Genomic DNA, 54,119 nt, shown 5'->3' with positions numbered 1-54,119 from the left:
CTGGATGCCGCTTCCCTGGCGGAGGTGGCCGTGCTGGAGCTGCCCCTGGCGGTCCCCCATGGCCTGCACGGCAGCTGGGCTCAGGCCTGAGGGCCGGCCTCCTGGGCTCCCGCTGCGACGCCCCCCGGAGCGGCGCCTGCCCGCAGCAGGCCCGCCAGCCGCCGGAACTCCTCGGCCCCCGGACCCGGGATGCGCCGCTGGCTGGTGAAGTCCACCCGGTAGAGCCCGAAGCGCAGCGCATAGCCGTCGGTCCACTCGAAGTTGTCCATCAGCGACCAGTGGAAGTAGCCCTGCACTGGGATGCCCTCGGCGGCGGCGCAGGCCAGGGCGTAGGCGTGGGAGCGCAGGTAGGTGGGCCGCAGCTGGCCGCTGGCGTCGGCCACGCCGTTCTCGGTAACGATCAGCGGTAGGCCGTAGCGCATCCAGGTCCGGCGCAGCAGCTGCAGCAGCCCCTGGGGGTGCATCTCCGCGCCGGCGTCGCTGCGCAGTCCCGGCCCCTGGTGCAGGCCCGCCCAGCCAGGCTCGCCCGGATCGAAGCCCACCAGGTTGCGCCGGTAGTAGTTGATTCCCACGAAGTCGGCGGAGTCCAGCAGCTTCGCCATGGGCTCCTCCAGCGGCGGGAAGCCCGGCAGCCGCAGCCGGGCCACCCCGTCGCGCACCGCGTCGTAGAAGGGCCAGTTGAAGCCCTTCTCCACCTGGCTGGCGGCGAGCCGGTCCAGGGCCCACCAGCGCCGCAGCGGCTCCACCAGCACCAGGTGCACGGCCGCGCCGATGCGGGCATCGGGCCTGGCTGCCCGCAGGGCCCGCGCCGCCAGGGCATGGCCCCGCACCAGGCCGGCGAACGCTCGCACGGCCCGGGCGGGATCCTTCAGTCCAGGTGGCCACTGGCCGGTCACGTAGCCAAAGAGCATCTGCACGTTCGGCTCATTCACGGTGCACCAGAAGCGCACCTGGGGGCCCAGCCGCCGGCCGGCCTCGGCGGCGAAGACCTCCAGCCGCTGGGGGAAGTCCGGCGCCGTCAGGCCGCCGTGCTCCGCCAGCCAGGCGGGCAGGGTGAAGTGCAGCAGAGTCACCATCGGCTCGATGCCGGCGGCCCGTAGCAGGGCGAGTTCGGCGGCGCTGTGCTCCCAGGCCGCCGCGTCCCAGCGGCCGGGCTCGGGCTCAAGCCTGCTCCACTCGATCGAGAGCCGGTGGGCGTTGGCCCCCAGCTCCTGGATCAGGGCCGTGTCCTCCGCCAGGCGGTTCCAGTGGTCGGCCGCCGGGCCGCTGACGGTGCCATCACGGATCACGCCGGGCCGGCGCTCGAAGCGGGCCCAGTCGTTGTTGGTGGTGCCGCCATCCACCTGGTGGGCGGAGGTGGCCACGCCCCAGAGGAAGTCCGCAGGCAGCGGCGCCACGAAGGGGTTCTCCGGGATGGCGTCGAAGCGGGGCTCAAGGCTGGGGCGGCGGCCGGGGGTGCGGCTCGGTTCGCTGCCCGGTTTGCTGCCCATCGCGGCCGCCCTCGCTGCTCTGCGCCCGGGGCCTGCAGGCTAGGCAGAGCGCAGCACGCGGGCCATGCCCTGGTTCATCAAGACCGAGACCTTCCGGGTTCCCCACGCCGAGGCCCGCCCCCACCTCGAGGCCCACCGCGCCTGGGTGGCACAGCAGCGGGCCCGGGGGGTGCGGCTCAGCAGCGGCTACCTCGTGGATGGCGAGGGCAGGCCCGGTGGCGGCGGCCTGCTGCTGCTGCAGGCGCCGGACTATGCCAGTGCTGCCGCCCTGGTGCGGCAGGACCCGATCGTGGCCAGCGGCTGCGTGGACTGGCAGCTGCAGGGTTGGCTCCCCGCCGTTGGCGATCTGGCCACGGATCTGGGGGGCTGAGCGGCCCCCCAGCGAAGCCATGGCGTTCATGGAGCCGTTGAACCCACCGGAGTGTCCAGGGTTCTGGACGGGCTGTGCGACGGGCTGTCGAGGCTGGCTGGCCCTGGTTCAGCGGCTTCCCATGGCTCTCAGACCCTGGCCAGGAGTGCCTGCAGCTTGGGCCGCAGCAGGGCGAAGGCGCGGCCGCGGTGGCCCAGCTCGGCCTTGCGGGCGTGGTCCATCTCGGCGAAGGTCTGGCCGGCCTCCGGCACGGAGAACACCGGGTCGTAGCCGAAGCCGCCCGCGCCGCGGGGGGCCTCCAGGATCGTGCCGGGGCACAGGCCCTCCACCTCCAGCACCACGGCGCCGCTGGGATCGGCCAGGGCCAGGGCGGCGGTGAAGTGGGCATTGCGGTTGGGGGCTGTGCCGCTGCTGCCGGGCCCGGTCTGGGCCGTCTCCAGCTCCTCCAGCAGTCGGGCAATGCGGGCGGCGTCGCTATCGGCGTAGCGGGCCGAGTGGATGCCCGGCGCCCCACCGAGGGCCTCGACGGAGAGGCCCGAGTCGTCGGCGAGGGCCCAGTGGCCGGTGGCGCGGGCCACCGCCTCGGCCTTGAGGCGGGCGTTCTCGGCGAAGCTCTGGCCCGTTTCCTCCACCTCCAGGCCCTCGGGCTGGGGCCGGATCTCCAGCCCCAGATCCGCCAGCAGCGCCGCGAACTCGCGCACCTTGCCGGGGTTGCCGCTGGCGATCACCAGCACGGTGGGAGCTGCGGCAGCAGTGGTTGTGGTGGAGGGGAGGGTCATCGGGCTGGGCCGGGCAGACGGAGACGCTGACGCAGCGGTCGCTGAGGCTGAAGCAGTGAAGGAACGGCCACGGGGGTGGGGCGTGGCTTGGGCGAGCGGCGCGGGCGCTGGCAGGCTCAGATCGACTCGGCGAGCTGCCGCGCCCAGTGCAGCACATCGCCCACCCGCTCGCCGCTGGGGGCCTCGCAGTAGAGCCGCAGCAGCGGTTCGGTGCCGGAAAAGCGCAGCATCAGCCAGTGGCTCGGGCCGAGACGCAGCTTGACGCCATCGGTGGTGATCACCTCCTGCACCGGCGCGCCGGCCACCTCTGCCGGTGGCGTGGCCGCCAGGAACTCCTCCAGTCGCCGGCGGGTGGCCATGTCCCGCAGCCGCAGATCGAGGCGGTCGTAGGCGGCGGCGCCCCCGCAGCGGGCCTGCAGCGCATCGAGGCGCTCGCCCAGGGGCTGGCCGCCCTCCACCAGGGCCTCGATCAGCAGCAGGGCCGCATAGAGGGCGTCGCGCTCCGGCAGGTGGCTGCCGAAGCCCACCCCACCCGACTCCTCACCGCCCACCAACACCTCACCCGCCAGCATCTCGGCGGCGATGTATTTGAAGCCCACGGGCTTCTCCAGCACTGGCCGGCCCAGGCCTTCGGCCACCAGTTGCATCAGGTCGGAGCCGCTCACGGTCTTGATCACCGTGCCGCCCAGGCCCCTGGCGCCGGCCAGGTGGTCGATGAACAGGGGCATCAGCAGCTGGGTGCTGCAGAAGCGGCCCTGCTCGTCCACCGCGGCGATGCGGTCGCCGTCGCCGTCGAAGACGATGCCCACCGCCGGCCGGCCCGCCAGGGTGGAGGCGCGCACCTCGGCGATCAGCTCCTGCAGGTAGGGCGCCAGCGGTTCCGGCGGGTTGCCACCAAACAAGGGGTCACGGGTCGCCCGGATCTCGCGCAGGTGGTCGCTGGCGGCGGCCTCCGGCAACAGCCGGCTCAGGCCACCGGCGGCCGAGCCGTGCATCGGATCCACGATCACCTGCCAGCCCAGGCGCTGCAGGCCGGCGCTGAGGGGGCTGGTGTCCAGCTTGGCCCGCAGGCCTGCCAGGTAGGCGCCAAGGGCGTCGAAGCGCAGGGTCTCTCCGGGGATCGGCACGGTGATGCCGCCGGCCTCCAGGCGCCGCTCCACCCGCTGGGTGAAGTCGCCCTCCACCGAGCCGCCGAAGGGGCCTTTGATCTTCAGGCCCAGCCACTCGGGCGGGTTGTGGCTGGCGGTGATCACCAGGGCCCCCAGGGCGCCGCGCTCCACCACGGCCCAGCTTGCGGCGGGGGTGGGGATCGGCGCGTCGGCCAGCACCGGCACCAGATCGGCCCCGCGCACGGCGCTGCAGATGGCCTCGGCCAGCTCGGGCGCCAGGAAGCGGCGGTCGTAGCCGATCACCACCTCGCGGCTGCGCAGGCCCTCGGGGGCCGAGAACTCCAGTTCCCGGGCCGCGGCGGCCGCCACCGGCAGCAGGCGCTCCACGGTGATGTCCACCCCGAGGATGCCGCGCCAGCCATCGGTGCCGAAGGCGATCGGGCTGGCCTCCAGGGGCAGGGGGGCAGAGGCCATCGGCGGCGCTGGCGATTGACGATGGTGCTAGCAGCCGGCCGGGCGGCCTGCGGGCTCCCGGGTGCCGGCGGGCGGGCAGGCCACCCCCGTCCGTCCGGCCCCGCGTGGTGCCGCGCCCTAGCGTCGGGGTTGATCGCCCCGCCCCGTGGCCGCCCCCCCGCTCACCGACCGGCTGCTGCGCAGTTGGCTGCGCTGCAAGCGGCGGGCCTGGCTCGATCGCCATGGCGACCCCGACCAACGGATCTGGAGCGCCCACCGGGCCCTGCAGCTCGACGACCAGCGCCGCAGCTTCTCCAGCCTGTTCCCCGCGCGTCCAGGCCGCGGCGAGGCCGCCGCCAGCGCCGGTGCCGCGGCGGTGGTGGGCCTGCGCCTGAAGAGCGAGGGGCCCCGGGGCCTGCGGCTGGAGGCCCACCCGCCCCTGCTGCAGCGGGTTGAGGGCCGCAGCCGCTGGGGCGACTACGCCTACCGGCCGGTGCTGGTGCGCCAGGGCCGCAACCTCACCCGCGAGCACCGGCTGGTGCTGGCCTACTGGGGCCGCCTGCTGGCGGCCGAGCAGGGCAGTGCCGTGCCCAGCGCCCTGGTGCTGGCCGGGGCCGGCTGGCGCCTCAGCCGCGAGGAACTCGCGCTCACCGGCAGCCTGCCGCGCCAGCTGGAGGATGTGCTGCCGCGCCTGGCTGACGACCTGGCCCGCACCGTCGCACCACCGCTGGTGGCGGACCGCAAGAAGTGCGTGCTCTGTAGCTGGCGCGGCCTCTGCGACCAGGTGGCCGCCAGCGAGGGCCACCTCAGCGAGGTGAGCGGCATCGGCGCCAAGCGCCGCGAGATGCTGCTCGAACTGGGGGTGTCCAGCCTGCCGGAGCTGGCTGCCAGCGACCCGGAGCGGCTGGTGGAGCGGCTTGGAGCCTGGGGCGAGCAGCACGCCGAGATCGCGGCTCAGCTCGTGACCCAGGCCCGGGTGCAGCACGACGGCGTTCCCCGCCGCCGCGATCCTGCCCCGGCCCTGCCGGAGCTGGCCGGCGCCCCAGGGGTGCTGCTCTACGACATCGAATCCGACCCCGACGCCCGCGACGACTTCCTGCACGGCTTCGTGCGGCTGGCCCGCGGCGCCGATGGCGCCTGGGGCGACCCTCTCCAGGCCACCTATCAGCCCCTGCTGGCGCTGCAGGAGCACGGCGAGGCCCACCTGTGGCGCCGCCTGCGGGGGCTGCTGGAGCGCCATCCCGGCTGGCCGGTGCTGCACTTCGGCGAGACCGAATCGCTGGCCCTGCGGCGCATGGCCGAGCGCCAGGGGGCGTCGGAGGCCGAGATCGCCGCGCTGCGGGTCCGCCTGGTGGATGTGCACGAGCGCATCCGCCGCCACTGGTGGCTACCGGTGAACGGCTACGGCCTCAAGCCCGTGGCCAGCTGGCTGGGCTTCCGCTGGCGCCAGAAGGGTGTGGATGGGGCCCGGGCGCTGCTGTGGTGGCGCCAGTGGCGCCTGGGCATCGCCGATGGCACGGGCCGCGGCAGTCGCCAGAACCTCCGCCAGATCTTCCGCTACAACCAAGACGATGGACTGGCGACCTGGGCTGTGGCCCGATGGCTGCTCGACCAGGACGGGGAGGCCTGAGGGGAGGCCGCTCCCCCGGGACCCATCAGAGGGCTGACTTCACCGTCCCCGCCGGGGGCGCCACAAAGCCTTCGGGCACCTGGATCTCGAGGGGCAGATCGGCATCGCTGGCCAGCAGCTGGGCCTCGCTGAGGGCCTGGCGGCGGACCAGGGCCAGGCCCTCGGCTCCCTCGGGGGTGCGCAGCACCGAAGTGATCGAGCCGGCCCGTTCGCCTTCCGCCGTGCGCAGGGGTGAGCCTGGGCTCAGGGCGTCGGCCGCCGCAGGGCCGGCGGGGCCGCGTGCGCCAGCCCGCCAGATCCAGTGCCGCAGCTGCTGTTTGACCCCACCGGTGCTGGCCAGTTTGGCCAGGGTCTCCTGGCCCACGTAGCAGCCCTTGTTGAGGCTCACCCAGGGCTCCAGACCCAGCTCGAAGGGGTTGGTGTCGTCGTTGAGTTCGCCGGGGGCAGCGGCGATGCCATGGCGCAGGCGCAGCCGCTCCGCCTCCGACGGCGGCAGCTCGGGCAGGGCTTCGGCCCAGGCCGGCAGGGCCTCGCCACTGCGCAGCAGCAGTACCGGCTGGCCGGGGCCGCCCCCGAGGTCCACCGGCGGCCGCAGCAGCTCTCTGGGGCCCGGGGTGGGCACCGGAGCGTGCCCCAGCAGCCGCACGAGGGTGGCCGGCTGGGGTGGCCCCAGCCGCACCTGGTCGGCGGGGAACAACACCCGATCGAGGGCCTGGTGGATGGTGGTGGCCTCGCCGGCCAGCAGCACCAGCTCGGCGCCGCCCTCGTGCACCAGCACCAGGGCCAGGCCGCGCATGCGGGCGGTGGGGCTGATCAGGCAGGTGGCCAGGCAGTCGCCCGGGCGTGCCTGCTCGATCGCCTGGCTGCTCTGGCCGTGCAGGAAGCGGCGCGCGTCCGCACCCTCCAGCCGGATCAGGCTGACGGGACTGGACCAGCGGGCGGAGGTGCTCATTGCTGGGTTGCGGCGGCGGCGGCGGTGCCGGCGGCACCCGCTGCGGCCACCTCCTCCAGCAGAAACAGGCTCTGCAGCTCCAGGCCGGCGGCGGTCATGGCCTCCAGGCCGCCCTCCTGGCGGTCCACGATCGTCACCACCCGCTCCACCACGTAGCCGGCCTCGCGCAGCTGCCGCACCGCCTTGAGCGAGGAGCCGCCTGTGGTCACCACGTCCTCGAGCACGGTGATGCGGCTGCCGGCCGCTGGCAGTGGGCCCTCCAGCCAGGCGCCGGTGCCATGGCCCTTGGCCTCCTTGCGCACGATCAGGGCATCGAGCTGGCGGCCCGCCAGGGCTGCCGCCTGGGCTACGCCACTCACCAGCGGGTCAGCGCCGAGGGTGAGGCCGGCCACGGCCACCGCCTCCGGCTCCACCAGTTCCAGCATCCTGGCCGCCAGCAGGGCGAGACCCAGACCGCTAAGGCTCACCGGCTTGCAGTTCACGTAGTGGTCGCTTGTGCGGCCCGAGGCCAGGGTGAACTGGCCGTGGCGGTAGGCGCGCTCGGCCAGCAGCTGCAGCAACTGCTGGCGCTGCTCCACCGCCCCAGCCGGCAGGGGCTGCGGCAGGGACTGGATCGGGGCCGGGGTCACAACCATGGGCCGGTGCCTCTGGCAAAGCGGGGGGAGGTTGTCTAGTTTGCGCCTACATCAGGATGTCCTTGTCATGACCCGCGTCATGCCCCGCACCTTTGGGCTGCCGAGTGGGCTGCCGGGTGGTCTGCCGATGGCCTCGGCCCTGGCCGCCGCAGCTTGTGTGGGCAGCCTGTGTCTGGCCCAGCCGCCAAGCGCCGAGGCAGGTCCGGTGGTCTGCACCACCACGCTGGAGGCGCCGCTCGCTGGATCTGGGCCGGCCGGCATGAACGCCTTCGGTCCGGTGGAAGTCACCCGTTGCGGTCCTGTCACCACCACACCCGAGATGGTGGAGCAGCGCTTCTACTCCTACACAGCGCCCTTTGCCCGCGGGGTCGACATCACCCACCAGATCACCGACATCCTCGGAATCGCCATGGGCGGCGGTGATGGCACCAGAGTCGTTGGCCTCGGTTTCCCTGATCAGACGATCGTCTGGGACGGCTCAGCTCTCCACAACACCTACCAAGCTCTGCTCGATCGCCAGAGCAATCCGCTCCCGTGGCGGACTGACGACGTGAACAATGGTTTTTGCAGCGGGCTTCCCCAAGGCAGTTGCGCGGTCCCTGTCACCCAACAACCTCAGCCCCGGATCACCTACCGCACCCCTGTCCGGGGCCTGTGGTAAAACCCCGCCACCGGGGGTCTAGCAATCTGGTGAATGCAGCGAACTCATAATTCGCCTGAGGCGGGTTCGATCCCCGCGACCCCCATCGGAGCGCGTCGTTCTGCCCCCCGGCGGCTGGCCCCTGGTTCCCTGTCTACAGTTTGCCCCTGACCCCGCGCCGCCCGCCACTCCATGCGCTATCTGGCCCTGGCGGCCCTGCTGCTGCTGCTGCTGGCCTTCTTCGCAGCTGGTGAATTCGCCCTGATCCGGCTGCGCCCCAGCCGGGTGCAGCAGCTCCAGGCTGATGGCCATCCCGGCGCCCGGGCGGTGGCGCGGCTGCAGCAGCGGCTGCGGCGGGCTCTCGTCGCCACTCAGCTGGGCAGTGCCTTGGCCCTGGTGGCCCTGGGCTGGCTGGGCCGGGGCCTGGCGGTGCGCCTGGATCCCGCGGTGCAGCGGCCCTGGATCGATCTGTCGGTGTTCCTGGCGCTGGTGGTGCTGGCCACCCTGGTGGGCGGCCTGGTGCCCAAGGCCTGGGTGCTGCACCGGCCCGAGGCCTCAGCCCTGCGGCTGGCGCCCCTGCTGGAGGCCGTGAGCCGCAGCCTGGCACCTCTGTTGCTTGTGCTGGAGCGCCTCGGCGACGGCCTGCTGCGGCTGTTGGGCCTGCCGCGCAACTGGGATCAGCTGGTGCCGGCCCTCTCCGCCGGCGAGCTGGAGACCCTGATCGAGACCGGTGGGGTCACCGGCCTGATGCCCGATGAGCGCAGCATCCTCGAGGGGGTGTTCTCGCTGCGGGATACTCAGGTGCGCGAGGTGATGGTTCCCCGCTCCGGCATGGTGACCCTGCCGCTGGACGTGCGGTTTTCCCAGCTGATGGAGGCGGTGCACACAACCCATCACGCCCGCTTCCCGGTGATCGGCAGCTCCCTCGACGACGTGCGCGGTGTGCTGGACCTGCGTCGCCTGGCCGAACCGATCGCCCGTGGCCTGCTGCAGAGCGACTCCCCCCTGGTCCCCTTCGTTGCGCCGGTGCCGCGGGTGCAGGAGACCGCGTCGCTGGCGGAGCTGCTGCCCCTGATCCGCAGCGGTCAGCCCCTGCTGGTGGTGGTGGATGAGCACGGCGGCACCGAGGGGCTGGTGACCGTGGCCGACCTCACCGGCGAGATCGTGGGCGACGAGGACGATCCGGAGGGCGACGAGGACGACCTGCAGCAGCTCCAGGACGACAGCTGGCTGGTGGCGGGTGATCTGGAGATCTTCGAGCTGAACCGCCAGCTGGGCCTGCAGTTGCCCGAGGCCGATGGCCATCACACCCTGGCCGGTTTCCTGCTGGAACGGTTGCAGCACATTCCCAGTTCCGGCGAGAGCCTGCGCTGGAAGGGCCACCAGTACCTCATCACGGCCATGGACGGGCCTCGCATCGATCGGGTTCAGATCACCCGCCGCAGCTCCGAGGAGGTCGCCTGATCGCCGATAATTCCCAGCGCCCAGAGACCGACGCCATGAAGCCCGTCCGCGTTGGTGTCATCGGCATCGGCAACATGGGGTGGCACCACGCCCGGGTGCTGCGGCTGCTGCGCGACGCCGAGCTCGTGGGCGTGGCCGACCCCGACACCGCGCGCGGCCAGCTGGCGGTAGACCAGTTCGGCTGCCGCTGGTTCCCCTCCTACGAGGCGATGCTGCCGGAAGTGGAGGCGGTCTGCATCGCCGTGCCGACCCTGCTGCACCACCGGGTTGGGATGGCCTGTCTGCAGGCGGGCCTGCACGTGCTGATCGAGAAGCCGATCGCCGCTAGCCAGGAGGAGGCGGCCGAGCTGATCGGTGCCGCCGATGCCGCCGGTCGCCTGCTGCAGGTGGGCCACATCGAGCGCTTCAACCCGGCCTTCCGCGAGCTGGTGAAGGTGGTGGCCAATGAGGAGGTGGTGGTGCTGGAGGCGCGGCGCCACAGCCCCAACCCCGACCGAGCCAACGACGTGTCCGTGGTGCTGGATCTGATGATCCATGACATCGACCTGGTGCTCGAGCTGGCTGCCGCGCCGGTGGTGCGCCTGGCGGCGGCCGGTGGCCGTAGCGCCGAGGGCCCGATTGATTATGTCAACGCCACCCTGGGCTTCGCCAACGGGGTGGTGGCGAGCCTCACGGCCAGCAAGATGGCCCACCGCAAGATCCGCAGCCTCAGCGCCCACTGCCGCGGCAGCCTGGTGGAGACGGACTTCCTCAACCGCAGCCTGCAGATCCACCGCCGCTCCAACCTCTCCTTCAGCGCCGATCACGGCGAACTCCTCTACCGCAATGACGGCTTCATTGAGGAGGTGAGCACCTCGCCGGTGGATCCGCTGGTGGCTGAGCTGGAGCACTTCCTGCAGTGCGTGCGGGGCGAGGAGCAGCCGGCGGTGGATGGCCCCCAGGCCACCCGCGCCCTGCTGCTGGCTGACCTGATCGAGCAGTGCGTGGAGCAGCCCACCCTCTGCATGACCCTCGACAACCCGATCTGACCCGCCTGCGGTGTCTGCCTGGAGGCAGGGCGCTCAGCCCGCCTCCGCCAGCTCCCGGAGGGCCTGCAGTTGCCAGCGGCGGCACAGGGCTGGGGAGGAGCGGTAGAAGCGCTCCCAAGCCTCGGCCTTGTGCAGCGGGTAGAGATCCCGAGGCTGCTGGGGGTGCTCCTGCTCCCAGCCCACCCGTACCGCGTGGCCGATCACCACGTCGAGGGCCAGGTAGTCGTTGAAGTGCACCTGAGGGTTGGCGCCCACGAAGGCCATCAGGGTCACCAGGGTCTCGGTGCAGAGCTGGCGGTATTCAGCGGCCTCGATCTTGCTGAGCAGGTGCTCCACCAGGCTGGCGAAGTTGCGCTCCCCCGGTGTCTTCTCGCTCAGAAGCGGCGCGCTGTCCAGCCGGTTGCGGCGCTCCAGCTTGTCGCCGATCACCAGGCCGCGGCAGTGGTGCAGCAGATCCCAGATGCCGGGGTAGAAGTCGCGCGGCACCTGCTGCAGCGCGCCGAGCCGCTGGCGGTGCTGCAGCCAGCAGTTGCCGCGCGGCAGCTCGTCGAGGGGATCGGGCACCTCCCAGCGCACCCGGCCGCTCACATGCAGCTGCTCCTTGCGCTGCAGCGCTGCCTTGGCGTGCTCCACATCCGCCATCACGCGCCGCAGCTGGCGGCGGATCGCGTGGGGGGGCAGGTCGCAGAGGGCCTCGAAGGCCTCATCGGGTGCCAGATCCCGTTCCCCCGCCAGTTCGCTGGTGAGCAGAAGCAGCAGCTGGCCCAGCTGCAGGGTGAGGCTGCCGCTGAGCAGGGCCGGCTCCTGGCGGGCCAGGCCGTCGAGGGCCAGCAGCAGCTCCTGCTGCAGCACCCACTCCCGCCCGTCCTCGCCGCTGAAGCGCTGGATCATCGCCGCGATCACCTGGCTGCCCTGGGGCTGGGTGATCAGTGACTCGTTCGTGTAGTTGCGGCCCACTACCACCTGCTTCTGGCGCACCAGCAGGTCGGTGAGGGCATCCTCCAGCTGGGGGTGGATCAGGCCCAGGGAGCCGGCGCAGCGGCGCACCACGTTCCAATCGCCCTCGGCCAGGGCGCGGCGGTAGATCTCATCGAGCAGGGCCTGCAGGCTCACCCGGGCGCCGGGGCCCTGCAGCTGGGCCTCCGGCCCCAGGCGCCGCACCAGCTGCTCCAGCAGCTCCGCCTGCTCCGGCAGCGAGGTGCTGCGCCAGAGGCGCTCGGCCAGGTCGCTGATCGGGATCTCCTCGAGCTCCTGTTCCTCGGCCGCCGTGAGCGGCGCCACGCTGGTGCTGGAGCGCAGCAGCGGCCGGGCATCGGGCTCCCGTGGCGGCTGGGGCAGGGCAGCGGCCGCGGGCAAGTCCACCCACACCGCCTGATCCAGCAGCTCACCCAGGGGGGCGAGCTGCACCGGCACGCCCTCCAGCCGACCACTGCGCAGTTGCTGGCCCAGCCGCAGGATCGTCTCCGGATTGCGGCGGAACGGTGCCTCCGCCACCGGGATCAGCAGCAGCGGCGCGCCGCCGCCGCGCCAGTGGCGCTGCAGCTGGCTCACCTCAGTGGCCACCGCGTCCACCAACTGCTCCGGGTCGTCGGAGAGGTAGAAGGTGCCCTCCTCCAGCACCGCCGGCAGCACGGCCAGCAGCTCCCCACCCTGGCGGTAGAGGCGGGCGGTGGCCATGCTCTCCATCCGAACGGGCGGATGGCCGCTGAGCCCCAGCCTGGGGTTGGTTCCCACCGCCGCCATCCGCTCGGCCAGGTCGCGGGAGGGCACCACCCGCAGCCTGTCGCCAGCGGCGTCCGGCTGGGTCAACGGCAGCTCCGCGGCGGCCAGGCGCTCGGCGATGGCGGCGGTGGCGGGCACCAGGGCCACCAGCACCTGCTCGGCCCCGAGGCTGGCGCCCAGGCGCCGGCCGCTCGGATCGAGATCCTCCGGCAGCAGCAGACCGTTGAGCAGCAGCTCCGCCAGCCAGGTCAGGCTCTGGGTCCAGAGCAGGGGCACGTTCTCGTTGGGCACCCGCGGCTGGCTGCCGGGCTGGCGGCGCTCGGCGGCGATGGCGCCCTCCGGCACCAGGTACAGCTCGGGCAGCAGCGGCACGCCCTCCACGGGCACCGCCAGCTTGTCGAGGCGAGCCTTCCAGATCCAGGCCTCCCCCCAGCGCTCCTCGCAGCAGGCGGTGATCAGCTCGTAGGCCAGGAACAGCGGCCACTCGCACTCGATCCCCTCGAACTGGGCCAGCTCCTCCCGCTCGTAGTGCAGCCGGGCGTGGTCTTCCACCACCGTCTGGTGACCATCGCGGCGGAAGCGCTTGTAGCCGTAGGCCCCCCCCAGCTCGCGGCGGATCTTGGCGCGGGTGCGCTCCACCAGGGCCGGATCCTCCACGGCCCAAGCCGGGTAGCCGATCACCGACAGGCAGGCCGCATCCACCTCCTTGCTGGCCGATTCGCGTGGCAGCAGACCGTTCAGGGCCCGTCGCAGGCGCACGATCGCGTCGTGGGGGATGTGCAGGCGGCTGCGGCCGTCGCCGTGGGGGCCATAGAGGTCGAGGCCGTCGAGGGCTTCGAGGGCCGCCTTCACCAGGCCGATCGAGCTGGCGTTGCGCTCCGGCAGGCCGTGGTTGCCCTTGTCGCCCCGCTCCCAGATGCCGTAGTCCGCCACCCGATAGGCCCGGGCCACGTAGTACACCAGGTTCTGGAGGAAGTCCCGCTCGTGGGAGCTGTGCACCACCACCAGGCCGGAGCGGGTCAGCTGGGCCAGTTGCAGCAGGTAGAGGGCCGTGGCATCCAGCTGCAGGTGCCCCCAGCCGTCGTCGGGCACCACCGGGTTGCCGGAGCCCGTGTCGTACTTGGCGTGCAGGGAATCGAGCGGCGCCAGGCTGTGCTTGAAGCGCTCCACCTTGGCGGCCTGGCGCAGCATGGCGTTGAGCAGGCCACGCATCAGCTGCAGCACCCGCTGCTCCAGCTCGAACACCCGCGTGCTGGGCCCGTCCAGGCGCCGGTGGGCCAGGGCCAGTCCCCAGACGCACTGGATCGAATAGACGCAGTCGCGCACCCAGGCGTCGCCGTAGTTGCCATGCACCGTGTGGGCGGTGCTGGCGGGCAGCAGGCCTGTGATCGGATGCTGGCGCTGCAGCACCACCCGCTCGATCTGGCTGTCGAGTTGCGCCAGCACGCGGCGGGCCTCTGCCGGGACCAGCGGGCGGGGGGCGTCGGCGCCGCAGGCCAGGGGCGGGATCGGCGTCGCGTCGCCTGGGGCCAGCGGGGCGGGCAGGGAGGCGCTGGTGGAGGTCATGGCGCGGAGGACCGGGGGGCGCGGGTTGCCTGGGGGCGCGGCTGGGCGGGGCGCCGGCCATAGATTCTCCCGCGCGGCCCGACCGGCAGATGGCATCCATGGCGACCAACGGCCCCGGGGCGGGCAGCGGCTCCAGCGCAGGCCAGGGCTCCAGCAACCGCTCCGGTGGCGGGGCCGCCGGTGCCCCGCCCTCCTGGCGGATCACCCGGGTGCTGGGGGTGCCGGTGGCCGTCTGCGCCAATGTGTTCGCGGCGGCCCTGGAACTCAAGCAGCGCGGCGGCGGTCAGATCGTCACACTCAACGCCGAGATGACCATGGCGGCCCGGGCCAACCCGGGGCTGGGGGCGGCCATTGCCGCTGCCGACCTGGTGATCCCCGACGGCGCCGGCGTGGTCTGGGCCCTGGCGCGGCAGGGCTACCGGGTGCGGCGCAGTCCCGGTATCGAGCTGGCCCGGGCCCTGCTGGAGTACGGCGCCCGCCATGGCTGGCGGGTGGCCCTGGTGGGTGCCAGCCCTGAGGTGATGGCTGGCCTGCGTGAGCGTCTCGGCGCCGAAATTCCCGGGCTGAATCTGGTCTTCACGCTGCATGGCTACCAGGATCCGGCCCTCTGGCCCGCCCTGGAGGCGGGGCTGTGCGGCCAGCGCCCCGATCTGGTGCTGGCGGCCCTGGGGGTGCCCCGCCAGGAGACCTGGATCCAGCGCCTGCACCAGGGTCAGCCGGGCCTGTGGATGGGTGTGGGCGGCAGCTTCGACGTGTGGGCGGGCACCAAGCAGCGGGCCCCGGCCTGGATGGGCCGCCTGCAGATCGAGTGGCTCTATCGCCTGATCCAGGAACCCAGCCGCTGGCGGCGCATGCTGGCCTTGCCGGCCTTCGCCTGGCAGGTGCTGCGTCGCGGTTGAGGCGAGCCTCTGGGCGGCCACAAGAAAAGCGGTGGGCTGGGCGCCACACCGCTGGGGAGGTTCAGGTTGGGGGGGGTTGAGACTGGAGAGTCTCCGCCGACCGGACTGCATCAGGCGATCGGATTAGGAGCGACCTGCCCTCCCTCGGATCGGCCATCAGGCAGGGGCTGAGCGCAGCCAGACTTCGGCCAGAACGCGTTCCTGCCTGGGGCTCTCGTGGCTCAGCGGAAGCCGACGGAGGCCTGCCACACGAAGGCCAGCAGCAGGAAGAAGAGGGGGATGATCGGCAGGATGTCCACCAGGGGGCCGAAGGCCTGGTAGGCCTCGGGGAGCTGGGCCAGGGTCTGCAGGGCGTAGGCGGCCATCCCGGAATTCACTGAGCGTGAGGCGGACGCTACCACGTGTGAGCGGCTGGAGACTCCGGTTCCCAGGGAGCGAAATCCTCTGCAAAACAGCCGTCCTGGATCGCCTGGCCCATGGCCGTGGTGAAGCGGATCAGCTGGGTGATGTTGTGCAGGCTCAGGAGGATCTTGCCGAGCAGTTCCTCGCTCTTGATGAGGTGGTGCAGGTAGGCGCGGCTGTGGTTCTGGCAGGCCGGGCAGGGGCAGCCGGCATCGAGGGGCGTGTGGTCGTGCCGGAAGCGGGCGTTCTTCAGGTTCCAGCGCTCCCCACCCACCAGGGCCGCCCCATGGCGCCCGAGGCGGGTGGGGATCACGCAGTCGAACAGGTCGAAGCCGTTGGCCACGGCGATCGCCATCTCCCGCAGCGTGCCCACCCCCATCAGGTAGTGGGGCACGGCCTCCGGCAGCAGGGGGCCCACCTGGCGCACGATCCGGTGCATCTCCTCGGCGGGCTCGCCCACGCTTACCCCGCCCACGGCTATGCCCGGCAGGCCCATGGAGGCCACCACCCGGGCCGATTCAACCCGCAGTGCGGGGAAGCAGCCCCCCTGCACGATGCCGAACAGGGCCTGATCGGGCTTGCTGTGGCTGGCGATGCAGCGCTCCAGCCAGCTGTGGGTGCGGCGGCAGGCTGTGGCCACGTCGGCCTCGCTGGCGGGATAGGGCGGGCACTGGTCGAAGGCCATGGCCACATCGGCCCCCAGGGCCATCTGGATTGCCATCGAGCGCTCGGGGGTGAGCGCGATCCGGGCACCGTCGCGGGGGGAGCGGAACACCACGCCCTGGTCGTTGATCGTGTTGATGGCCCCCAGGCTGAACACCTGGAAGCCGCCGGAATCGGTGAGCATCGGGCCGTCCCAGCCCATGAAGCGGTGCAGCCCACCGGCCTCGGCCACGATCTGCTCACCTGGTTGGAGGTGCAGGTGATAGGTGTTGGAGAGCACCATCTGGGCGCCGGTGTCCCGCAGCTGGGACGCCGTGACTCCCTTCACCGTGCCCAGGGTTCCCACCGGCATGAAGCGCGGCGTGGTGACGACGCCGTGGGGGGTGTGGAAGCAGCCACAGCGGGCCCGGGTGCGGGGGCACTGTGCCGTGATCGTGAAGGGGAACGCAGCGCCATCTGGGCTGGCTGCCTCCGTGGCGGCTGGTGCGCGGCTGGCGCTCGTGGGACCCGGAGCGGCGGCGCCGTCGGGGGAGGTGGTGCCGCTCGCGCTCAAGGGGCCGGCTGGGGGCAGGGTCTGCGGCGACCCTAGGTGCCGGTCGCGGCAGGATTCCCCCGCACCCCCGGCCCCCGCGCCCCATGGCCCGATCGCCCCAGCCCAGCGCCCCGTCCTGGCTGGCGGACCTGGCGGGAGCCTGGGTGTTCTATTCGGTGCTGCCCCTGCCGCCGGGGCTGCGGCCCCGCTTTGAGCGCATCGCCCGCTTCGCGCCCTGGATCGGTCTGCTGATCGGTGGACTGGAGGCCCTGCTCTGGGCGGCGGGCGAGGGGCGGCTGCCCCGGCTGGCCCAGGTGGCCCTGGTGCTGGCCCTCGGGATCTGGATCAGCGGCGGTCTGCACCTCGATGGCGCCATGGACACTGCCGATGGCCTGGCCGCCGGCCGCGAGCGCTGCCTTGAGGCCATGGACGACAGCCGCGTTGGGGCCAGCGGCGTGCAGGCCATGGTCCAGCTGCTCCTGTTGCGGGTGGCCGCCCTGGCGATGCTGGCGGCGGCGGCCCCCTGGGCGCTGGCATGGGCGGCGGTATGGGGCCGGATCGCGCCGCTGGTGGCGATGCAGGCGTTTCCCTATCTGCGCGCCCAGGGCACGGCCGGTTTCCACCGCCGCCACTGGCGGGGCCTGCTGCTGGAGTTGGTGCCGGCCGCGCTGTTGCTGGGGTCGCTCACGGCTGCAGCCCTGGCGTGGGCCGCAGGCGGCTGGTGGTGGCAGGGCTGGCTGGGGCTGCTGCCGGCCCTGCTGGTGCCCTGGCGGCTGGGGCGGCGCCTGGGCGGCCACAGCGGTGATAGCTATGGCGCCTGCGTGGAGTGGACCACCAGCTGGAGCCTGCTGCTGTTCGCCTTGGCGCGGCTGAGGCTGGGGTAGTGGAGTGGTGCTGTCTCGGCCGGGTGGCTGGACTGGCCGGGTTCAGGTTCCAGGCAGGCTCAGCTGGAAGGCGTTGCCCTCGGTTGGCAGGGCCGGATCCAGGGCCGCGGGCGGCACCACCAGGCTGAGGTCGCCGCCCAGGCTGCGGGCCAGGTCCCGCGCCAGCGCCAGCCCCAGGCCGCTGCCGCTGAGCCCTTGGCCGCTGCTGCCCCGCACCCCCCGCTGGAAGATGGCGTCCCGCTCCAGCACCGGGATGGCCGGGCCACCGTCCCACACCGTCAGGTTCAGCCGCGCCTGAGCTCCCCCGGGTGTCCTGCTCTCGGATGTGCCGCTGTCCGACGTGCTGCAGTGCAGCCCCATGGCGGAGCCGGCGGGGCTGTAGCGGAAGGCGTTCTCGAGCAGATTGGCCACGATCTCGCCCACGGCGCCGCCATCGCCCCGCCAGCTGGGTAGGGCGGCGGGGCCGTGCCAGGGCCGTCCCTGCAGGCTGGCGGTGGCGCTGGCCCGCTCCAGCAGCGGCGTGAGGATGGCCGGCAGCGACTGGGGGGTCTCGCCCGCGAGGCCGGCGGGCAGCAGCAGGCGAGCGCCTTCGGGAGCGGCGACCATCAGGGCGCCTGAGGGTGCGGCCGGCTCCACGGCCGGGGCCGCCAGCAGGTCGATGGCATCCACGTAGCGGTTCAGCTGCCGCTGCTCGCCCAGCAGCTGGTCCACCAGGGTGCGGTTGCCCGGGTCCCCCTCCAGGCGCCGCAGCAGCAGCTGGCCGAAGGTGCGCAGGGCCGCCAGGGGGTTACGCAGCTGGTGCACCAGCAGCCGCAGCTGTTCGTCGCGGCGGTCCAGCTCCCGGCCCAGGCGCTGCTGTTCCAGGTCGAGCCGCAGGGCCTCGGTGAGGCAGCGGGCGGTGGCGTCGAGCCGGTCCCCCAGATCCCGGGGCCAGGGCCAGTGCTCCGCATCCACCCGCAGGGCCCCCAGCAGAAGGCGGTCATCGCGCAGGGCCAGCCAGCGCCGGGCTTGTCCTTGGGCGGTATCGCTGGCGGGGCTGGGGCTGGTTCCGCCGCCGGGGCTCGGCCTCGGGTCCGCCGGCAGGGTCGGCTGGTGCGGCCACTGGCCGATTGGCACCAGCGACGGCTTGCCGTCCTCGCCCGGCAGGGCCAGGTAGACCACCAGCGCCAGCAGATCCGGACGATCGGTGAACTGGGCGAGCTGCTGGTCAAGCAGGACCAGAAACCGCTTGGAGACTTGCATCTGGGGCGGTGTCAGAGCTGGGCCTCGGCCCTGATCCCGAAAGTTTTCGGAATCCGCGTTCGAAATCTGGGAAAAAGTCTTAAGATGCCTGTATCGACCAATACCTCGCAGCCCGGGAGCGGGCGGCGCGGCGTCGACCCGATGGCCCTGCTTGCGGTTTTCTGCAAACAAGGCTACAGCAGGAGAAGTCTCGTTCCTCTGCTGCCGGGCGGTCCCAACGGCGTGCTTGCGCGCCGCGATCACCCGTGTCTTTGGCCACTCCCTCTCGGGGTGTTCCACGTCGGCTAGGCCCTTCGGGTCTCTTCGACTTGGGCGCCCTGATGGGATGGCGCCGTTGTTCCGAGTTCTCCTGCCCGCAGGCCCCCTGCCCGCAGACCCTCGGTGGCGACTCCGCTCCCGGTTCTCAGACGTATGGGCGTTGCCGACTCCGGCTGCCGCTCCCGCGACACGCCGACCCTTGCCGACCGCTGCGATCCTCTCCGACACAGCCGTCCCCATCCCTCCGTTCCTCAGCCTCCCCTCGGGGAGCTTCACTCCATGTCCAAGAAGCGCAAGCGGATCAGTCGCCGTCGCCTGGCGGGCCAGCGGGTTCTGGCCCATGTTGTGACCCACAACATCGAAACCGGCGACCACAAGCCCGTTACCGCGGCCCGTCGCTACATCGCCGAGCAGACCATCGTGCCGCCGGCGCTGCTGAACGTGCGTCGCAACGAGCACACCACCGATCGCTTCTTCTGGGGCGAGAAGGGCCTGTTCAGCGCCCAGTACGCCGAGGAGAACCACTTCTTGTTCCCCTCCCTGCGCGCCATCGTCGATCGCATCGGCGAGGACACCCTGTTTGCCGGCCTGGAGTCCATGGCCGCCGACGACTGGGAGGAAATGGAGGAGTACGAATACGCCTTCGTCTGATCGACCTCGCGTCGAGCGCTGGCAGAGCGGCTCCTGACCGGCTTTTCCTCCCTGCCTCTCGCTCGCGTTCAACTCCCTCGCCGGCCCCGGATGGGGCCGGCTTTTTGCTGGCCCAGCCCCGGCGGCCCTCCCGCGCTCAGACCCTCGGATCGGGTGCCCCCAGGCACGCCTGCACGAACCGGCGGATCGCCGGCAGCGCCCCGGCATCGATTGTGTGGCCGCCAGCGAAGGCCAGCAGCTCGGCCGGTTGGCCCGCCGCCTCCAGCAGCCGCTGCAGCTCCAGGCTGGCCTCGAACGGCACCACCGGATCCTGCTCACCGTGGCTGAGCAGCACCGGGCACAGGGGTGGCTGCGGACGCCAGTCGGGGTGGGGATAGCCGCTGCAGGCCACCAGGCCGGCCAGGGGCAGACCGCTGCCGGCATCGAGGGCCATGGCCCCGCCCTGGGAGAAGCCCAGCATCACTGTCCGCTGCAGGGGCACGCTTGCCCCCAGCTGCTCCAGCCGCCGCCGCAGGGCGGCGCGGGCGGCGGGCAGCTGCTCCCAGTCGATCGGCTGCAGGTCGTACCACTGGCGGCCGGCGCCGTAGGGGTGGGGATGGGGGGCCCGCAACGCCACCACGTTCACCTGGGGATCCACCAGCAGCTCGGCCAGATCCAGCAGGTCGTCGGCGTCGGCGCCCCAGCCGTGCAGCAGCACCAGCCGCCGCTCAGCCTCCGCGGGGCCGAGCTGGATCTGGTCGGGCTCGGGGCTGGGAAGGTTGGCCATGGCGTCGGGCAGAGGGTGGGCGGGAGCGAGGGGGTGGAGCCGGCGGCAGCCAGCGGGGCGGGAGCGCCGCTGCCTCTCTCGCTGCGTAGGTTGGCCCCAGAACCGCTGCTGCAGCCATGGCGCCCACGGCCCTCCTGAGTGTGTCGAACAAAGAGGGACTCGTGCCGCTGGCCCAGGGGTTGCTCGCGGCCGGCTACCAGCTGATCTCCAGTGGCGGCACCGCAGCGGCCCTGGCCGCCGCCGGCCTGCCCGTGACCAAGGTGGCCGAACATACCGGTGCCCCCGAGATCCTGGGGGGCCGGGTCAAGACCCTGCACCCCCGCATCCACGGCGGCATCCTCGCCAAGCGCTCCGAGCCCTCCCACGAGGCCGATCTGCAGGCCCAGGGCATCGCTCCCATCGATGTGGTGGTGGTGAACCTCTATCCCTTCCGCGAGACCATCGCCGCCCCGGATGCGACCTGGGAGGTTGCGATCGAGAACATCGACATCGGCGGCCCCGCCATGGTGCGTGCCGCCGCCAAGAACCACGCCGACGTGGCGGTGCTGACTGATCCCGGCCAGTACGGCGCCTTCCTTGGAGCCCTGCAGGCCGGGGCCATCACCGGGGAGCTGCGCCGCCGCCTGGCCCTCCAGGCCTTCCGCCACACCGCCGAGTACGACACCGCCATCAGCACCTGGCTGGCCGGCCAGCTGGGCGAGTCCGAGGCCACAGGTGCTCAGCGCCTGAGCCTCGATCTGGTCGCAAAGCAGACCCTGCGCTACGGCGAGAATCCCCACCAGGGCGCCACCTGGTTCGCCGACCCCGGCGCGGGCCTCGCTGGCGGCGTTCAGCTCCAGGGCAAGGAGCTCAGCTACAACAACCTGATCGATCTGGAGGCGGCCCTCGCCACCGTGCGCGAGTTCGGCTATGGCGGGGCCGGGGCCGGCTCCCATCTGTTCCAGCCCGCCGCCGTGGTGGTGAAGCACACCAACCCCTGCGGCGTGGCCACCGGCAGCGGCAGCGCCGATGCCCTGCAGCGGGCCCTCGACGCTGACCGTGTCTCGGCCTTCGGCGGCATCGTGGCGATCAACGGCGCGGTGGATGGCGTCACCGCCGCCCAGCTCACAAGCCTGTTCCTGGAGTGCGTGGTGGCGCCCTCCTTCAGCCCGGAGGCCCGCGAGGCCCTGGCCGCCAAGGCCAACCTGCGCCTGTTGGAGCTGCCCCCAGAGGCGATCGCACGGGCGTCGCGCCAGCAGCTGCGCAGCGTGCTCGGCGGCGTGCTTGTCCAGGAGCTCGACGATCAGCCGGTGGATGAGAGCGCCTGGCAAGTGGTGAGCCAGCGCCAGCCCACTGCCCAGGAACTCGAGGACCTGCGCTTCGCCTGGCGCCTGGTGCGCCACGTGCGCTCCAATGCCATCACCGTGGCCAAGGGCGGCCAGAGTCTGGGCATCGGCGCCGGCCAGATGAACCGGGTTGGCTCAGCACGTCTGGCCCTCGAGGCCGCCGGCGAGCGGGCCCGGGGCGCCGTGCTGGCCAGCGATGGCTTCTTCCCCTTCGACGACACCGTGCGCCTGGCGGCCGACCACGGCATCGGCGCCGTGATCCAGCCGGGCGGCAGCGTGCGCGATGCTGAGTCGATCCAGGCCTGCGACGAGCTGGGCCTGGCGATGGTGGTCACCGGCCGCCGCCACTTCCTGCACTGAGCGGCCCAGGGGCGCTGCCCTGAACGGCGGCCGGGTGCGGGCCGGCAGTAGCTTCACAGCCTCCGCCGCTCGCCTGCGCCCCATGCCGGACGCCCTCGCCTTCAACCTCAACTTTGTGCACCCGCTGACGATGTGGGTGCTGCTGGCCTTGAGCGGCTACGCGATGCTGCTGGGCATCAAGGCCAAGAAGACCCGCACCGCCGACGCCGAGGCCCGCAAGGAGCTGATCAAGGGCCAGTTCGCCAAACGCCATTACCTGTTCGGCAGCGCGGTGCTGGCGGTGATGGTGCTCGGCACCTTCGGCGGCATGGCCGTCACCTACCTGAACAACGGCAAGCTGTTCGTGGGTCCCCACCTGCTGGTGGGCATCGCCATGACGGTCCTGCTGGTGCTGGCCGCAGCCCTCTCGCCGCTGATGCAGCAGGGCAACCTGATCGCCCGCAAGGTCCACGTCGGCCTGAACATGAGCGTGATGACCCTGTTCCTGTGGCAGGCCTTCACCGGGTTGCAGATTCTCAACAAGATCTGGGAAAACCGCCCGGCCTGAGCGTCACGGCTGTGGTCGACCGGGCGGGGGCTCAGAACTGGGCCCGCCGCCTCGGTGGGCAGTCCAGGCCGTGAGTGGCGTGGAAATCCTCCTGCACCTTCCAGGTGAGCCGACGCGAAATCTGGCGCACGATCTGGCGGAGCAGATGGTCGCCGCTGCTCTGCACCAGGCTTTCGGGCAGCAGGCCGATCACGGCCGGCAGCCTGATCCACACGCTCAGATCCAGCTCCCAGCGCACCAGCGTGAGGCCTCTGCCCTGGCCTTCACCTTTCGCCTGCTGGTCGAGCCGCAGGGCCGCATTGAAGCCCACGTCGTAGAGCTCCTGCAGGCTGGGCTGGAAGCGCTCGGCTGGCACCGTGACGATGCGGTAGACCCCCTGGCTCTGGGGCAGCAGCTCCAGGCCAATGGTGGGCTCCACCTCGAAGCCGAAGTTGCCGAACTTGCCTAGGGTGAGCTGGTAGCCGTTGGGCCCGAGCCCGCCCACCTGCATCGGCGCAGCGCAACGACGGAACCATCCCTCGTGGCGATCCAGGTAGCTGGCCACCAGTGCCGGCTCGGCCCACATCTCCATCAGGTCGGCGAACTGGCTGCGGTAGCAGCGCACCCGGGGGTCGCTGCTGGAGCGCAGGGGCCCCAGCAGGTCGGTGTCGAGAGCGGCACTGGTGAGGGAAGTGGTCAACGCGCTCCGAAGGGTCCGATCGCTGCTCAGGCGAGGGAGATCAACCAATGTAACGGCGGCCTGGAGGTGAGGTCGCAGCCGTTGTGACAGCGGCGGCGGATTGCAGGTGTGCGGGGGAGTGGGTGCCCGTCTCCAAGGGCGGGGGCCCAGAGACGTCGCTCAGGCGTCGCTCAGGGCCATCAGCTGGCGGATCACATCCTCCACCACCCGATCGGGGGTGGAGGCGCCTGAGGTGATGCCCACCCGCAGCGGGCCCTCGGGCAGGAAGGGCTCCACCGTTTCCAGGTCACCGCCGAGGGGCATGTGCTCGATGCGGTTGCCCGGTCCGATGCGCTCGGGGGTGTCGATGTGGAAGGAGAGGATCCCGCGGCTCACAGCGATCTCCTGCAGGTGGGTGGTGTTGGAGGAGTTGTAGCCACCGATCACCACCATCAGATCGAGGGGCTCATCCACCAGGGCGAACATGGCGTCCTGACGCTCCTGGGTGGCGTCGCAGATGGTGTTGAAGGCCAGGAAGTGCTCGTTCAGCTGGGTGGGGCCAAAGCGCTGCAGCATGGTGCGCTCGAACAGCCGGCCGATCTCCTCGGTTTCGCTCTTGAGCATGGTGGTCTGGTTGGCGACGCCCACCCGCACCAGGTCCCTGTCGGGATCGAAGCCGGGGGAGCAGGCCTTGGCGAAGCGGGCCATGAACACGTCGCGGGCGGCGGCCCGGCTGGCGGGATCGCCGGTCTCGGCGCCGGCCAGGATGTAGTCGCTCACCATCTGGGCCTCGGCCAGATCCAGCACCACCAGATAGGTGCCGGCGAAGGAGCTGGTGGCCAGCGTCTCCTCGTGCTTCACCTTGCCGTGGATGATCGAGGTGAAGGCGTGCTTCTTGTGCTTTTCCACGGTGTTCCACACCTTGGACACCCAGGGACAGGTGGTGTCCACGATGTGGCAGCCGCGCTCGTTGAGCAGCTGCATCTCCTGCACGGTGGCGCCGAAGGCCGGCAGGATCACCACATCGCCGCTGGCCACCTCGGAAAAGTCCTTCACGCCACCATCCACGGGGATGAACAGCACGTTCATCTCACGCAGGTGATGGTTCACCGAGGGGTTGTGGATGATCTCGTTGGTGATCCAGATCCGCTCGGTGGGGTAGTGGCGGCGCGTCTCGTAGGCCATGGCCACGGCCCGCTCCACACCCCAGCAGAAGCCGAAGGCCTCGGCCAGCTTCACGCTCAGGCGGCCGTGGCGCAGCTCGTAGCCGTTCTCGCGGATGCTGGCGACCAGGTCGCTCTGGTAGGCCTGCTCCAGGCTGCCGGCCACCTCGTCGGCCCGGCCGAAGCCGCGACGGTTGTAGCGATCCGAGTGGTGCAGGGATCGCTTGAACGCGCGGGTATCCACGGCGGTAGAGCACGGTGGAGCAACTCTATGGGGCCCCTGCGGGCGCTGGGCCCAGTGGAAAGCCCCCCGGCGGTGAGGCCGGGGGGCTTGGGGGTGGGCCCGTTGACGCCGGGGAACGGCTTCAGAGGGCCGTCTCGCCGCGGTCCCCCGTGCGAATGCGGATGGCCGTCTCCACGGGGGTGACGAAGATCTTGCCGTCACCGATCTCGCCCGTGCGGGCGGCTTCTGTGATGGCCGCGATGGCTGCGTCGACCTTGTCGTCGGCCACCACGGTGGTGATCCTCACCTTGGGCAGGAACTCCACCGTGAATTCGTTGCCGCGGTAGCGCTCGATCTGTCCCTTCTGGCGCCCAAAGCCTCGGACGTCGTTGATGGTCATGCCCAGGATGTCGATGGCAACGAGGGCGGTCTTGATGGCGTCGACCTTGGAGGGACGCACCACGGCGGTGATCTGTTTCATCGGGGTCTCAGTAGGTCATGGGGTCGTACGCCTCTTCGCCGTGGGCCACGAAGTCAAGGCCGCGCTCTTCCTCCTCAGGGGTGACGCGTAGGCCGACGGTGGCGCCCACGATCCAGAGGATCACGGCCGTGCCGATGCCAACGAAGCCATAGGAGATGAGCACGGCCTTGATGTGGGCCACAAACAGGCCGGCGTTTCCGCTCTTGGCCAGGATTTCCGCCGACTTGGGGAAGTAGTCGGCCGGCACCAGGGCGGGTACCGCGAGCAGGCCGGTCAGCAGAGCTCCCACCGTACCGCCAACTCCATGGACAGCGTAGGCATCCAGGGAGTCGTCAAACTTGATGGCAGACTTGATCTGGACGGCGATGTAACAGGCGGCGGCCGTGGCTGCCCCGATGATCAGGGCCTGGGGTATGTAGACGAAACCGGCGGCGGGGGTGATGCCCACCAGGCCAGCCACGGCGCCGGTGGCTGCTCCCACGGCGGTGGGCTTGCCATCCCGGAACCATTCGATCAGGCACCAGGTGAGCAGGGCCGTGGACGCGGAGAGTGTGGTGGTGAGGAAGGACAGGCCTGCGGCCGATGCGGCGAAGTAGCTGGCGCCGTTGAAGCCAAACCAGCCGAACCACAGGAGACCGGCACCCAGCAGGATGAAGGGCACGTTATGGGGCGGCCGCTTGCTTTCGGGGAAGTTGCTGCGGGGGCCAACGATGGCCGTAGCAACGAGGGCGCCGACACCGGCGGCGATGTGCACCACGGTGCCACCGGCGAAATCAATGGCACCGATCTCACCGAAGGGACCGATGAAGCCACCGCCCCAGACCATCTTGGCCATCGGGCAGTAGATGAAGAGGCTCCAGAGCAGGGAGAACCAGAACCAGGCCTTGAAGTTGATGCGCTCTACCAGGGCCCCTGAGATCAGGGCCGGCGTGATGATCGCGAACATGCCCTGGAACAGGGCGAAGGACGTGGCCGAGATGGAGAAGCCATCGGCAAGGGGGGCATCGCCGAGCTCACCACCCACACCATTGAGCCACATCTGGCCGAGGCCCCCGATGAAGGGGCTACCGAAGCCGGTGTCGAAGGAGAGGCTATAGCCGATCACGACCCACAGCACCCCGACGAGCCCCATCAGGAAGAAGCTCATCATCATGGTGTTGAGCACGTTCTTGGCGCGGGTGAAGCCGCCATAGAAGAACGCCAGGCCGGGGGTCATCAGCAGCACCATGGCCGAGCCCATCAGCATCAGCAGGGTGTCGGCCCCGTTGGTGGGGACCTTCTGCAGAGCGGCCTTGGCGGATCCTGCCATCAGGGGCAACAGGGCGGCGCCGAAGGCCAGCAGCATCACGGCATAGCGCTTGAGTTCAGGCTCTTGGACCTTGGCCAGTACCTTGGTGCGGAAGCGGTCGAAAACAGCGAGCGGGGTGGGACCACCGCCCGCCATAGGGACATGGGTCATCGTGGGGGGCAACCTCATGGGGGTTCGCCTGGACACCATCCACGACTCCAGGGTTCCAGCCGGTAACAATCGGTACAAAACCGTGGCTGGGTCGTGGCCGGAGTGGCCTCGGCCCCGTGATCGCTCAGTCCTCTGTGCCTCCCCTTTCCCCAATCTGTCGATGGGAACAGGCCCCCGGGTGTGGCCGGAGGACCTGGGTTGAACAGAGCTGGACCAGCTATTTCTCCGTGCGATCAGTTGCTGGTGGAGACGAAGTCGGGATAGGCCTCCATGCCGTGTTCGCCGATATCGAGGCCTTCAACCTCTTCCTTCTCGGTGACGCGGATGCCACCGAAGATGGCCCCGATGATCGACCAGACAATCCAGGAGCTCACGATCGCGAAGATCGCGAAGGCCAGCACACCCACGATCTGAACACCGAGCTGGTTGAAGCCATGGCCGGTGAGCAGGCCCTTGTCGGTGTTGAAAAGGCCAACTGCCAGGGTGGCCCAGATGCCGCAGGTGCCGTGCACCGAGAAGGCACCCACCGGATCGTCGATTTTCAGCTTGTCGACCAGGGCTACGGAGAACACCACCAAGACGCCGGCGATGAAGCCCACCACCCAGGCGGCCGGCATCGAGAAGCCGTCGCAACCGGCGGTCACGCCCACCAGGCCGGCCAGGATGCCGTTGATGGTCATGGTCAGGTCGGGCTTACCACCGGTGAACTGGCTCAGCAGGGTGGCGGAAATGCCACCGCCAGCGGCGCCGAGGGTCGTGGTGACGGCGATATAGGGCACCTCGGGGGCCATAGAAAGCCAGGAGCCAGGGTTGAAGCCGTACCAGCCGAGCCAGAGGATCAGGCAGCCCAGGGTGGCGATGGCCAGGTTGTGGCCGGGGATGGCCTGGGGCTTGCCGTTGGTGAACTTGCCGATGCGGGGGCCAAGCAGAATGGCGCCGATCAGCCCTGCCCAGGCACCGAAGGAGTGCACCACGGTGGAGCCGGCGAAGTCGATGAAGCCGAGCTTGTTGAGCCAGCCCTCACCCACGTTCCACTGCCAGGAGCCGGAGATCGGATAGAGGACCCCCACCAGCACCAGAGAGAAGATCACGAACTCACCAAACTTGATCCGCTCAGCCACCAGGCCGGACACGATCGTGGCGGCGGTGCCGGCGAAGGCGGCCTGGAAGAGGAAGTCAACGCTCGGGACCAGCTTGCCCTCGGTCACCATCTCAGGGGTGACGGTGGGGTCAAAGAACAGACCGCCGAATTTGAACCAACCAGGAATCACCCAGTCGGCGTTGTACATGATCTTGTAGCCGATGAACCAATAGGCCGTCACCGCCAGGGCGAAGACGATCAGGTTCTTGGCCAGGATGTTGACGGCGTTCTTCTGGCGGCACATTCCGGCTTCCACCATGGCGAAGCCGGCGTTCATGAAGATCACCAGGGCGGCGCAGATCAACAGGAACATGTTGTTGGCCAGAAAGGCCGGGGTGAGCTCAGGCAGCTCAGCCGCGTGGGCCGAGAGGTTGAACACCCCAAGGCCCGCCAAGGCAATGGGCACGCAAGCGAGCCAGGTCAGGTTGCTCTGGGAGGACAGCCCCCGCAGGCGACCGAGGAGCAGGGGCGGCGCCTCCAGCAGGCTGGCGTCCTGCAGGCGACGCGGGCCGGAGCGGCGCGGTGCTGGCAATGGAATGGACATCGGTGAGTGGGGAATCCTCAGGTGTGGAACGGCTGGCCCCTTCCACGGACTGGGCAAGATTCCGGCAAGAGCTCCGCACGCAATGTTCCCTTTGCTACGAAATTGCCGATTGCTGGGTGCCTGCGGCCGCGCCGGTGCGCCCATTCCGCTCCATCGGCGTTCGTAGGGCTACACCCCCGGTTAAGGAGCATTGCGAATCCTGGAAAATGTTCGCAATGAACACTTGGGATTGGCTAAATATGCATCGAAGGACAAAACGTTGGATGGAGTGCGCGAGTCGGCCTGTGGGCGCGAGTCGTGCCCGGCCTGGCCATTGCCCCGCCGGCTCCATTGGAAGTAGCCCACCGCATGGCGAAGCAACGCTCCTTTCCGCGAAGCGGGCCCGGCCCCTGGCCGGTGCATCCCCCAACCCTTCGAGGCCTGGAACCGTGTCCAAACCCACCCTTTGCTATCGCGGCGTCGCCTACGACCCCGCCCAGCGTCGCCCTCTCGAGTCCCCCGCCCCGGTCGAGCACGTCTACCGCGGCCAGCACTACACCGCCCCCCTCGCCCATGCGGCGGCCCCCCTGGATCCGGCTCTGGAGCTGCACTACCGCGGCAGCGTCTATCACCATCGCCAGGCCGAGGCGGCGGCAGAGGTGCGGAGCGCCGCCCAGGATCTTGCCGCTGTCTGAGGCCTCACTGCCCTGGGCCCAACCTGACTGCCCTGGGCCCAGTAACAGCGTTCTCACGCATCCGTGGGTTGGATCCGTAGTGACGGCTACGTGCCGCGATGCCGGCTGGGTGCTCAATGGCCCCAGCCACACCATGGTGCCCCCGCATGGATCTCTCGCTCACCGCCGTGGCCTCGGGCTATCGGGTGATGCCCGAATCGGCCCTGGGCCTGCTCTGGCTGCAGACCCACTTCGAGCCTGAAACCTGGGACCTGGTCTGCGAGGGCCGGGTCCAGCTCAGCGCCGCCTCGATCGGCAGCCTCTGCGCCGATGCCCGTGGCGCCGGGCTGGCGCTGCACGGTGCACCCGTGCCGGCCTAGGCGCGGCTCTGCACGGCCGCCAGTCCCCGCCAGTGCACCGCCTCGTCGCTGAAGGCGTAGACACAGGGCAGCACCTCCACCCCGGCCACCAGGGCCTGGCGGAACAGCTCGCCGTAGCGGGGGTCGGCGCTGTCGCCGGGGGCGAAGCGGCTCACATCCGAGCGGCTCAGGCAGGGCACCAGCACGGCCCGCGCCTCGGGCAGCAGGCCGATCAGTTCCTCCAGGTGCTTCTGACCCCGCTCGGTCACTGTGTCGGGAAACAGGGCCAGATCGCCATCGGTCCAGGTGGTGTTCTTCACTTCCACGTAGATCGGCCTTGGATCGGGCGCGCCCGCCGCGGGGGTCAGCAGCAGGTCGATGCGGCTGCGGCGGTTGGGGCCATAGGGCACCTCGGCCCGGATCGCCTCGATCGGGCCCAGCCAGGCCCCCAGCAGCCCCGCCTCGATCGTGGCCCGCACCAGCCGGTTGGGCAGGGCCGTGTTGATGCCCACCCAGATCGGCTGGCCATCGGCGCCGGCCACCTCGGCCTGCTCCCAGGTCCAGGCCAGCTTGCGGGTGGGGGAAGGGGCGTGGCGCAGCCGCACCCGGCCGCCCGGATGGAGCACGCCGGTCATCGGACCGGTGTTGGGGCAGTGGGCGGTCACGACCTCGCCGGAGTCGAGTTCCACATCGGCGAGGAAGCGCTTGTAGCGCTTCAGCAAGACTCCCTCCCGCAGGGGGTCCAGCGGCAGAACCACCACGGGACTGCTGCTGGCGTTGGTGCCGGAGCTGGAACGGGAGCTGGCACTGGCGGGGCTGGTCGACATCGGCGGGGCAGCGCCCGGGGCACAGGGGAGGACCGGCTGCGGGGCCGGCGGTGTGCCCATGCTGCCGTGGGGAGCGGAGGGGAGAATCCCCGCAGCTGAGGGCCTGCGGCCTCCCGGATGAGTCAATCGCTGCGCCGCATCGCCCTGATCGTGGCGGTGGCCACGGCCCTGAGCAAGGTGGCCGGGCTGGTGCGCCAGCAGGTGATCGCCGCCGCCTTCGGCGTGGGCCTCGCCTACGACGCCTACAACTACGCCTATGTGCTGCCCGGATTCCTACTGATCCTGCTGGGGGGAATCAACGGGCCGTTCCACAGCGCCATGGTGAGCGTGCTGGCGCGCCGCCCCCGGGCGGAGGGGGCCCACGTGCTGGCGGCGATCAACACCCTGGTGGGGGCGGGGCTGATCGGTGTGACCGTGCTGCTGTTCGTGTTTGCCGATCCGCTGATCACCCTGGTGGGGCCGGGGCTGGACGGCCCGCGCCACGCCATCGCCGTGCTGCAGCTGCGCTGGATGGCGCCGATGGCCCTGTTCGCCGGTCTGATCGGGCTGGGCTTCGGGGCCCTCAACGCCGCCGATGAGTTCTGGCTGCCCTCGGTGAGTCCGCTGCTCTCCAGCGTGGCGGTGATCGTCGGCCTGGGGATTCTCTGGTGGCAGCTGGGCCCGGCGATTGCCCTGCCCGAGCAGGCGCTGCTGGGCGGCGCCGTGCTGGCGGGCACCACCCTGCTGGGGGCGATCCTGCAGTGGCTGATCCAGCTGCCGGCCCTGGCGAAGCAGGGCCTGCACAAGTTCCAGCTGGTCTGGGACTGGCATCACCCCGGAGTCAAGGAGGTGTTGCAGGTGATGGGGCCGGCGACCCTCTCCTCGGGGATGCTGCAGATCAACGTGTTCACCGACCTGTTCTTCGCCTCCGGGATCGTGGGGGCGGCTGCCGGCCTGGGCTACGCCAACCTGCTGGTGCAGACCCCCCTGGGCCTGCTCTCCAACGCCCTGCTGGTGCCGCTGCTGCCGGTGTTCGCCCGGCTCACCGCCCCAGAGGACCGGCCGGAGCTGATCGGCCGCATCCGCCAGGGGCTGATGCTCTCCAGCGCCTCGATGTTGCCCCTGGGCGGGCTGATGGTGGCCCTGGCCGGGCCGATCGTGGCGCTGATCTATGAGCGCGGAGCCTTCGATGCCACGGCCGCGGCCCTGGTGGGGGGGCTGCTGATGGCCTACGGGGTGGGCATGCCCGCCTACCTGGGCCGCGACGTGCTGGTGCGGGTGTTCTACGCACTCGGCGATGGCACCACCCCGTTCCGCTTCTCGATGGCCGGCATCGGCCTCAACGTGGCCTTCGACTGGACCCTGGTGGGCGGGCCGACCCCCTGGGGGCTGCAGCTCCCGGCCCTGAATTTCGGGGCGCCGGGGCTGGTGCTGGCCACCGTGGCGGTGAATGTGATCACCTGCCTCGGCCTGCTGCTGGCCCTGCAGCGGCGGCTGGGTGGGATGCCCCTGCGGGCCTGGGCCCGCGACAGCCTGCTGCTGCTGCTGGCGGCCCTGCTGGGGTCTTTGGCGGCCTGGGGGCTGTCGGTGGGGATCGCCTGGCCCGCCAACCTGTGGGGCCGCCTGGTGGAGTGCGGTTTTGCCAGCGGCGTGGGCCTGCTGGCCTATGGGCTGGTGGCCTCGGCGGCCGGCGTTCCGGAGGTGCGGGATCTGGCCCTGCAGCTGCGGCGCAAGCTGCCGGGTGGCGCCTGAGGCTCAGAGCTCCACCACCCGCTCCTCGCGCACCTGCACGGGGATCTCCAGGTGGCTGCGACCCACCATTTCGGGGCCGTCGATCGAGAAGATGCGGGCCTCGATGCCGAAGTCGCGGAAGGCCGTTTCCAGTTCCTGGATCAGCGCCTTCTCCACCTGGGCCTCGGCATCCACCACCTTGCCGATCAGGCGGCTGCCGAGCCGGCCGATGCGCTGGCGCATCACCTCGCGGGCGTTGGTGACCTGGATGACCAGCACAGAGCCGCGGCGGCGTTGAGGCGCAACCCTATCCGGCGCACACTGGCGCGACAAGCGTTTTGGCCCGGCACCGCCTCTGGCTAGCCAGGGCTGATTCAGTTGGCCCGTTCCGCCAGCAGCTCTTCGAGATCCTGCAGCTGGCCGGCGGGGACGAGCCGGGCCAGGGGCAGCTTGGTGGTGCCCCCGCCGATCGGCACCTGCACCGCCTCCAGGGCCTGGCGGGCGCAGACACCGGCGCCAAGCTCCAGCCGGGCGGCGCACTCGATCGCCAGGGGTTCGGCCAGCCCCGCATCGCCCAGGTAGAGGTGCCAGCCGGAGATCTGGATGTAGAGCCGGTCGGCCAGCTCCCTGGCCAGCTCCTGGATCTCCTGGGACGAGAGGGTCATGGCGAGGGGGCGACGGGCTGGAGGGGAGCTGGCTTCGGGCTGGGCTCCCCGCTCAGGATGGTCGCTGCGGTTCGGTTTGGGGCCTCAGCCCCACCACCACCGCCAGGTGCACCACGAGCAGCACGGCCCAGGTGCCCGTGAACCAGTCGAGGTGGCTCCAGGGGTGGCGCAGGCCCTGCACGAACCAGAGGCCGCTGTTGATGGCGGCGAAGGCGCCCCCATGCAGGCAGAGGTTCACGATCCGCGCGAAGTGGCGGTAGGTGGGGTCCTCCGGGTTGGCGGGGCCGTACCAGCGGATCGGCATGGGTTCAGGTGCGAAGGGGATGGGGGCTGGGATCGATTGTGGCCGGCGCCCCTGGAACGTCGCGGGGCGGCGCACCGCTGCGCTGCCCCGGCCCCGGCCTCGCTCCGGCCCCGACAGTTGACGGATGGGCCCTCGGTATGACGAGAATGTTGGGGCAGGCGCAGGCGCTTGTAGCTCAGCGGATTAGAGCATCTGACTACGGATCAGAGGGTCGGGAGTTCGAATCTCTCCAGGCGCGCCTACAACATCAAAGCCGCTCCTCACGGGGCGGTTTTTTTGTGCTTGATGGCCGCCAGCCGCGATGCCTCGCCATCGATCGGCCCGACGCCCACAGGTGGGCTCCGAAGCACGTCTGCGCCAGCCCCGGCCAGTTCTGTCGGTCCGCTGGGGGTGGGTTTCGCAACCTGTCTCACCTTGATTTCTTACGATCGGTTCACCTTCAGCGGCAGTGGCCCCCATGGCGGATACCAGCGGCGCAGTGATCGATACCCCCCTGGCCACCAGTGACCCGGCCATCGCCGCTCTGATCGGCAAGGAGCTGGAGCGGCAGCAGACCCACCTGGAGCTGATCGCCTCCGAGAACTTCGCCTCCCGCGCCGTGATGGAGGCCCAGGGCTCGGTGCTCACCAACAAGTACGCAGAAGGCCTGCCCGCCAAGCGCTACTACGGCGGCTGTGAGCACGTGGACGCCATCGAGGACCTGGCGATCGAGCGGGCCAAGCAGCTGTTCGGTGCCGCCTGGGCCAACGTGCAGCCCCACAGCGGCGCCCAGGCCAACTTCGCCGTGTTCCTGGCCCTGCTGCAGCCCGGCGACACGATCCTGGGCATGGACCTCAGCCACGGCGGCCACCTCACCCACGGCTCGCCCGTGAACGTGAGTGGCAAGTGGTTCAAGGCCGTCCACTACGGCGTGGACCCCGAGACCCAGCAGCTCAACTTCGACACGATCCGCCAGCTGGCCCTGGAGCACAAGCCGAAGCTGATCGTGTGCGGCTACTCCGCCTACCCGCGCACCATTGATTTCGCCGCCTTCCGGGCCATCGCCGATGAGGTGGGCGCCTACCTGCTGGCCGACATGGCCCACATCGCCGGCCTGGTGGCCGCCGGGGTGCACCCCAACCCCCTGCCCCACTGCCATGTGGTGACCACCACCACCCACAAGACCCTGCGCGGTCCCCGCGGCGGCCTGATCCTCTGCAACGACGCCGAGTTCGGCAAGCAGTTCGATAAGGCGGTCTTCCCCGGCAGTCAGGGAGGCCCGCTGGAGCACGTGATCGCCGCCAAGGCCGTGGCCTTTGGCGAGGCCCTGCTGCCCAGCTTCCAGATCTACAGCCAGCAGGTGGTGGCCAACGCCAAGGCGCTCGCCGAGCGCATCCAGGAGCGCGGCATCGACGTGGTGAGCGGCGGCACCGACAACCACCTGGTGCTGCTCGATCTGCGCGGCATCGGCATGACCGGCAAGGTGGCCGACCTGCTGGTGAGCGATGTGCACATCACCGCCAACAAGAACACGGTGCCCTTCGATCCCCAGTCGCCGTTCGTGACCAGCGGCCTGCGCCTCGGCACCGCCGCCTGCACCACCCGCGGCTTCGATGAGGCCGCCTTCCGCGAGGTGGCCGATGTGATCGCCGACCGGCTGCTCAATCCCGAGGACGCGGCCATCGAGCTGCGCTGCCGCGAGCGGGTGGCGGTCCTGTGCGCCCGCTTCCCCCTCTACGACGCCCAGCGCCAGCTCCAACCCGCCTGAGGCCGATGGATCTGGCCTGCCCTGCTTAAGCTGCGGCCGGTCGGGGCCCTTCCCGCCGATCCCCTGCCCCCACCCAGGCCGTGACGCTCTCCACCAGACCGGACGTCGCGGCCCTGGTGACCCTGGCGGCGGCGGCCCTGGTGACGGCGCTGGTGGTGCCGCTGGTGCGCCGGCTCGGGCTGCGCTGGGGCCTCACCGATGCTCCCGATCCCCGCAAGCAGCACACCACCCCCATGGTGCGGCTGGGCGGCATTGGCATCGTGGCTGGTTTCGCCCTGGCCCTGGGGCTGATCTGGGGGCTGGATGGCTTCGGCTCGCTGCCGCCCGAGAAGGACCGGCTGATCTGGACCACCCTGGCCGGAGCGCTCTGCTACTTCGCGATCGGCCTCTCCGACGATCTGTTCGCCCTGCCGCCCCTGCCGCGCCTGGCCGGCCAGGTGGCGGTGGCCATCGCCGTGTGGAGCCAGGGGGTGCGGATCGGCAGCATTGAGCTGCCCTTTGCAGGCCTTGGCCAGGCCGAGCCGCTGCTGGTCCTGCCCGCCGGCCTCAGCCTGCTCGCCACGGTGATCTGGCTGGTGGGCATCACCAATGCCATCAACTGGCTCGACGGTCTCGACGGCCTCGCCGCCGGCGTGAGCGGCATCGCCGCCGTGGGGCTCCTCTCGGTGAGCTACAGCCTCGACCAGCCCGCCGCCGGCCTGCTGGCCGCCGCCCTGGCCGGCGCCTGCCTCGGCTTCCTGCGCCACAACTTCAACCCCGCCCGCATCTTCATGGGCGATGGCGGCTCCTACTTCCTCGGCTTTGCCCTGGCGGCGATCAGCATCGTGGGCCCGGCCAAGGGGATCACCAGCGTCAGCCTGCTGTTGCCGCTGCTGATCCTCTCGCTGCCGCTGGCCGACATGTCGGCGGTGATCATGGGCCGCGTCAGCGCCGGCCACTCGCCCTTCTACCCAGACCGGCGCCACCTGCACCACCGGCTGCTGCGGGCCGGCTTCAGCCACCGCCGCACGGTGGTGCTGATCTACGCCTTCACCCAGTGGCTGGCGGCCCTGGCCCTGGTGCTCGCCAACGCCGAGAACCGCTTCCTGTGGCTGGCCCTGGCCACCGCCGTGCTGATCGGGGTGGTGATCGGCTGCCGCCGCAGCCTCAACCGCGAGCAGCAGGCCGGCGATGGCGGCTGAGCTCCTGGGGGCGTCGGACGGCGGCGCCGAGCTGCTCTGCGTCGGCACCGAGCTGCTGCTTGGCGGCATCACCAACACCAATGCCCGCTGGCTGGCTGAGCAGCTGGCGGCCCTGGGGGTGCCCCATTTCCGCCAGGAGGTGGTGGGCGACAACCGCGAGCGGCTGATCGCCGCCGTGCGCGCGGCGGCGGGTAGGTGTCGGCTGCTGATCAGCACCGGCGGCCTGGGCCCCACCCCCGACGACCTCACCACCGAGGCCATCGCCGCCGCCTTCGGCGCTCGCCTCACGGAGCGGCCCGAGGTGTGGGCCGACATCGAGGCCAAGCTGGCGCTGCGGGGCCGGTCCCCTTCGCCTTCGCTTCGCCGCCAGGCCCTGCTGCCGGTCGGGGCCCAGGTGCTGCCCAACCCCACCGGCACGGCCCCGGGGCTGATCTGGACGCCGGATCCTGCTGCCCTGGACTTCCCCGTGCAGCCGGGCTTCACGCTGATGACCTTCCCCGGGGTGCCCAGCGAGATGCGGGCGATGTGGACCGCCACGGCGGCCCCCTGGCTGCGGGCCTCCGGCCTGGCGGCGGGGGTGTTCGCCAGCCGCACCCTGCGCTTTTGGGGCGTGGCCGAATCGACCCTGGCCGAGCAGGTGGCCGATCTGCTGGCCCTGGAGAACCCCACCGTGGCCCCCTATGCCGGCGCCGGGGAGGTGACCCTGCGGATCACGGCCCGGGCCGGCAGCGCGGCCGCCGCCGAGGCCCTGCTGGCGCCGGTGGAAGCGGAGTTGCGCCAGCGGGCCGGGGCGAGCTGCTACGGCGCCGACGGCGACAGCCTGGCCGCAGTGGTGCTGCAGCGCCTGCGTGAGCGGGGCGAGACCCTGGCGGTGGCGGAGAGCTGCAGCGGCGGCGGCATCGGTGCGGCCCTGGCGGCGGTGCCCGGCGCCTCCGACGTGTTCCTGGGGGGCGTGATCGCCTACGCGAATGCCGTGAAGCAGGAGCTGCTCGGAGTGCCGGCTGGGCTGCTGGCGGCCCATGGCGCCGTGAGTGATCCGGTGGCCCTCGCCATGGCGGAGGGGGCCCGCCGCGCCACCGGCGCCACCTGGGCGATCGCCGTGACCGGCATCGCCGGCCCGGGTGGGGGCAGCGCGGAGAAGCCGGTGGGGCTGGTGCACATTGCCGTTGCCGGCCCGACCGGCAGCAGCAGCGAGGGGGTGCGCTTCGGTGGGTCCCGCGGTCGTGCCTGGATCCAGACCCTCACGGCCGGAGAGGCCCTCGATCGCCTGCGGCGGAGCTTGCAGCCCTAGGCTGGCCGATTCGAGTTTCGGGGTCTTCCGTGAGCGCCGGCACCCTCTACGACAAGGTCTGGGCGTTGCACCAGGTTGCTGAGCTGCCAGGGGGATCCACCCAGCTGTTCATCGGCCTGCACCTGATCCACGAGGTGACCAGCCCCCAGGCGTTCGCCGCCCTGAAGGACCTGGGCCTGGGCGTGCGCCATCCCGAGCGCACCGTGGCCACGGTGGATCACATCGTGCCGACCACGAGCCAGGCGCGCCCCTTCGCTGACCCGCTGGCCGAGGAGATGCTGGCCACCCTGGAGGCCAACTGCGCGGCGCACAACATCACTCTGCACGGCCTTGGCAGCGGCCGCCAGGGGATCGTGCACGTGATCGCCCCCGAACTCGGCCTCACCCAGCCCGGCATGACCGTGGCCTGCGGCGACTCCCACACATCCACCCACGGAGCCTTCGGCGCCATCGCCTTCGGCATCGGCACCAGCCAGGTGCGCGACGTGTTGGCCAGCCAGAGCCTCTCGATGGGCAAGCTCAAGGTGCGCCGCATCTGGGTGGATGGCCAGCTGCAGCCGGGCGTCTACGCCAAGGATCTGGTGTTGCACGTGATCCGCACCCTCGGCGTGAAGGGCGGTGTGGGCTACGCCTACGAGTTCGCCGGCCCGGCGATCGAAGGGCTCTCGATGGAGGAGCGCATGACCCTCTGCAACATGGCGATCGAGGGCGGCGCCCGCTGCGGCTACGTGAACCCCGATCAGGTCACGTTCGACTATCTGCAGGGCCGGCCCTATGCCCCCAGCGGCGAGGCCTGGGAGCGGGCCGTGGCCTGGTGGAGCAGCCTGGCCAGTGGCCCGGACGCTGTGTTCGATGACGAGGTGCGCTTCGACGCCAGCGCCATCGCCCCCACCATCACCTGGGGCATCACCCCCGGCCAGGGCATCGGTGTGGATGAAACCGTGCCCACCCTGGAGCAGACCGAATCCGACGAGCGGCCCCTGGCCGAGGAGGCCTACCGCTACATGGACCTGCAGCCCGGGGCCCCGATCGCCGGCACGCCGGTGGATGTGTGCTTCATCGGCAGCTGCACCAACGGTCGCCTCAGCGATCTGCAGGCCGCCGCTGCCGTGGCCAAGGGCCGCCACGTGGCCCCCGGCATCAAGGCCTTCGTGGTGCCCGGCTCCGAGCAGGTGGCCGCGGCGGCTGAGGCCGAGGGCCTGGATCAGGTCTTCACTGCCGCCGGTTTCGAGTGGCGCGAGCCCGGTTGCTCGATGTGCCTGGCCATGAACCCCGACCGCCTGGAGGGCCGCCAGATCAGCGCCAGCTCCAGCAACCGCAACTTCAAGGGCCGCCAGGGTTCGGCCACGGGTCGCACCCTGCTGATGAGCCCCGCGATGGTGGCCGCCGCCGCCATCGCCGGCAAGGTCACCGACGTGCGCCAGCTGCTCGCTGCCTGAGTCGCCTTCTCTTGATCACCCCGCCCGATCCCGTCGCCGCTGTGCCCATGGCCACCCCCTTCCCCTTCGGACCGATCACCGCCGTGACCGGCACCGCCGTGGTGGTGCGCGGCGACGACATCGACACCGATCGGATCATCCCGGCCCGCTTTCTCAAGTGCGTCACCTTCGAGGCCCTGGGTCCGGCGGCCTTTGCCGATGACCGCGCCGAGCTGGCCCAGGCCCCCGCTGGCCCCCACCCCTTCGACCGGCCTGAGCACCAGGGTGCCTCGATCCTGCTGGTGAACCGCAACTTCGGCTGCGGCTCCAGCCGCGAGCACGCGCCCCAGGCCCTGATGCGCTGGGGCATCCGCGCCGTGGTGGGCGAGAGCTTCGCCGAGATCTTCTACGGCAACTGCCTGGCCCTCGGCATCCCCTGCCTCACCGCCAGCCATGAGGGGATGCTCGCCATCCAGGCGGCGGCCGCTGCCGACCCGGCTGCTGCCTTCACTCTGGACGTGGCTGCCCAGTCCCTGAGCGGCGCCGACCAGAGCTGGGCCCTGGACCTGGCCGCCGGCCCCCGCCAGATGCTGAGCACGGGCCAGTGGGATGCCACCAGCCAGCTGCTCGCTAACGGCACCGCCCTGGAGGCGACCGTCGCCCGGCTGCCCTATCTGGCGACCTTCGCCGCCTGAGCCTGGGGCCCTAGAAGCCGCGCCGGCGCATCATCGCGTCCACGGCCCCCGGGTCATAGGGCACGAAGGGCACGCCGGTGCCGTTGAAGTTGAAGTCGTTCAGCTTGACCCGCACGCCGCCCAGCTGTTCGTAGGGGCTGTAGTACACGCTCAGCTCGTAGGCCCGTCGCTGCCAGCGCAGTTCCACGTAGGAGCCCGTGCTCTTGCCGTAGTCGGGCGAGTTCGGATCCACGTTCAGGCCGATGCCGCCGCTGAACACCAGCGGCCCCACCAGCTGCTGGGTGAGGCCGATCCCCAGCGTGCCGAGGTCCACGGCCCGATCGAAGCTGAGGGGGCTGACCCCCTGGCGCAGGGTGCCGCCGCCGGTGATCGTGAACTGGGTGTAATCCAGGAACGGCTTGCTGAAATGGCCAAGGGTGAGGGTGGGGCCGCCCGAGAGGCTCAGGGTGTTCTGGTTGGTGCCGTCGCCGTAGTAGGCAAGGGTTGCCGTGGTGTTGATGTTGAGCCTCAGCCCCGGAACCACCGGCACCGCCGAATAGCGGTTCGCCGCCTCGGGGCCGGGCGGCAGCGGCTTACCGGTCCAGAGCGGCAGGGAGGCGTTGAGGGAGCCGTAGATACTGCCGCGCCAGAGGCTGGCCAGATTCGTGGTCTGGAACTCATCCCCCTGGAAGTTGCCCACGCCGGCCCGCCAGTAGTAGTTGCTGCTCAGTCGTCCCCAGTTAGGTAGGTCACCCTGCTGCTCCAACGACACCCCGTAGGCGGAGTAGACGTCCTGCTCGCCGAGGGTGCCGTTCCAGCTGCGGAAGCGGTAGGCGCCGAAGATACGGGCGGTGGTATTCCCCACCAGGGGCAGACGCAGGGGGCGCTTCAGTTCGCCCCAGCTGCGCATGCCGTTGGCGAAGTTGCTGGGATCGAAGGTGGAGATGTCGAGGGTGGCGGAGGCATCCAGCCCCAGCACGGTGGCATCAAGCTTGGCCAGCAGGCCGAAGAGATCGCCGATGCGGGCGGGCTGGGAGCTGGATGCGGATCCCACCGACTCTCCGGGAAGGGGATAGCTGTCGGTGGTGCCATCCAAAGCGCGCCGCACCATGAACTGGGGCTGCAGCGCGAGGGTGCCCTTCTCCCCGAGCTTGATGGGTTTGAGGTCGTAGCCGAGGTAGAAGCCGTCCCGGTCCTCGCCGTCGCTGCCGAGCACCCAGCGGTTTTCCACCTGCCGCTCCTTCTGGAAGCGTTGGTTGCGCTGCAGAGGAATCGGCAGCCGATCCTCCAGGATCAACTGGTTGCGCTTGGCCTCCACCACCGTGTCGCCGTTCGGCTCGATGCGGGCCACGACCCCCTCGGCATCCACCCAGGCCTGGGCCGGGGTGTAGGGGTCATTGGTGAGGGCAGCGCGGTCCGTGGTCCAGCCGTCCGGCGTGATCGTGATCGTGTTGGCCTGGAAGCGCCAGCGGCTGATGGTGCCGGTCACCAGCTTCTTGTTGCTGCTGGTCTTGAGGGTCTGGAGCTGCGCTGGCCGTACGGCGCCGTAGACGTTGACCTCGGCGGGCTGATCGAAATCCCTGTTGGAGCCGGTGACGCGGCGGCGCTCGGCCGAGAAGCTCTGCTGGAACTGCAGGTTGCTGACGCGCTGGTCCACCGTGGCGACGATGGCCTGGCGGCGCAGGGCCTCCTGCTGACGCGGGCTGAGCTTGGCGGTGCCTGAGGCTGCGCCTGCGGCTCCCGTGCTGCCGGAGGGCGAGCCGGGCGCCGTGCCCTTCTGGCTGCTGGCTTCACCGCTGCCCTGGCCCGGCTTGCCCATGGCCACGGCATTGAGCCGCTCCTCCAGCGGCTTCACCCGCTGGCGCAGCGGCCGGCCCGGATCCGGGCAGCCCAGCGGCGGCGCCATGGCCACCTTGGGCCGCGGGTCGGGTGCGCTGCCGAAGCGGTAGCGCAGGCCCAGCAGGTAGGCGTTGCTGCCTTCACTGACGCCGCTGTAGGTGCCGTAGGCCCCTGAGCGGTGGTGGATGCGCCCCACCAGCGACCACTCGGGAGCCACCAGCGCCTCGACCTCGAAGCCGAGGTAGTTGAGGAACTGGGTGTACTTCTCCCGGAAGGTTTTCTCGTAGTTGCTCACGGACGTGTTGAGGCTCACCCCCTCCACGAAGCCGACGCTCAGCCACGGCTGCAGCCAGGCCCGCACGCCGAAGCCCGCGGTGATCTCCCCGAAGCTCTGGGCGGGGGTATCGGCAAAGGGCACGGCCTGGTTGAACTCCCCGCCGGCCTGCCTGGCGGCGCGGTGGCCCATGAAGGTGGTGTCGAACTCCAGGGCCAGGGGGCCGGCCTGAACCAGCCGGCGGTTCAGGCCCACGCCCACCAGGTACTCGGGGCGCATCCGGCCCTTGAAGCGGAAGGTGTCGCCGAAGTTGGTATCGATCATCTGGCCGGCCCACACGGTGGCGGCCCAGGGGTAGGGGTGCCAGTTGGGGATCGGCGGCAGGGGTGGCGGGCAGGCCATGGTCTGGGCCGCCGGCGAGAGCGCGATCGGCGGCATGCGCCAGCGGTCGCTGGGGAGGGCCTGGGGCACACCGGCCCCGTCAAGGGCTCCGATGGCACCGGGCTCCAGCCCGCTCCCCACGCCGGAGGTGAAGGGGGAGGGTGCGCCCGGCTCCGCCGCCGGTGCTCCCAGGGGATTGGCCTCGAGCGAGGCCAGCAACGCCGTCTGCGCGGGGGTGCCTGGCTCAGGCGCCACCTCAAAGGTGCTTCTCTCCGCAAGCAGGGGCCGCTCCCAGTAGCTGAGGGGCAGCAGGGCCGCCGAGGGCGGCTGCTCCGGGTTGAGATCGAAGCTGGTGGTGTCGAGGTCCAGGACCCCGTAGACCTCCTCCAGCTCCCCCGACGACTGGATCAGGTTGTAGCGCAGCCGGCTGGCCTGGAGGTATTGGTTGCCCCGTTGGAAGCGGACACTGCCGCTGGCATAGACGGTACGGGTGGTGGGGTCGTACTCGAGTCGATCGGCGAGCAGGCGACCGCCGGAGAGCAGGGCCTGCACCGAGCCGGTGGCGACAAAGCGGTTCTGCAGCAGGTCGTAGCCCTGCTGATCGGCACGAACCTGGAGCTCCAGGGGCGGCTTCTGGGCTGGGGTGGCCGGGATCAGTCGGGGGGCCGGGGCCGGGGGCGCAGCTGCCCCAGCACTGGACGGTTCGGATCCCGCAGCCAGGGCTGGATCCGGGGTTGGGGTCGGGGCTTCAGCTCCGGACGGGGCCTGGATCTGGGGCTGGCCGGACTCTGCGGCGGCCTGAAGCGTGCTCCCGTCCCCTGGGCGCACGTCGCCAGCGGCTGGTTTGGGCCCGGTGTCCGTCGACTCTTCGGAGGCTCTGGCCGGGGCCAGGCCGATCAGGCTCGTGACCCCCAACGCCGCGATCACACGGCTGACACGTTGAGGGGAGGGCACTGAGGCACCGCAAGCGGCAGTGATCTTGCCACGTCTGGATGGTCAGGGCAGGGGTGCTGGGGCCGGTTCCTCAGGCCTCCGGAGAACTGCCTGCGTTGCGCGCCTCGCGGCGGGGGCGCCTCAGTCCTCCAGGTCCTTGCGGCTGGGGGTGCGGCTGGGATCGCTGGCCAGGAAGCCGAACACGAAGATCCCGATGAAGAAGAAAACGACCGAGTAAACCGAGATCTTGAGGGCGAGCATGGTCCGTCCGGCGGGTGACAGGCAGGGATGACAAGCCTGGGTGACAGGCAATGACAGGCGCCAGGTGGGCCCGAAGCGACCCTGCGGCAGCGGCATCATCCTATGGGGCACAGATGGCGCTGATCGATGCCGGAGGGCCTGGAGGCGGTGGTTCGCCCCTGGATTGAAACGTTTCAGTCACGCTCCAGCCTGGATCTGCGCCCCCTCTGGCTGTCCCCGGGCGCCGCGGGCGGCTGGGAGGCGGCCCTTTCCGATCCCTGGGGGGGCCGCCATCGGCCCGACTGGCAGGCGCGGGGGCTGCTGATCTGGCCCCGCGGCGGCCGCTGGCGACGCCTGCGGCTCACCCTGCGCTGCCCAGAGGCCTGGCGCTCGCGAGCGGGGGTGCAGGCCCGGCTGGTGCTGTCCTGGTGGGCGGATGCGGTGGTGCTGCGGGTCGATGGCGCCGTGGTGCACGAGGGCGACCTGTTTGACACGGCCTGTCGCTGGCTGCTGCCGGCCCGTTGGTGGCAGGGCCGGCCTCTGGAGCTGGAGCTGGAGTTGCGCAGCCCCCGCCACGACGACGGGGCCCTGATCGAGAGCCGCCTGGAGCTTGAACCCACCGATCCCGCCGACCCCGAAGGGGTGCTCCTGGGCACGGCCCTCGAGCTGGTGGCCCTGCGCCAGCCGGCGGAGCTGGCTGCGGCCCTGGGCCCCTGGGATCCGGCCGACCCCCCCCCCGCGGCCCAGCTGGCCCGGGCTTTGGCTTCCGGTCCCCTGGCCAGGCTGCGCCAGAGCGCAGAAGCAGTAGCTCCCCCGCCTGCGCCCGGCCCCGACTTCCACGTGTTGGGCCACGCCCACCTCGATCTGGCCTGGCTCTGGCCCGTGGCCGACACCTGGCGGGCGGCGGAGCGCACCTTTGCCTCGGCCCTGGCGCTGATGGAGCGCCATCCCCAGCTTCACTTCGCCCACTCCACCCCGGCGCTCTACGCCTGGATCGAGCAGCACCGCCCGGCGCTGTTCGCCGCGATCCGCCGCGCCATGCAGCAGGGCCGCTGGGAGCCGATCAACGGGCCCTGGGTCGAGACCGACTGCGTGCTGGTTGCCACCGCCTCGCTGTTGCGCCAGTTCCAGGAGGGCCAGCACTACAGCCGCTCCCGTTTCCCGGAGTGGCGCCATGAGCTCTGCTGGCTGCCCGACAGCTTCGGCTTCGGCGCGGGCCTGCCGGCCGTGGCCCGGGCCACCGGGGTGCGTTGGTTCTGCACCCACAAACTGGCCTGGAACGCCACCAACCCCTTCCCGCACCGGCTGTTCCGCTGGCGCAGCCGCTGCGGCAGCGAGCTGCTGGCCCTGATGACGGCGCCGATCGGCACCGGTGGCGACCCGGTGGCGATGGAGTCCTACCGGCAGCAGTGGCGCCGTGGCAGCGGTGTGGAGCAGGCCCTGTGGCTGCCGGGGGTGGGCGACCACGGCGGGGGCCCCACCGCCGAGATGCTCGAGCAGCTGGAGCTCTGGCAGCAGCAGCCCCTGGCCGGCCCCCAGCGCCACGGCAGCCTGCGCAGCTACCTGGAGCCGCTGGAGCCGCTGGAGCCCCAGCTGCCCGTGTGGCGCGATGAGCTCTACCTGGAGCTGCACCGCGGCTGCTCCACCAGCCGGCCCGACCAGAAGCGCCACAACCGCAGCCTGGAGCGGCTGCTGCGGGAGGCCGAGGTGGCCCGGGCGCTGCTCTGGGTGGAGGACCGGACTGGGGCCGCCAGGGGTGCGGAGCCCCACGGCCCGGATGTCGCAGGGGGCGACGACCCCGTCGACTGGCGGCCGCTGCTGTTCCAGCAGTTCCACGACATCCTTCCCGGCACCTCGATTCCGGAGGTGTTCGAACAGGCTGAGCCCCAGTGGCGCCAGGCCCGGCGCCAGGCCAGCCGGCAGCGGGATCGGGCCCTGGCCGCCTGGCTGGGCAGCCGCCCAAACCCCGCTGCAGCGGGGACCCAGCCCTGGTGGCTGGTGCAGTTCCAGCCCCACCCCCGCGAGCCCCTGTGCCTGCGGCTGCCCCGCGGTCGCTGGTGGCTTGGCCATCAGGAGCTGCCCGTCCAGCTGGCCTCGGGGGGGGGCAGCTGGGTGCAGCTGCCCGCACCGCAGGGCCTGGATGCCCTGCCCCTGCAGCGCTTGCTGCCTGGGGGGGCGCCCGCAGGATCGCCCGGGATGGCATCCGCCGAACCTGGCCCTGAGATCAACGCGCCCGTGCGGATCGCGCCCCTGCCGGATGGCCAGGGCTGGCGGCTGGATAACAGTTTGGTGGTGGTTGAGCTGGGGCCCGCCGGCGTGCGGCAGCTCTGGGGAGCCGATGGCCTGCCCCAGCTGGCGGCGCCCCTGGAGTGGCGGCGCTGGCGCGACCAGGGCGAGTTCTGGGATGCCTGGGACATCGCCGCCGACTTCCGCGAGCACCCCCTGCCGCTGGAGTGGACCAGCCCAGCGCAGCTGGAGGAGGCGGGCCCCCTCTGCGTCCGGGCGGTGTGGCGCGGCCAGTGCGGCCGCAGCGCCCTGCGGCTGGATGTGCAGCTGCGGGCGGGATCCCCCTGGCTGGAGCTCACCCTGTCTGTCGACTGGCGCCAGCGCCACGAGCTGCTGCGGCTGGAGCTGCCCCTGGCCCAGCCGGCCGTGCGCATCGCCGCCGATGGCTCCGGCGGGGTGCTGGAGCGCCCGGCCGAGCCCGCCACGGCCCGCGAGCGCACCCGCTGGGAGCTGCCGGCGATCAGCTGGGTGGCGTCCCAGGCGGCGGGCGGCGGGCTGGCCGTGCTGCTGGATGGCCCCCAGGGGGTGTCGGGAACGGCGCAGCGGCTGGGGGTGTCGCTGCTGCGCGGCCCCACCTGGCCCGATCCCTCGGCCGACAACGGCTGGCAGCGCCTGCGCCTGGCCTTGATGCCCTGCCGGGGTGGCTGGCGCCAGGCCGGGGTGGTCCGCCAGGCCGTGCGCTTCCGCGAGCCCCTCTGGCTGCGGCCTGCCGCGCCGAGTCAGGGCCCTTCTCTCGGCGCGGCGCGTGTGCCCCTCGACCTGGGCCATGCCGACCTGCAGCTCCTGGCCCTGCGGCCGGATCCCCAGCCGGGGGTGTTGCAGCTCAGCGTCCAGAACCTGGGACCCAGCCGCCACCAGTTGGCCCTGCCGCCGGGCTGGCGGCTGCTGGAGCGCTGCGATGGGCTGGGTGAGCCCCTGCCCGCCTCCGCGCTCCCGGCGGGCGATCGGGCGCTGCTGGCGCCGTGGCAGCTGGGCTTCTGGCGGATCGCCGCGGCGGGACCGGGATCCTGAGTCCGTTGGCCCAGTTCCTGTGCCCAGTCCTTGTTCTCAGTTGTGGAGCTCAGGCCCTGGGATCTGGCCCCGTGCCCAGTCCCTGCGGTTCAGCCGCCCTCAGTCGTCGTGGTCGTCGAAGGGATCGCTGAGTTGCTTGGAGGGCGGGCCGAAGGCGGTGTAGACGCCGAAGCCGGTGAGCCCCAGCAGCACCACCAGCACGGCGAGCGCCACGGAGAGGGCCGGAGAGCTGGTTTCCATCGGTGGGCTCGCTCGGGGATGCGGTCGGGGAGGTGGGCGGTGCGGCGGCCCGGGTGCTGGCGGTTGGGCGGTCGGGGCAGACGCGGGCGCCGGCATCCCGGTGGCCTTCCGTCACAACTCTCGACAGCGGACGCCGCCTGGGCCGGCGACACCCGTACAGTACCCAGACCGATCCCCTGCCAGAGAGGACCGCGCCACGATGGCCCAACGCACCCGACTGGGAGACCTGCTCCGCCCCCTGAACTCCGAGTACGGCAAGGTCGTGCCGGGCTGGGGCACCACCCCTGTGATGGGCGTGTTCATGGCCCTCTTCCTGGTTTTCCTGCTGGTGATTCTCCAGCTGTACAACAAGTCGCTCCTGCTCGACGGCATCACCGTCAACTGGAACGGCGCCGGCTGACGTCGCTGAAGCCGGCAAGGTTGGCCGGTCGCGAGTTCAGCTGCCGCTTGCCGGCGGCTGAACCCGTTTGATCAAAAAGTCCAAGGTTGATGGCCGCCCCTGGGTTGTCATCAACATCTGGTTATCCGCGTGTTTCGAGCGCTGCCCTGGCGGGTAGCGCTCGTTCCCGTATCTGTCCCATAGTGGAGCCCATGAACTTTTTTGGGATCGGACTGCCGGAGCTGGCGGTCATTGCCGCCATAGGCCTTCTGGTGTTCGGCCCCAAGCGGCTGCCGGAACTGGGTCGCACCCTGGGCCGCACCCTGAAGGGCTTCCAGTCGGCCTCGCGGGAGTTCGAGCAGGAGTTCCGCAAGGTGGTGGACACGGTGGAGGCCGAGGTGAACAGTTCCGAGCCCGCCGTGGCTGACTCCCCCGTCGCTCCCGCCAGCGCTGGCCAGCTGGCGGCCGCTCCGGTCACCGGGGCCCAGGTTTCCGTCGCGGACACCGGCTCGCTGGCCCGCGCCGAAGCCGAGGCCCTGGAGGCGACCGCCGCAGAGGCGGTGACCGTATCTCCAGTGCAGCCTGCGGCCGACGGCCCGGCGGCCTGATCGCGGCATCCAGACGGCCATGGCAACCGACCCTGCACCGCTGCAGCTCCTGGTGGGTCTGGGCAATCCCGGCGACAAGTACGCCGGGACCCGCCACAACGTGGGCTTCATGGCCCTGGAACGCCTGGCGGCCCGTGAGGGCGCGAGCTTTCGTTCGCAGCCCAAGCTGCACGGCCTGCTGGCGGAGCTGGGCCACGGCCCCAGCCGGCTGCGGCTACTGATGCCCCAGACCTACATGAACGAGAGCGGTCGCTCGATCCGCGCCGCCCTCGATTGGTTTGACCTCCAGCCCGAGCACCTGCTGGTGCTGGTCGACGACATGGACCTGCCCCTGGGCCGGCTGCGGCTGCGGGCCTCGGGCGGGGCCGGCGGTCACAACGGCCTGCGCAGCACCATCAGCCACCTGGGTGGCCAGGCCTTCCCGCGCCTGCGCATCGGCATCGGCGCCCCGGCCCTCAATCCGGTGGAGCGCAAGCAGCGCACCGTGGGGCATGTGCTGGGGCGCTTTGCCCCAGCTGATCAGCCGATCCTCACGGAGGTGCTCGATGAGGTGCTGGCCGGAATCGCCCTGATCCAGCGTGCTGGCCTGGAGCGGGCCGGTAACCGGCTGAACGGTTTTGTGGCCCCGACTGCCGCGAAGCTGATCGACGCCGCCAAACCCGCTGCGGCTACCCCCGTGTCGTGAGTCGTCTGCCCTCCACCACCGCCCAGCTGCGGGTGCTGCACCAGAGCTTCAGCCGGCGCCTGGTGGAAGGGGAGGTGGTGGCCGGCGGCTTCCACTGGACCTTCAGCTGGTTCTTCGATCGTGGCGAGCTGCAGGTGGAGCCGTCCCTGGGCCGGGCCCTGATCCAGGACGCCCTGCTGCGCTTCCTGCTGCGGGCCGACTACCAGCTCGAGCCCGGCGGCGACTACGCCTTCACGGTACGGGCCAAGTTTTAGACCCGCTGCGCCCTCCGGCACTTCAGGCCCGCTCCAGCGCCCCGGGCAGGCGGCTCAGGGTGCGGCCCAGATGGCGCTCCAGCAGCAGTTGGGCCACCACGTCATCCCAGTCCCGCGGGGGCTGGCGCAGGCCAGGGGGGATCAGGCGCCGCAGCGGCCCCGGAGGATGCAGCTGCCAGTAGCGCTGGCGGGCCGCCAGGGTGGTGCCCGCCTCCGGCTCGCTCACCACGGGCACTCCCAGCTCCCGCAGCCGCTCCCGCCAGGGGCCGCTGCCGGTGCCATCGCCCACCACGACACCAGCCAGGCCGGTCGGGCGGCCCAGCGCCTCCGGCCCTTCTGGCCCAGGACGCCCGCGCCAGTCCTGCAGCCGCTGCCAGCAGGCCTCCGGCGGCAGCACAGCGGCGGCCACGATCTGGCGCCCCTCGGGATCGCTGAGCACCAGGCCGCACTTGCTGCGGCCGGGGTCGAGGGCGGCCCAGGGCCCGGCGGGCGGGCTGGGTGCGGCCGGAGGGGTCATGGTCGGCTGCGGCTCGGCATCGGGCCGGCGCTGCTGCCGGCGGGGCCGTTGCTCCAGCGCAGTTCCACCACCACCGGATCGGCGATGTCGCTGTCCCGGCCGGCCACGGCCTCCAGGCGCACCTGCTGGCCGGCGGGCCGGTTGCTGAGTTCCAGCCCCAGGCGGTTGAAGCTGCCCACGTCGAACTGGAGGCCATCGGCCAGGGAGCCCTGGCGCTGGGCCTTGGTGAAGGCCGCCGCCAGCAGCAGGTTGAGGCGGCTGCGCACGGCTTCGGGGCCGGTCTCCTCGCCCTCCAGCACGGTGGTGGCCATCTGTTCGCCGCGCCGGATCACCTGGCGATTGGGACGCACGTCCGGGAAGGCCAGCACCTGGCGCTCGCCCTTGAGCACGTTCGCCGCCGACACCAGGCTCACCACCCAGGAGCCGCGCCGGCTGATGATCTCCTCCAGCTTGGCGATGTCGCCGCGGGGCACCAGCAGGATCTGGCGGTTGGGCTGCTCACCCGGCAGCACCCGCTGGTAGGCCGCCAGGTTGGCCTGGCGCAGCAGCGCCTCAATCACCTCCCTGGCCTGGGAGGCCTTCTGCAGGTTGATCTTGGCGGTGGCCAGGGTCTGGCCGCTGCTGATCACCACGTCGCCGCGGCGCAGGGCGATCAGGTTGGTCTCCAGCTGCTTGAGCTCCTTGGCTCCGGCGGCGATGCGCTGGGTCACCTTCTCCAGCTCGGCCCGGTTGCGGCGGATGTCGGCGTCCTTGGCGCTGATGTCCTTGCTGAGCCGGTCGCGCTCCTGCTCCAGGGCGGCCCGCTGGCGGACCAGGGGCTGCAGCTCACTGCGCAGGGCCTGGGCCCGGCGTTCGGCCTGGCCGAGCCGCACCTGGGCCTGGCGCCGGCCACTCTCGGCGCTGCGCAGTTCCTGGCGGCTCGTGGCCAGTTCGGCCTGGCTGCGCTGCAGCTCCTCCTGGCTGCGGCCCAGCGCCTGGCGGCTCTTGCGCAGGCGATGCTCGATCTGGTCGAGCTGGAAGAGCCCCACCCGCAGCCGCTCGCTCACCAGCAGCATCAGGCCAAGGGAGAGGGCGCTGATCAGGCTGCCGGTGAGCACCGTGATCAGCACGGCGGTCTTGCGGGGGCGCAGCTGGAACAGGCTGAGCCGGGCCTTGCCCACCCGGGTGCCGAGCCGGTCGCCGAGGGTGGAGAGGGCACCCCCCAGCACCAGCAACGCCAGGATCAGCAGCCAGCCGGACACGGGATCGCGCGTGAAAGGTCAGTATCGGTGTGCCCCGCCCCCTGGGCCCGCTCCGACCGACCAGCGCCGCAGCTGCGCGGCCCTCAGCTCAGCTGAAGCGCTTGGCCAGGGCCAGGGGGTCGAAGACGGTGATCTTCTTCCGGTCGATCTGCACCAGGCCTGCGTTGCGCAGGTCCCCCAGCAGGCGCGTGATGGTGACGCGGGTGGAGCCGATGGCCTCGGCGATGGCCTGGTGGGAGAGGCGCAGGTCGATCGTGATGCCCTCGCTGCCAGGCACGCCGAAATCTCGGCAGAGCACCAGGAGGAAGCTCACCAGTCGCGAGCTCATGTCGCGATGGGTGAGGGTTTCGATCATGGTCTCGGTCTGGAGGATGCGCGAGGAAAGGCCCTGCAGCATCAGCAGCCCCACGCTGGCGTCGGCCTCGATCGCCCGCCGCACCGAGGTGGCCGGCGCCGTCACCATCTCCACCCGGGTGAAGGCGATGGCGTGATAGAAGCGATCCGAACGCTGGCCGGTGAGCAGCGAGAGCACCCCGAACAGGCTGTTCTCGCGCAGCAGCGCCACGGTGATCTCCTCCCCCGACTCGTACACCCGCGAGAGGCGCACGGCGCCGCGGCGCAGCAGGTACACCTTCTCGGCCGGATCGCCTGGGAAGAAGATCGTCTTGCCCCGCTCCACGGTTTCGGTGGTGCTGCCGGCCAGGCCCCGGATCACCTCCAGCAGGGTGGTGTGGGCCACCGGACTCCCCCCGGCTCCCGGCGGTGGCAGGGTGCCGGCCGGACCGGCGGCGCCACTGGCGGAGTAGCGGCTGAATCCGCGCGTGGCGCCAACCATGGCAGCGGTGCAAGGTGGCTCGGACCCTACGGATCGCCCCAGGCCGGCCCTGTAGCAATCGACACTAAGTGGGGGCCTCGGCCAAGGCCAGGCGCTGGGCCTGCTGCAGCTGTGCCAGGCCGGCTTCCGCCAGATCCAGCAGGGCGCTGAGCTGCGGGCGGGAGAAGGGGGCCCCCTCGGCGGTGCCCTGGATCTCCAGCAGCCGTTGGCGGTCGTCCATCACCACGTTGAGGTCCACGTCGGCGCGGCTGTCCTCGCTGTAGTCGAGGTCCAGCAGGGCGGCGCCCTCCACCAGCCCCACCGACACCGCCGCCACCTGCTGGTGCAGGGGCGAGGCCGGCAGCAGGCCGCGGGCCTCCAGGCGCCGCAGCCCCAGGGCCAGGGCCACCCAGGCGCCGGTGATGGAGGCGGTGCGGGTGCCGGCGTCGGCCTGGAGCACATCGCAGTCGATCTGGAGGGTGCGTTCGCCCAGGACCTCCAGGTCGAGGGCGGCGCGCAGGCTGCGGGCGATCAGGCGCTGGATCTCCTGGGTTCGACCCGAGAGCTTCATCAGCTCCCGCGGCTGGCGGCTGGGGGTGGAGGCGGGCAGCAGCCGGTAGTCGGCCGTGAGCCAGCCCTTGCCCGAACCCTTTCGCCACCGGGGCACGCCCTCCTCCAGGCAGACGCTGCAGAGCACCGCCGTGCGGCCGGCGTGGATCGTCACCGAGGCCAGGGCGAAGCCCATCGGATCCCAGTCGAAGCGCACCGGGCGGAGCGCATCGGCGGCCCGGCCATCGCGGCGGCCGGTCGCGCTCGGGCCAGCGCTGGCAGGGACTTCGCTCATCGCAACGGCGCCGTGGGGGTGCCCTGATGGTACGGGTGTTTGCACTACCGGTAGTGCCTATGGCTTGCCACCGGGCTTCGCACCGCTACATTCAGGTTCCACGACGGCCTGCCGGGCAGCAAGCGAGCGAGCGCATGACCGCCAGCCTGATCAAGCACCAACCCCGGCAGGAGCCCCCCCGGCGCGGTGCTGCCCCCGCCCGCCCCGCCGCCGCCGCCAGTCGCTCCAGCGGCGCACGCAGCCTGCGGCTGGTGGCGCAGCAGGAAGGCCTGCTGCAGATCCACACGGCCCCCTTCCGCGGCAGTTTCAGCGGCGTGTTCAGCCAGGCCCTGCGCAGCGCCGGCCTGGGCAGCCGCGTGCTGATCAGCCAGTTCCTCAAGGGCGGTGTGGATCAGGGCCTGGAGCGCAGCCTGTGGCTGTGCGGCCGCCTGCAGTGGCTGCGGCCCGCGGTGGTGGGCTGCCTGGTGGAGCCACTGGGGGCGGGTGAAGCCGAGCTCGACGACCTGGCGGCGGTGCAAGAGGTGTGGACCTACAGCCGCGAGCAGCTGCTGGCCGGCCAGCTGGACCAGCTGGTGCTCGATGAGCTGGGTCTGGCGGTGGAGCTGGGCTACCTGGACGCCGAGGAGGTGCTGGCTACTCTGGAGCGGCGCCCCTCCCACGTGGATGTGATCCTCACGGGCCCGGCGATGCCGGCGGCGCTGCTGGCCATGGCAGACCAGGTGACCCAGCTGCGCCGGGGCTTCTGATGCTCAAGAACGACCGCTGGATCAACGAGCAGGCCGCCGCCGGCATGCTGGAGCCGTTCCAGTCCACTCTGGTGCGGCACCTGGATCCGCAGAACGCCGCCCAGCCGGTGCTGAGCTACGGCTGTTCCTCGTATGGCTACGACCTGCGTCTATCGAGCAAGGAGTTCCTGATCTTCCGCCACGTGCCTGGCACGGTGATGAATCCGAAGCGGTTCAACCCGGCGAATCTCGAGCCCGCCCCCCTCCATGAGGACGAGGACGGCGCCTACTTCATCCTGCCGGCCCATTCCTATGGCCTGGGGGTGGCGCTGGAGCGGATGCGGGTGCCCGCCAATATCACCGTGATCTGCCTGGGCAAGAGCACCTACGCAAGGCTGGGGATCATCGTGAACACCACGCCGGCCGAGGCGAGCTGGGAGGGGCACCTCACCCTGGAGTTCAGCAATTCCTCCGGGGCCGACTGCCGCATCTACGCCAACGAGGGCATCTGCCAGCTGCTGTTCTTCGAGGGAGATCCCTGCGAAACCACCTACCGGGATCGCGAGGGCAAGTATCAGCACCAGCCGGAGCGAGTCACGCTGGCGAAGGTGTGATGTCCAGCGGGCTGTGGCCCGGGGGCGTCCCTTCGATGGCCGTGGCCCAGGGATTGCCCGCTTGATCCAGTCGCCCGCGCACGAAGTCGACCACGGCCCCGATGGTGGCGTCCAGTTCGCAGTCGCGGAAGAGTTGGTGTTGGGTCCGCTCAAACCAGACGATGCGCTTCTGCGGCTCGGGCGTGGCGATGGCCTGGAGGATGGCCTCGGCGCAGTCCGGCACGACGACGCTGTCCTGGTGGCTCTGCAGAATGAGCGTGGGCACCCGGATCTCCGGTAGCCGGCGCCGCGTGACCTGCAGGAACTCGAACAGCGAGAGGATGGCGTCGATGGGAGCCCAGGGATAGTTGGTATCGCCTTCGGCCAGGGCCCGATTGGTATAGAGGTGCGGAATCGGCCAGCTCTTCACCAAGCGACGGATGAGCGGTGTCAGGCCGTGCAGCGGCCGGCCTGGTGCCAGCGGCGACGCCAGTTGCAGTGCGGGCGCCGCCAGCACGAGACTGTCCACCGCCTGCGGATGCTCGGCGGCCAGGGTGAGGGCCACGAGCCCGCCCATGCTGTGCCCCACGACGATGGCCCGCTCGGCTTGCATGAGCAGGGCCTGCAGGGCCGTCTCCGCGTCATCCACCCAGTCGTGCCAGGTGACGCCCCTCAGCGCTGCCGGCGACGGCGCCCCATGGCCGCGGAGCGCCGGCATGTGGGTGGGAATCCCGAGGGCCTGGATCGGCGCCTCCAGGCGGCGCACGCTATCGACGCTACCGGTGAAGCCGTGCAGGATCAGCACACCCAGGGGTTGTCGAGGCACCGCGCACCTGCGCGAATCGACGCCATCGCTTGGGCGAATGTCATCAGGCACTACGGTTCATCAAGCACTACGGTTCATTGGCTTGCATGGTGTTGAACGCTGCAGCGCACTTGGCTTGAGACGCATAGATCAAGACCTCGCTTCGCCAGGGCGCCACGCAGGAGTGGTAGGAGGACGGGAGGCCAAAGGCATTGCCGGAGGCGGAATACCTGCATGCCTTGAATGCGTTCGCCTCCGCCTGGGTGATCCGGTGGCAGCTTGTTGTTTTCGGTTTCAGCCAATCGAAGCCATAGCCGCCCACAACGGGAAACCCATCGGCGAGTGCGGGCGAGGCGAGGAGAACGACGGCTGCTGTGATCGCTGAGCGCATGGTTCCTCCAGGCTGACGGTAGAGCTCCGTGCAGGCCCACCACTGAGGTGGATGGCTTTTATTGGACAGATTCGGCCCCTGACATCGTTAACCCCGAGCGGGAAGAACAGGGTTTGGTCTCAGTGTAGACCTCATGGGGAGTTTTGCCTCCCAGTGCGCTGTGCGGTCTTACATGGCCATACCTCCAGAAGAAG

54 protein-coding genes and 2 tRNA genes (1 of these 56 running past the window's edge) are annotated in these 54,119 nt (G+C 71.0%); 28 read left to right on the top strand and 28 right to left on the bottom strand.

Going from position 1 to position 54,119, the window contains the following annotated elements; genetic code table 11:
* Nucleotides 1–90: the final stretch of a carotenoid oxygenase family protein gene (locus CJZ98_RS07445; RefSeq protein ID WP_094589948.1), read on the top strand. Its footprint begins 1,518 nt before the window's first position; the window shows 90 of its 1,608 coding nt (coding positions 1,519–1,608); the start codon falls outside the window, past its left edge; the stop codon is at nt 88–90.
* Here CJZ98_RS07445 and CJZ98_RS07440 read toward each other — a convergent pair.
* Entirely contained in the window at nt 81–1,490 is a 1,410-nt protein-coding gene (locus CJZ98_RS07440; protein WP_094589946.1) for a glycoside hydrolase family 1 protein, read from the bottom strand. The two genes, CJZ98_RS07445 and CJZ98_RS07440, sit on opposite strands and share 10 nt — an antisense overlap.
* A gap of 64 nt (nt 1,491–1,554) precedes the next feature.
* On the opposite strand from CJZ98_RS07440, the gene CJZ98_RS07435 reads away from it, so the two are divergent.
* Nucleotides 1,555–1,860, top strand: coding sequence for a YciI family protein (locus CJZ98_RS07435; protein WP_094589944.1), 306 nt, complete (start codon nt 1,555–1,557; stop codon nt 1,858–1,860).
* A gap of 128 nt (nt 1,861–1,988) precedes the next feature.
* Here the strand turns inward: CJZ98_RS07435 and rdgB are convergent, their stop codons facing one another.
* Both rdgB and CJZ98_RS07425 read right to left on the bottom strand, forming a co-directional pair.
* Nucleotides 1,989–2,639, bottom strand: a complete 651-nt coding sequence (rdgB, locus tag CJZ98_RS07430) for an RdgB/HAM1 family non-canonical purine NTP pyrophosphatase (protein ID WP_094589942.1) — start codon at nt 2,637–2,639, stop codon at nt 1,989–1,991.
* A gap of 116 nt (nt 2,640–2,755) precedes the next feature.
* Complete coding sequence (locus CJZ98_RS07425; protein ID WP_094589940.1) at nt 2,756–4,222, bottom strand: phosphohexomutase domain-containing protein; 1,467 nt, start codon at nt 4,220–4,222, stop codon at nt 2,756–2,758.
* Between the two features lie 145 nt (nt 4,223–4,367).
* On the opposite strand from CJZ98_RS07425, the gene CJZ98_RS07420 reads away from it, so the two are divergent.
* Complete coding sequence (locus CJZ98_RS07420; protein WP_094589938.1) at nt 4,368–5,831, top strand: TM0106 family RecB-like putative nuclease; 1,464 nt, start codon at nt 4,368–4,370, stop codon at nt 5,829–5,831.
* 25 nt (nt 5,832–5,856) lie between these two features.
* Here CJZ98_RS07420 and ygfZ read toward each other — a convergent pair whose 3' ends face one another.
* Together ygfZ and pyrE are read right to left on the bottom strand one after the other, a co-directional pair.
* Nucleotides 5,857–6,783 carry a CAF17-like 4Fe-4S cluster assembly/insertion protein YgfZ gene (gene ygfZ / locus CJZ98_RS07415; RefSeq protein WP_094589936.1) on the bottom strand — a complete coding sequence of 309 codons (927 nt, stop codon included), beginning with the start codon at nt 6,781–6,783 and terminating at the stop codon, nt 5,857–5,859.
* On the bottom strand, nt 6,780–7,418 hold the full coding sequence (gene pyrE / locus CJZ98_RS07410) for an orotate phosphoribosyltransferase (RefSeq protein WP_094589934.1): 639 nt from the start codon (nt 7,416–7,418) through the stop codon (nt 6,780–6,782). Before pyrE ends, ygfZ begins: the two co-directional genes overlap by 4 nt.
* Before the next feature lie 67 nt (nt 7,419–7,485).
* Between pyrE and CJZ98_RS07405 the strand changes: the two genes are divergently transcribed.
* The 4 genes from CJZ98_RS07405 (at nt 7,486) to CJZ98_RS07390 (ending at nt 10,550) form a co-directional block, all read left to right on the top strand.
* Nucleotides 7,486–8,079, top strand: a complete 594-nt coding sequence (locus CJZ98_RS07405) for an Occludin/ELL family protein (RefSeq protein ID WP_232756304.1) — start codon at nt 7,486–7,488, stop codon at nt 8,077–8,079.
* Between the two features lie 12 nt (nt 8,080–8,091).
* Nucleotides 8,092–8,164, top strand: a tRNA-Ile gene (locus tag CJZ98_RS07400).
* Nucleotides 8,165–8,250: 86 nt separating this feature from the next.
* Nucleotides 8,251–9,522 (top strand): hemolysin family protein, encoded by a 1,272-nt coding sequence (locus CJZ98_RS07395; protein ID WP_094589932.1) that lies wholly within the window; start codon nt 8,251–8,253, stop codon nt 9,520–9,522.
* A gap of 35 nt (nt 9,523–9,557) precedes the next feature.
* A complete protein-coding gene (locus CJZ98_RS07390; RefSeq protein WP_094589930.1) occupies nt 9,558–10,550 on the top strand; it encodes a Gfo/Idh/MocA family protein in 993 nt (330 codons plus the stop codon).
* Nucleotides 10,551–10,583: 33 nt separating this feature from the next.
* Here the strand turns inward: CJZ98_RS07390 and CJZ98_RS07385 are convergent, their stop codons facing one another.
* Entirely contained in the window at nt 10,584–13,838 is a 3,255-nt protein-coding gene (locus CJZ98_RS07385) for a glycoside hydrolase family 15 protein (RefSeq protein ID WP_094589928.1), read from the bottom strand.
* A gap of 209 nt (nt 13,839–14,047) precedes the next feature.
* On the opposite strand from CJZ98_RS07385, the gene CJZ98_RS07380 reads away from it, so the two are divergent.
* Nucleotides 14,048–14,737, top strand: coding sequence for a WecB/TagA/CpsF family glycosyltransferase (locus tag CJZ98_RS07380; RefSeq protein WP_232756306.1), 690 nt, complete (start codon nt 14,048–14,050; stop codon nt 14,735–14,737).
* A 221-nt stretch (nt 14,738–14,958) separates the two neighbouring features.
* Here the strand turns inward: CJZ98_RS07380 and CJZ98_RS07375 are convergent, their stop codons facing one another.
* Complete coding sequence (locus tag CJZ98_RS07375; RefSeq protein WP_094589924.1) at nt 14,959–15,102, bottom strand: photosystem II reaction center protein K; 144 nt, start codon at nt 15,100–15,102, stop codon at nt 14,959–14,961.
* A 29-nt stretch (nt 15,103–15,131) separates the two neighbouring features.
* Nucleotides 15,132–16,235: a tRNA guanosine(34) transglycosylase Tgt gene (gene tgt / locus CJZ98_RS07370; RefSeq protein WP_094589973.1), complete on the bottom strand. Its 1,104-nt coding sequence runs from the start codon at nt 16,233–16,235 to the stop codon at nt 15,132–15,134.
* 203 nt (nt 16,236–16,438) lie between these two features.
* On the opposite strand from tgt, the gene CJZ98_RS07365 reads away from it, so the two are divergent.
* Nucleotides 16,439–17,218, top strand: a complete 780-nt coding sequence (locus tag CJZ98_RS07365) for an adenosylcobinamide-GDP ribazoletransferase (protein ID WP_094589922.1) — start codon at nt 16,439–16,441, stop codon at nt 17,216–17,218.
* Between the two features lie 42 nt (nt 17,219–17,260).
* Here the strand turns inward: CJZ98_RS07365 and CJZ98_RS07360 are convergent, their stop codons facing one another.
* Nucleotides 17,261–18,460 carry a sensor histidine kinase gene (locus CJZ98_RS07360; protein WP_094589920.1) on the bottom strand — a complete coding sequence of 400 codons (1,200 nt, stop codon included), beginning with the start codon at nt 18,458–18,460 and terminating at the stop codon, nt 17,261–17,263.
* A 537-nt stretch (nt 18,461–18,997) separates the two neighbouring features.
* Between CJZ98_RS07360 and CJZ98_RS07355 the strand changes: the two genes are divergently transcribed.
* Nucleotides 18,998–19,369 carry a DUF3155 domain-containing protein gene (locus CJZ98_RS07355; protein WP_094589918.1) on the top strand — a complete coding sequence of 124 codons (372 nt, stop codon included), beginning with the start codon at nt 18,998–19,000 and terminating at the stop codon, nt 19,367–19,369.
* Between the two features lie 136 nt (nt 19,370–19,505).
* On the opposite strand, the gene CJZ98_RS07350 is transcribed toward CJZ98_RS07355, so the two are convergent.
* Nucleotides 19,506–20,135 (bottom strand): alpha/beta hydrolase, encoded by a 630-nt coding sequence (locus CJZ98_RS07350; protein WP_094589916.1) that lies wholly within the window; start codon nt 20,133–20,135, stop codon nt 19,506–19,508.
* Nucleotides 20,136–20,251: 116 nt separating this feature from the next.
* Between CJZ98_RS07350 and purH the strand changes: the two genes are divergently transcribed.
* Nucleotides 20,252–21,820, top strand: a complete 1,569-nt coding sequence (gene purH, locus CJZ98_RS07345) for a bifunctional phosphoribosylaminoimidazolecarboxamide formyltransferase/IMP cyclohydrolase (RefSeq protein WP_094589914.1) — start codon at nt 20,252–20,254, stop codon at nt 21,818–21,820.
* An 82-nt stretch (nt 21,821–21,902) separates the two neighbouring features.
* On the top strand, nt 21,903–22,367 hold the full coding sequence (locus tag CJZ98_RS07340) for a DUF4079 domain-containing protein (RefSeq protein ID WP_094589912.1): 465 nt from the start codon (nt 21,903–21,905) through the stop codon (nt 22,365–22,367).
* 31 nt (nt 22,368–22,398) lie between these two features.
* On the opposite strand, the gene CJZ98_RS07335 is transcribed toward CJZ98_RS07340, so the two are convergent.
* The 5 genes from CJZ98_RS07335 to CJZ98_RS07315 form a co-directional block, all read right to left on the bottom strand.
* A complete protein-coding gene (locus CJZ98_RS07335) occupies nt 22,399–23,046 on the bottom strand; it encodes a DUF1997 domain-containing protein (protein ID WP_390625499.1) in 648 nt (215 codons plus the stop codon).
* Between the two features lie 159 nt (nt 23,047–23,205).
* Nucleotides 23,206–24,432: a 4-hydroxy-3-methylbut-2-enyl diphosphate reductase gene (locus CJZ98_RS07330; protein ID WP_094589910.1), complete on the bottom strand. Its 1,227-nt coding sequence runs from the start codon at nt 24,430–24,432 to the stop codon at nt 23,206–23,208.
* A 121-nt stretch (nt 24,433–24,553) separates the two neighbouring features.
* A complete protein-coding gene (locus CJZ98_RS07325) occupies nt 24,554–24,892 on the bottom strand; it encodes a P-II family nitrogen regulator (protein ID WP_094589908.1) in 339 nt (112 codons plus the stop codon).
* Between the two features lie 7 nt (nt 24,893–24,899).
* Nucleotides 24,900–26,369, bottom strand: a complete 1,470-nt coding sequence (locus CJZ98_RS07320) for an ammonium transporter (RefSeq protein ID WP_232756302.1) — start codon at nt 26,367–26,369, stop codon at nt 24,900–24,902.
* Nucleotides 26,370–26,584: 215 nt separating this feature from the next.
* On the bottom strand, nt 26,585–28,036 hold the full coding sequence (locus CJZ98_RS07315; protein WP_094589906.1) for an ammonium transporter: 1,452 nt from the start codon (nt 28,034–28,036) through the stop codon (nt 26,585–26,587).
* Between the two features lie 428 nt (nt 28,037–28,464).
* Here CJZ98_RS07315 and CJZ98_RS19050 point away from each other — a divergent pair, with 428 nt between their 5' ends.
* The gene (locus CJZ98_RS19050) at nt 28,465–28,710 is read left to right on the top strand and encodes a DUF4278 domain-containing protein (RefSeq protein ID WP_232756301.1); all 246 of its coding nucleotides are present in this window, start codon (nt 28,465–28,467) and stop codon (nt 28,708–28,710) included.
* A gap of 146 nt (nt 28,711–28,856) precedes the next feature.
* Entirely contained in the window at nt 28,857–29,069 is a 213-nt protein-coding gene (locus CJZ98_RS07305) for a hypothetical protein (protein ID WP_094589903.1), read from the top strand.
* On the opposite strand, the gene sfsA is transcribed toward CJZ98_RS07305, so the two are convergent.
* Complete coding sequence (sfsA, locus tag CJZ98_RS07300) at nt 29,066–29,875, bottom strand: DNA/RNA nuclease SfsA (protein ID WP_094589901.1); 810 nt, start codon at nt 29,873–29,875, stop codon at nt 29,066–29,068. The two genes, CJZ98_RS07305 and sfsA, sit on opposite strands and share 4 nt — an antisense overlap.
* A 117-nt stretch (nt 29,876–29,992) precedes the next feature.
* Here sfsA and murJ point away from each other — a divergent pair, with 117 nt between their 5' ends.
* Nucleotides 29,993–31,606, top strand: a complete 1,614-nt coding sequence (murJ, locus tag CJZ98_RS07295; protein ID WP_094589899.1) for a murein biosynthesis integral membrane protein MurJ — start codon at nt 29,993–29,995, stop codon at nt 31,604–31,606.
* A gap of 3 nt (nt 31,607–31,609) precedes the next feature.
* On the opposite strand, the gene CJZ98_RS07290 is transcribed toward murJ, so the two are convergent.
* The 3 genes from CJZ98_RS07290 to CJZ98_RS07280 all read right to left on the bottom strand — a co-directional run bounded on the left by CJZ98_RS07290 (nt 31,610) and on the right by CJZ98_RS07280 (nt 32,554).
* A complete protein-coding gene (locus tag CJZ98_RS07290) occupies nt 31,610–31,864 on the bottom strand; it encodes a cytochrome-c oxidase (protein ID WP_094589897.1) in 255 nt (84 codons plus the stop codon).
* A gap of 95 nt (nt 31,865–31,959) precedes the next feature.
* On the bottom strand, nt 31,960–32,250 hold the full coding sequence (locus tag CJZ98_RS07285) for a DUF3181 family protein (protein ID WP_094589895.1): 291 nt from the start codon (nt 32,248–32,250) through the stop codon (nt 31,960–31,962).
* A 52-nt stretch (nt 32,251–32,302) separates the two neighbouring features.
* Nucleotides 32,303–32,554, bottom strand: a complete 252-nt coding sequence (locus CJZ98_RS07280; protein ID WP_094589893.1) for a hypothetical protein — start codon at nt 32,552–32,554, stop codon at nt 32,303–32,305.
* A 164-nt stretch (nt 32,555–32,718) separates the two neighbouring features.
* Here CJZ98_RS07280 and CJZ98_RS07275 point away from each other — a divergent pair.
* From CJZ98_RS07275 to CJZ98_RS07250, 6 genes are all read left to right on the top strand, one after another.
* A tRNA-Arg gene (locus tag CJZ98_RS07275) sits at nt 32,719–32,792 on the top strand.
* Nucleotides 32,793–33,011: 219 nt separating this feature from the next.
* Entirely contained in the window at nt 33,012–34,301 is a 1,290-nt protein-coding gene (gene glyA, locus CJZ98_RS07270; RefSeq protein ID WP_094589891.1) for a serine hydroxymethyltransferase, read from the top strand.
* Nucleotides 34,302–34,381: 80 nt separating this feature from the next.
* Entirely contained in the window at nt 34,382–35,482 is a 1,101-nt protein-coding gene (locus CJZ98_RS07265; protein WP_094589889.1) for an MraY family glycosyltransferase, read from the top strand.
* Entirely contained in the window at nt 35,472–36,773 is a 1,302-nt protein-coding gene (locus CJZ98_RS07260) for a competence/damage-inducible protein A (protein ID WP_094589887.1), read from the top strand. Before CJZ98_RS07265 ends, CJZ98_RS07260 begins: the two co-directional genes overlap by 11 nt.
* A 29-nt stretch (nt 36,774–36,802) precedes the next feature.
* Nucleotides 36,803–38,212, top strand: a complete 1,410-nt coding sequence (gene leuC / locus CJZ98_RS07255; RefSeq protein WP_094589885.1) for a 3-isopropylmalate dehydratase large subunit — start codon at nt 36,803–36,805, stop codon at nt 38,210–38,212.
* Between the two features lie 47 nt (nt 38,213–38,259).
* Entirely contained in the window at nt 38,260–38,886 is a 627-nt protein-coding gene (locus CJZ98_RS07250; protein ID WP_094589967.1) for a 3-isopropylmalate dehydratase small subunit, read from the top strand.
* Nucleotides 38,887–38,896: 10 nt separating this feature from the next.
* Here the strand turns inward: CJZ98_RS07250 and CJZ98_RS07245 are convergent, their stop codons facing one another.
* On the bottom strand, nt 38,897–42,187 hold the full coding sequence (locus CJZ98_RS07245; RefSeq protein WP_232756299.1) for a DUF3769 domain-containing protein: 3,291 nt from the start codon (nt 42,185–42,187) through the stop codon (nt 38,897–38,899).
* 246 nt (nt 42,188–42,433) lie between these two features.
* Nucleotides 42,434–42,553, bottom strand: a complete 120-nt coding sequence (locus tag CJZ98_RS07240; RefSeq protein WP_006172424.1) for a photosystem II reaction center protein I — start codon at nt 42,551–42,553, stop codon at nt 42,434–42,436.
* Nucleotides 42,554–42,679: 126 nt separating this feature from the next.
* Between CJZ98_RS07240 and CJZ98_RS07235 the strand changes: the two genes are divergently transcribed.
* The gene (locus CJZ98_RS07235) at nt 42,680–45,829 is read left to right on the top strand and encodes an alpha-mannosidase (RefSeq protein ID WP_094589883.1); all 3,150 of its coding nucleotides are present in this window, start codon (nt 42,680–42,682) and stop codon (nt 45,827–45,829) included.
* A 99-nt stretch (nt 45,830–45,928) separates the two neighbouring features.
* Here CJZ98_RS07235 and psbN read toward each other — a convergent pair whose 3' ends face one another.
* Entirely contained in the window at nt 45,929–46,069 is a 141-nt protein-coding gene (gene psbN, locus CJZ98_RS07230) for a photosystem II reaction center protein PsbN (protein ID WP_094589881.1), read from the bottom strand.
* A gap of 199 nt (nt 46,070–46,268) precedes the next feature.
* Here psbN and psbH point away from each other — a divergent pair, with 199 nt between their 5' ends.
* The 4 genes from psbH to CJZ98_RS07210 all read left to right on the top strand — a co-directional run bounded on the left by psbH (nt 46,269) and on the right by CJZ98_RS07210 (nt 47,995).
* Nucleotides 46,269–46,469 (top strand): photosystem II reaction center phosphoprotein PsbH, encoded by a 201-nt coding sequence (psbH, locus tag CJZ98_RS07225; protein WP_094589879.1) that lies wholly within the window; start codon nt 46,269–46,271, stop codon nt 46,467–46,469.
* A gap of 191 nt (nt 46,470–46,660) precedes the next feature.
* The gene (locus CJZ98_RS19045; protein ID WP_232756297.1) at nt 46,661–47,056 is read left to right on the top strand and encodes a TatA/E family twin arginine-targeting protein translocase; all 396 of its coding nucleotides are present in this window, start codon (nt 46,661–46,663) and stop codon (nt 47,054–47,056) included.
* A 19-nt stretch (nt 47,057–47,075) separates the two neighbouring features.
* Nucleotides 47,076–47,741 (top strand): aminoacyl-tRNA hydrolase, encoded by a 666-nt coding sequence (gene pth, locus CJZ98_RS07215; protein ID WP_094589877.1) that lies wholly within the window; start codon nt 47,076–47,078, stop codon nt 47,739–47,741.
* Nucleotides 47,738–47,995, top strand: a complete 258-nt coding sequence (locus CJZ98_RS07210; protein WP_094589875.1) for a DUF3146 family protein — start codon at nt 47,738–47,740, stop codon at nt 47,993–47,995. The genes pth and CJZ98_RS07210 overlap by 4 nt, the downstream gene beginning before the upstream one ends.
* Nucleotides 47,996–48,017: 22 nt before the next feature.
* Here CJZ98_RS07210 and CJZ98_RS07205 read toward each other — a convergent pair whose 3' ends face one another.
* The 4 genes from CJZ98_RS07205 to rph form a co-directional block, all read right to left on the bottom strand.
* Nucleotides 48,018–48,512 (bottom strand): RuvC family protein, encoded by a 495-nt coding sequence (locus CJZ98_RS07205; RefSeq protein ID WP_094589873.1) that lies wholly within the window; start codon nt 48,510–48,512, stop codon nt 48,018–48,020.
* Entirely contained in the window at nt 48,509–49,753 is a 1,245-nt protein-coding gene (locus CJZ98_RS07200) for a DUF3084 domain-containing protein (protein WP_094589871.1), read from the bottom strand. The genes CJZ98_RS07205 and CJZ98_RS07200 overlap by 4 nt, the downstream gene beginning before the upstream one ends.
* Nucleotides 49,754–49,841: 88 nt before the next feature.
* Nucleotides 49,842–50,588: a global nitrogen regulator NtcA gene (ntcA, locus tag CJZ98_RS07195; protein WP_094589869.1), complete on the bottom strand. Its 747-nt coding sequence runs from the start codon at nt 50,586–50,588 to the stop codon at nt 49,842–49,844.
* Between the two features lie 64 nt (nt 50,589–50,652).
* Nucleotides 50,653–51,411 (bottom strand): ribonuclease PH, encoded by a 759-nt coding sequence (gene rph, locus CJZ98_RS07190; RefSeq protein WP_094589867.1) that lies wholly within the window; start codon nt 51,409–51,411, stop codon nt 50,653–50,655.
* 134 nt (nt 51,412–51,545) lie between these two features.
* Here rph and CJZ98_RS07185 point away from each other — a divergent pair, with 134 nt between their 5' ends.
* The gene (locus CJZ98_RS07185; protein WP_094589865.1) at nt 51,546–52,157 is read left to right on the top strand and encodes a cob(I)yrinic acid a,c-diamide adenosyltransferase; all 612 of its coding nucleotides are present in this window, start codon (nt 51,546–51,548) and stop codon (nt 52,155–52,157) included.
* Nucleotides 52,157–52,750, top strand: coding sequence for a dCTP deaminase (gene dcd, locus CJZ98_RS07180; RefSeq protein WP_094589863.1), 594 nt, complete (start codon nt 52,157–52,159; stop codon nt 52,748–52,750). Before CJZ98_RS07185 ends, dcd begins: the two co-directional genes overlap by 1 nt.
* Here dcd and CJZ98_RS07175 read toward each other — a convergent pair.
* Both CJZ98_RS07175 and CJZ98_RS18235 read right to left on the bottom strand, forming a co-directional pair.
* A complete protein-coding gene (locus CJZ98_RS07175; protein ID WP_198537561.1) occupies nt 52,731–53,534 on the bottom strand; it encodes an alpha/beta hydrolase in 804 nt (267 codons plus the stop codon). The two genes, dcd and CJZ98_RS07175, sit on opposite strands and share 20 nt — an antisense overlap.
* An 88-nt stretch (nt 53,535–53,622) precedes the next feature.
* Nucleotides 53,623–53,925 (bottom strand): hypothetical protein, encoded by a 303-nt coding sequence (locus CJZ98_RS18235; protein WP_157910909.1) that lies wholly within the window; start codon nt 53,923–53,925, stop codon nt 53,623–53,625.
* Between the last annotated feature and the right edge of the window lie 194 nt (nt 53,926–54,119).

The organism is Vulcanococcus limneticus LL (assembly GCF_002252705.1).
Classification (GTDB): Bacteria; Cyanobacteriota; Cyanobacteriia; order PCC-6307; family Cyanobiaceae; genus Vulcanococcus; species Vulcanococcus limneticus.
This window is presented reverse-complemented; position numbering and strand designations above follow the sequence as displayed.

Excerpts from the sequence above, each read along its gene's own strand:
- CJZ98_RS07435 (WP_094589944.1), top strand. The coding sequence starts at position 1,555 with ATGCCCTGGTTCATCAAGACCGAGACCTTCCGGGTTCCCCACGCCGAG.
- CJZ98_RS07260 (WP_094589887.1), top strand. The coding sequence starts at position 35,472 with ATGGCGGCTGAGCTCCTGGGGGCGTCGGACGGCGGCGCCGAGCTGCTC.
- ygfZ (WP_094589936.1), bottom strand. The coding sequence starts at position 6,783 with ATGAGCACCTCCGCCCGCTGGTCCAGTCCCGTCAGCCTGATCCGGCTG.
- CJZ98_RS07350 (WP_094589916.1), bottom strand. The coding sequence starts at position 20,135 with ATGGCCAACCTTCCCAGCCCCGAGCCCGACCAGATCCAGCTCGGCCCC.
- glyA (WP_094589891.1), top strand. The coding sequence starts at position 33,012 with ATGGCGGATACCAGCGGCGCAGTGATCGATACCCCCCTGGCCACCAGT.
- pth (WP_094589877.1), top strand. The coding sequence starts at position 47,076 with ATGGCAACCGACCCTGCACCGCTGCAGCTCCTGGTGGGTCTGGGCAAT.
- CJZ98_RS07425 (WP_094589940.1), bottom strand. The coding sequence starts at position 4,222 with ATGGCCTCTGCCCCCCTGCCCCTGGAGGCCAGCCCGATCGCCTTCGGC.
- CJZ98_RS07390 (WP_094589930.1), top strand. The coding sequence starts at position 9,558 with ATGAAGCCCGTCCGCGTTGGTGTCATCGGCATCGGCAACATGGGGTGG.
- CJZ98_RS07375 (WP_094589924.1), bottom strand. The coding sequence starts at position 15,102 with ATGGCCGCCTACGCCCTGCAGACCCTGGCCCAGCTCCCCGAGGCCTAC.
- CJZ98_RS07340 (WP_094589912.1), top strand. The coding sequence starts at position 21,903 with ATGCCGGACGCCCTCGCCTTCAACCTCAACTTTGTGCACCCGCTGACG.
- CJZ98_RS19045 (WP_232756297.1), top strand. The coding sequence starts at position 46,661 with ATGAACTTTTTTGGGATCGGACTGCCGGAGCTGGCGGTCATTGCCGCC.
- CJZ98_RS07185 (WP_094589865.1), top strand. The coding sequence starts at position 51,546 with ATGACCGCCAGCCTGATCAAGCACCAACCCCGGCAGGAGCCCCCCCGG.
- CJZ98_RS07385 (WP_094589928.1), bottom strand. The coding sequence starts at position 13,838 with ATGACCTCCACCAGCGCCTCCCTGCCCGCCCCGCTGGCCCCAGGCGAC.
- CJZ98_RS07405 (WP_232756304.1), top strand. The coding sequence starts at position 7,486 with ATGACCCGCGTCATGCCCCGCACCTTTGGGCTGCCGAGTGGGCTGCCG.
- psbN (WP_094589881.1), bottom strand. The coding sequence starts at position 46,069 with ATGGAAACCAGCTCTCCGGCCCTCTCCGTGGCGCTCGCCGTGCTGGTG.
- CJZ98_RS07355 (WP_094589918.1), top strand. The coding sequence starts at position 18,998 with ATGTCCAAGAAGCGCAAGCGGATCAGTCGCCGTCGCCTGGCGGGCCAG.
- CJZ98_RS07240 (WP_006172424.1), bottom strand. The coding sequence starts at position 42,553 with ATGCTCGCCCTCAAGATCTCGGTTTACTCGGTCGTTTTCTTCTTCATC.
- CJZ98_RS18235 (WP_157910909.1), bottom strand. The coding sequence starts at position 53,925 with ATGCGCTCAGCGATCACAGCAGCCGTCGTTCTCCTCGCCTCGCCCGCA.
- CJZ98_RS07325 (WP_094589908.1), bottom strand. The coding sequence starts at position 24,892 with ATGAAACAGATCACCGCCGTGGTGCGTCCCTCCAAGGTCGACGCCATC.
- CJZ98_RS07320 (WP_232756302.1), bottom strand. The coding sequence starts at position 26,369 with ATGAGGTTGCCCCCCACGATGACCCATGTCCCTATGGCGGGCGGTGGT.
- sfsA (WP_094589901.1), bottom strand. The coding sequence starts at position 29,875 with ATGTCGACCAGCCCCGCCAGTGCCAGCTCCCGTTCCAGCTCCGGCACC.
- CJZ98_RS07365 (WP_094589922.1), top strand. The coding sequence starts at position 16,439 with ATGGCCCGATCGCCCCAGCCCAGCGCCCCGTCCTGGCTGGCGGACCTG.
- psbH (WP_094589879.1), top strand. The coding sequence starts at position 46,269 with ATGGCCCAACGCACCCGACTGGGAGACCTGCTCCGCCCCCTGAACTCC.
- CJZ98_RS07235 (WP_094589883.1), top strand. The coding sequence starts at position 42,680 with ATGCCGGAGGGCCTGGAGGCGGTGGTTCGCCCCTGGATTGAAACGTTT.
- rph (WP_094589867.1), bottom strand. The coding sequence starts at position 51,411 with ATGAGCGAAGTCCCTGCCAGCGCTGGCCCGAGCGCGACCGGCCGCCGC.
- CJZ98_RS07305 (WP_094589903.1), top strand. The coding sequence starts at position 28,857 with ATGGATCTCTCGCTCACCGCCGTGGCCTCGGGCTATCGGGTGATGCCC.
- CJZ98_RS07360 (WP_094589920.1), bottom strand. The coding sequence starts at position 18,460 with ATGCAAGTCTCCAAGCGGTTTCTGGTCCTGCTTGACCAGCAGCTCGCC.
- pyrE (WP_094589934.1), bottom strand. The coding sequence starts at position 7,418 with ATGGTTGTGACCCCGGCCCCGATCCAGTCCCTGCCGCAGCCCCTGCCG.
- CJZ98_RS07205 (WP_094589873.1), bottom strand. The coding sequence starts at position 48,512 with ATGACCCCTCCGGCCGCACCCAGCCCGCCCGCCGGGCCCTGGGCCGCC.
- CJZ98_RS07285 (WP_094589895.1), bottom strand. The coding sequence starts at position 32,250 with ATGACCCTCTCGTCCCAGGAGATCCAGGAGCTGGCCAGGGAGCTGGCC.
- CJZ98_RS07395 (WP_094589932.1), top strand. The coding sequence starts at position 8,251 with ATGCGCTATCTGGCCCTGGCGGCCCTGCTGCTGCTGCTGCTGGCCTTC.
- CJZ98_RS07280 (WP_094589893.1), bottom strand. The coding sequence starts at position 32,554 with ATGCCGATCCGCTGGTACGGCCCCGCCAACCCGGAGGACCCCACCTAC.
- CJZ98_RS07250 (WP_094589967.1), top strand. The coding sequence starts at position 38,260 with ATGGCCACCCCCTTCCCCTTCGGACCGATCACCGCCGTGACCGGCACC.
- rdgB (WP_094589942.1), bottom strand. The coding sequence starts at position 2,639 with ATGACCCTCCCCTCCACCACAACCACTGCTGCCGCAGCTCCCACCGTG.
- purH (WP_094589914.1), top strand. The coding sequence starts at position 20,252 with ATGGCGCCCACGGCCCTCCTGAGTGTGTCGAACAAAGAGGGACTCGTG.
- CJZ98_RS07440 (WP_094589946.1), bottom strand. The coding sequence starts at position 1,490 with ATGGGCAGCAAACCGGGCAGCGAACCGAGCCGCACCCCCGGCCGCCGC.
- murJ (WP_094589899.1), top strand. The coding sequence starts at position 29,993 with ATGAGTCAATCGCTGCGCCGCATCGCCCTGATCGTGGCGGTGGCCACG.
- ntcA (WP_094589869.1), bottom strand. The coding sequence starts at position 50,588 with ATGGTTGGCGCCACGCGCGGATTCAGCCGCTACTCCGCCAGTGGCGCC.
- CJZ98_RS07315 (WP_094589906.1), bottom strand. The coding sequence starts at position 28,036 with ATGTCCATTCCATTGCCAGCACCGCGCCGCTCCGGCCCGCGTCGCCTG.
- dcd (WP_094589863.1), top strand. The coding sequence starts at position 52,157 with ATGCTCAAGAACGACCGCTGGATCAACGAGCAGGCCGCCGCCGGCATG.